The 56,429-nt window shown below is 60.2% G+C and carries 57 protein-coding genes and 2 tRNA genes (2 of these 59 running past the window's edge); 39 read left to right on the top strand and 20 right to left on the bottom strand.

What is annotated here, in order from left to right; genetic code table 11:
* The 6 genes in view from HF955_RS15965 to HF955_RS15940 are tightly spaced (at most 51 nt apart) and all read left to right on the top strand, a layout consistent with a single transcriptional unit that may run on beyond the window.
* On the top strand, positions 1-597 hold the final stretch of the coding sequence (locus HF955_RS15965; protein ID WP_291076545.1) for a ribonuclease J. The gene continues 1,089 nt to the left of window position 1, outside the view; only the last 597 of its 1,686 coding nucleotides appear in the window; its start codon lies beyond the left edge, outside the window; its stop codon occupies positions 595-597.
* A gap of 5 nt (positions 598-602) precedes the next feature.
* Positions 603-1,031 carry a methylmalonyl-CoA epimerase gene (gene mce / locus HF955_RS15960; RefSeq protein WP_291076543.1) on the top strand — a complete coding sequence of 143 codons (429 nt, stop codon included), beginning with the start codon at positions 603-605 and terminating at the stop codon, positions 1,029-1,031.
* Entirely contained in the window at positions 1,031-1,264 is a 234-nt protein-coding gene (locus HF955_RS15955) for a DUF1467 family protein (protein WP_291076541.1), read from the top strand. The genes mce and HF955_RS15955 overlap by 1 nt, the downstream gene beginning before the upstream one ends.
* Before the next feature lie 51 nt (positions 1,265-1,315).
* The gene (proS, locus tag HF955_RS15950) at positions 1,316-2,635 is read left to right on the top strand and encodes a proline--tRNA ligase (protein WP_291076539.1); all 1,320 of its coding nucleotides are present in this window, start codon (positions 1,316-1,318) and stop codon (positions 2,633-2,635) included.
* The gene (locus HF955_RS15945) at positions 2,632-3,924 is read left to right on the top strand and encodes an ABC transporter permease (RefSeq protein ID WP_027837411.1); all 1,293 of its coding nucleotides are present in this window, start codon (positions 2,632-2,634) and stop codon (positions 3,922-3,924) included. Before proS ends, HF955_RS15945 begins: the two co-directional genes overlap by 4 nt.
* Positions 3,924-4,613 carry an ABC transporter ATP-binding protein gene (locus HF955_RS15940; RefSeq protein ID WP_291076538.1) on the top strand — a complete coding sequence of 230 codons (690 nt, stop codon included), beginning with the start codon at positions 3,924-3,926 and terminating at the stop codon, positions 4,611-4,613. The genes HF955_RS15945 and HF955_RS15940 overlap by 1 nt, the downstream gene beginning before the upstream one ends.
* A gap of 87 nt (positions 4,614-4,700) precedes the next feature.
* On the opposite strand, the gene HF955_RS15935 is transcribed toward HF955_RS15940, so the two are convergent.
* The gene (locus HF955_RS15935; RefSeq protein ID WP_291076536.1) at positions 4,701-5,069 is read right to left on the bottom strand and encodes a hypothetical protein; all 369 of its coding nucleotides are present in this window, start codon (positions 5,067-5,069) and stop codon (positions 4,701-4,703) included.
* A 251-nt stretch (positions 5,070-5,320) separates the two neighbouring features.
* On the opposite strand from HF955_RS15935, the gene dnaE reads away from it, so the two are divergent.
* From dnaE to lpxB, 15 genes are all read left to right on the top strand, one after another.
* Positions 5,321-8,743, top strand: coding sequence for a DNA polymerase III subunit alpha (gene dnaE, locus HF955_RS15930; protein WP_291076534.1), 3,423 nt, complete (start codon positions 5,321-5,323; stop codon positions 8,741-8,743).
* A gap of 145 nt (positions 8,744-8,888) precedes the next feature.
* The gene (rpsB, locus tag HF955_RS15925) at positions 8,889-9,692 is read left to right on the top strand and encodes a 30S ribosomal protein S2 (RefSeq protein WP_027837415.1); all 804 of its coding nucleotides are present in this window, start codon (positions 8,889-8,891) and stop codon (positions 9,690-9,692) included.
* Positions 9,693-9,735: 43 nt separating this feature from the next.
* Positions 9,736-10,641, top strand: coding sequence for a translation elongation factor Ts (gene tsf, locus HF955_RS15920; RefSeq protein WP_291076532.1), 906 nt, complete (start codon positions 9,736-9,738; stop codon positions 10,639-10,641).
* Between the two features lie 111 nt (positions 10,642-10,752).
* Complete coding sequence (pyrH, locus tag HF955_RS15915) at positions 10,753-11,499, top strand: UMP kinase (RefSeq protein ID WP_291076530.1); 747 nt, start codon at positions 10,753-10,755, stop codon at positions 11,497-11,499.
* Positions 11,500-11,504: 5 nt separating this feature from the next.
* Positions 11,505-12,059 carry a ribosome recycling factor gene (gene frr, locus HF955_RS15910; protein WP_291076527.1) on the top strand — a complete coding sequence of 185 codons (555 nt, stop codon included), beginning with the start codon at positions 11,505-11,507 and terminating at the stop codon, positions 12,057-12,059.
* Positions 12,059-12,820 (top strand): isoprenyl transferase, encoded by a 762-nt coding sequence (locus tag HF955_RS15905; protein ID WP_291076526.1) that lies wholly within the window; start codon positions 12,059-12,061, stop codon positions 12,818-12,820. The genes frr and HF955_RS15905 overlap by 1 nt, the downstream gene beginning before the upstream one ends.
* Positions 12,820-13,641: a phosphatidate cytidylyltransferase gene (locus HF955_RS15900; protein ID WP_291076525.1), complete on the top strand. Its 822-nt coding sequence runs from the start codon at positions 12,820-12,822 to the stop codon at positions 13,639-13,641. The genes HF955_RS15905 and HF955_RS15900 overlap by 1 nt, the downstream gene beginning before the upstream one ends.
* Positions 13,641-14,837, top strand: coding sequence for a 1-deoxy-D-xylulose-5-phosphate reductoisomerase (gene dxr, locus HF955_RS15895; protein WP_291076524.1), 1,197 nt, complete (start codon positions 13,641-13,643; stop codon positions 14,835-14,837). The genes HF955_RS15900 and dxr overlap by 1 nt, the downstream gene beginning before the upstream one ends.
* Positions 14,838-14,841: 4 nt before the next feature.
* Positions 14,842-16,011 carry an RIP metalloprotease gene (locus HF955_RS15890; RefSeq protein ID WP_291076522.1) on the top strand — a complete coding sequence of 390 codons (1,170 nt, stop codon included), beginning with the start codon at positions 14,842-14,844 and terminating at the stop codon, positions 16,009-16,011.
* A gap of 35 nt (positions 16,012-16,046) precedes the next feature.
* Positions 16,047-18,602, top strand: a complete 2,556-nt coding sequence (gene bamA, locus HF955_RS15885) for an outer membrane protein assembly factor BamA (protein ID WP_291076520.1) — start codon at positions 16,047-16,049, stop codon at positions 18,600-18,602.
* A 28-nt stretch (positions 18,603-18,630) separates the two neighbouring features.
* Positions 18,631-19,221: an OmpH family outer membrane protein gene (locus HF955_RS15880; RefSeq protein WP_291076518.1), complete on the top strand. Its 591-nt coding sequence runs from the start codon at positions 18,631-18,633 to the stop codon at positions 19,219-19,221.
* A gap of 13 nt (positions 19,222-19,234) precedes the next feature.
* Positions 19,235-20,251 (top strand): UDP-3-O-(3-hydroxymyristoyl)glucosamine N-acyltransferase, encoded by a 1,017-nt coding sequence (gene lpxD / locus HF955_RS15875; RefSeq protein ID WP_291076516.1) that lies wholly within the window; start codon positions 19,235-19,237, stop codon positions 20,249-20,251.
* Between the two features lie 41 nt (positions 20,252-20,292).
* Entirely contained in the window at positions 20,293-21,078 is a 786-nt protein-coding gene (gene lpxA, locus HF955_RS15870) for an acyl-ACP--UDP-N-acetylglucosamine O-acyltransferase (protein ID WP_291076514.1), read from the top strand.
* Between the two features lie 8 nt (positions 21,079-21,086).
* Positions 21,087-21,929, top strand: a complete 843-nt coding sequence (locus HF955_RS15865) for an LpxI family protein (protein ID WP_291076512.1) — start codon at positions 21,087-21,089, stop codon at positions 21,927-21,929.
* Positions 21,926-23,113, top strand: a complete 1,188-nt coding sequence (gene lpxB / locus HF955_RS15860; RefSeq protein ID WP_291076510.1) for a lipid-A-disaccharide synthase — start codon at positions 21,926-21,928, stop codon at positions 23,111-23,113. The genes HF955_RS15865 and lpxB overlap by 4 nt, the downstream gene beginning before the upstream one ends.
* Here the strand turns inward: lpxB and HF955_RS15855 are convergent.
* The 4 genes from HF955_RS15855 to HF955_RS15840 form a co-directional block, all read right to left on the bottom strand.
* A complete protein-coding gene (locus tag HF955_RS15855) occupies positions 23,104-24,189 on the bottom strand; it encodes an FAD-dependent oxidoreductase (protein ID WP_291076508.1) in 1,086 nt (361 codons plus the stop codon). The two genes, lpxB and HF955_RS15855, sit on opposite strands and share 10 nt — an antisense overlap.
* Positions 24,190-24,193: 4 nt before the next feature.
* On the bottom strand, positions 24,194-24,991 hold the full coding sequence (gene rlmJ, locus HF955_RS15850; protein ID WP_291076506.1) for a 23S rRNA (adenine(2030)-N(6))-methyltransferase RlmJ: 798 nt from the start codon (positions 24,989-24,991) through the stop codon (positions 24,194-24,196).
* Positions 24,992-25,044: 53 nt separating this feature from the next.
* Entirely contained in the window at positions 25,045-26,784 is a 1,740-nt protein-coding gene (locus tag HF955_RS15845) for a M28 family metallopeptidase (protein ID WP_291076505.1), read from the bottom strand.
* Between the two features lie 97 nt (positions 26,785-26,881).
* Positions 26,882-27,775 (bottom strand): pirin family protein, encoded by an 894-nt coding sequence (locus tag HF955_RS15840; protein WP_291076503.1) that lies wholly within the window; start codon positions 27,773-27,775, stop codon positions 26,882-26,884.
* 52 nt (positions 27,776-27,827) lie between these two features.
* On the opposite strand from HF955_RS15840, the gene HF955_RS15835 reads away from it, so the two are divergent.
* The 4 genes from HF955_RS15835 to clpX all read left to right on the top strand — a co-directional run bounded on the left by HF955_RS15835 (position 27,828) and on the right by clpX (position 31,523).
* Positions 27,828-28,265: a uracil-DNA glycosylase family protein gene (locus tag HF955_RS15835; RefSeq protein WP_291076501.1), complete on the top strand. Its 438-nt coding sequence runs from the start codon at positions 27,828-27,830 to the stop codon at positions 28,263-28,265.
* A gap of 74 nt (positions 28,266-28,339) precedes the next feature.
* A complete protein-coding gene (locus HF955_RS15830) occupies positions 28,340-29,398 on the top strand; it encodes an alpha/beta fold hydrolase (RefSeq protein WP_291076499.1) in 1,059 nt (352 codons plus the stop codon).
* A gap of 112 nt (positions 29,399-29,510) precedes the next feature.
* Positions 29,511-30,134, top strand: coding sequence for an ATP-dependent Clp protease proteolytic subunit (locus HF955_RS15825; protein ID WP_027837431.1), 624 nt, complete (start codon positions 29,511-29,513; stop codon positions 30,132-30,134).
* Positions 30,135-30,260: 126 nt separating this feature from the next.
* Positions 30,261-31,523 (top strand): ATP-dependent Clp protease ATP-binding subunit ClpX, encoded by a 1,263-nt coding sequence (gene clpX / locus HF955_RS15820; protein ID WP_027837432.1) that lies wholly within the window; start codon positions 30,261-30,263, stop codon positions 31,521-31,523.
* A gap of 55 nt (positions 31,524-31,578) precedes the next feature.
* On the opposite strand, the gene HF955_RS15815 is transcribed toward clpX, so the two are convergent.
* The 3 genes from HF955_RS15815 to HF955_RS15805 form a co-directional block, all read right to left on the bottom strand.
* Positions 31,579-32,493, bottom strand: a complete 915-nt coding sequence (locus tag HF955_RS15815) for a metallophosphoesterase (RefSeq protein WP_291076496.1) — start codon at positions 32,491-32,493, stop codon at positions 31,579-31,581.
* 115 nt (positions 32,494-32,608) lie between these two features.
* The gene (gene glnA, locus HF955_RS15810) at positions 32,609-34,018 is read right to left on the bottom strand and encodes a type I glutamate--ammonia ligase (RefSeq protein ID WP_367279803.1); all 1,410 of its coding nucleotides are present in this window, start codon (positions 34,016-34,018) and stop codon (positions 32,609-32,611) included.
* Positions 34,019-34,076: 58 nt separating this feature from the next.
* On the bottom strand, positions 34,077-34,415 hold the full coding sequence (locus HF955_RS15805) for a P-II family nitrogen regulator (protein WP_027837435.1): 339 nt from the start codon (positions 34,413-34,415) through the stop codon (positions 34,077-34,079).
* 389 nt (positions 34,416-34,804) lie between these two features.
* Between HF955_RS15805 and HF955_RS15800 the strand changes: the two genes are divergently transcribed.
* From HF955_RS15800 to HF955_RS15785, 4 genes are all read left to right on the top strand, one after another.
* Positions 34,805-35,344, top strand: a complete 540-nt coding sequence (locus tag HF955_RS15800) for a histidine phosphatase family protein (RefSeq protein ID WP_291076493.1) — start codon at positions 34,805-34,807, stop codon at positions 35,342-35,344.
* Between the two features lie 9 nt (positions 35,345-35,353).
* Positions 35,354-36,796, top strand: a complete 1,443-nt coding sequence (locus HF955_RS15795; protein WP_291076491.1) for an NAD(P)H-hydrate dehydratase — start codon at positions 35,354-35,356, stop codon at positions 36,794-36,796.
* Positions 36,797-36,850: 54 nt separating this feature from the next.
* Positions 36,851-36,935: transfer RNA gene (locus tag HF955_RS15790), tRNA-Leu, on the top strand.
* A gap of 165 nt (positions 36,936-37,100) precedes the next feature.
* Entirely contained in the window at positions 37,101-37,580 is a 480-nt protein-coding gene (locus HF955_RS15785) for a hypothetical protein (RefSeq protein WP_291076489.1), read from the top strand.
* A gap of 69 nt (positions 37,581-37,649) precedes the next feature.
* Here HF955_RS15785 and HF955_RS15780 read toward each other — a convergent pair whose 3' ends face one another.
* On the bottom strand, positions 37,650-38,009 hold the full coding sequence (locus tag HF955_RS15780; protein WP_291076487.1) for a hypothetical protein: 360 nt from the start codon (positions 38,007-38,009) through the stop codon (positions 37,650-37,652).
* 132 nt (positions 38,010-38,141) lie between these two features.
* Here HF955_RS15780 and HF955_RS15775 point away from each other — a divergent pair, with 132 nt between their 5' ends.
* The 5 genes from HF955_RS15775 to HF955_RS15755 all read left to right on the top strand — a co-directional run bounded on the left by HF955_RS15775 (position 38,142) and on the right by HF955_RS15755 (position 43,403).
* Positions 38,142-39,332 carry an ABC transporter substrate-binding protein gene (locus HF955_RS15775; RefSeq protein ID WP_367279743.1) on the top strand — a complete coding sequence of 397 codons (1,191 nt, stop codon included), beginning with the start codon at positions 38,142-38,144 and terminating at the stop codon, positions 39,330-39,332.
* Positions 39,333-39,717: 385 nt separating this feature from the next.
* The gene (locus HF955_RS15770; protein ID WP_291076485.1) at positions 39,718-40,641 is read left to right on the top strand and encodes a hypothetical protein; all 924 of its coding nucleotides are present in this window, start codon (positions 39,718-39,720) and stop codon (positions 40,639-40,641) included.
* 84 nt (positions 40,642-40,725) lie between these two features.
* On the top strand, positions 40,726-41,571 hold the full coding sequence (locus tag HF955_RS15765; RefSeq protein ID WP_291076484.1) for a hypothetical protein: 846 nt from the start codon (positions 40,726-40,728) through the stop codon (positions 41,569-41,571).
* A gap of 35 nt (positions 41,572-41,606) precedes the next feature.
* Positions 41,607-42,485 (top strand): hypothetical protein, encoded by an 879-nt coding sequence (locus tag HF955_RS15760; protein ID WP_291076482.1) that lies wholly within the window; start codon positions 41,607-41,609, stop codon positions 42,483-42,485.
* A gap of 51 nt (positions 42,486-42,536) precedes the next feature.
* Positions 42,537-43,403 carry a hypothetical protein gene (locus HF955_RS15755; RefSeq protein WP_291076480.1) on the top strand — a complete coding sequence of 289 codons (867 nt, stop codon included), beginning with the start codon at positions 42,537-42,539 and terminating at the stop codon, positions 43,401-43,403.
* Positions 43,404-43,662: 259 nt separating this feature from the next.
* Here HF955_RS15755 and HF955_RS15750 read toward each other — a convergent pair whose 3' ends face one another.
* Positions 43,663-45,168: a type II secretion system protein GspD gene (locus tag HF955_RS15750; RefSeq protein WP_291076478.1), complete on the bottom strand. Its 1,506-nt coding sequence runs from the start codon at positions 45,166-45,168 to the stop codon at positions 43,663-43,665.
* Between the two features lie 98 nt (positions 45,169-45,266).
* A complete protein-coding gene (locus HF955_RS15745) occupies positions 45,267-45,785 on the bottom strand; it encodes a hypothetical protein (RefSeq protein WP_291076476.1) in 519 nt (172 codons plus the stop codon).
* A gap of 184 nt (positions 45,786-45,969) precedes the next feature.
* On the opposite strand from HF955_RS15745, the gene HF955_RS15740 reads away from it, so the two are divergent.
* Entirely contained in the window at positions 45,970-46,485 is a 516-nt protein-coding gene (locus HF955_RS15740) for a hypothetical protein (protein WP_291076474.1), read from the top strand.
* A 14-nt stretch (positions 46,486-46,499) separates the two neighbouring features.
* The gene (locus HF955_RS15735; protein ID WP_291076472.1) at positions 46,500-47,000 is read left to right on the top strand and encodes a hypothetical protein; all 501 of its coding nucleotides are present in this window, start codon (positions 46,500-46,502) and stop codon (positions 46,998-47,000) included.
* Between the two features lie 115 nt (positions 47,001-47,115).
* On the opposite strand, the gene HF955_RS15730 is transcribed toward HF955_RS15735, so the two are convergent.
* The 7 genes from HF955_RS15730 to HF955_RS15700 all read right to left on the bottom strand — a co-directional run bounded on the left by HF955_RS15730 (position 47,116) and on the right by HF955_RS15700 (position 51,139).
* Positions 47,116-47,538, bottom strand: a complete 423-nt coding sequence (locus tag HF955_RS15730; protein ID WP_291076471.1) for a hypothetical protein — start codon at positions 47,536-47,538, stop codon at positions 47,116-47,118.
* Positions 47,539-47,583: 45 nt separating this feature from the next.
* Positions 47,584-48,102 (bottom strand): hypothetical protein, encoded by a 519-nt coding sequence (locus HF955_RS15725; protein ID WP_291076469.1) that lies wholly within the window; start codon positions 48,100-48,102, stop codon positions 47,584-47,586.
* 6 nt (positions 48,103-48,108) lie between these two features.
* Positions 48,109-48,495, bottom strand: a complete 387-nt coding sequence (locus tag HF955_RS15720; RefSeq protein WP_291076467.1) for a hypothetical protein — start codon at positions 48,493-48,495, stop codon at positions 48,109-48,111.
* Positions 48,496-48,584: 89 nt separating this feature from the next.
* On the bottom strand, positions 48,585-49,001 hold the full coding sequence (locus tag HF955_RS15715) for a hypothetical protein (RefSeq protein WP_291076465.1): 417 nt from the start codon (positions 48,999-49,001) through the stop codon (positions 48,585-48,587).
* A complete protein-coding gene (locus tag HF955_RS15710) occupies positions 48,998-49,435 on the bottom strand; it encodes a hypothetical protein (RefSeq protein ID WP_291076463.1) in 438 nt (145 codons plus the stop codon). Before HF955_RS15710 ends, HF955_RS15715 begins: the two co-directional genes overlap by 4 nt.
* Positions 49,436-49,477: 42 nt before the next feature.
* On the bottom strand, positions 49,478-49,891 hold the full coding sequence (locus HF955_RS15705; RefSeq protein WP_291076461.1) for a hypothetical protein: 414 nt from the start codon (positions 49,889-49,891) through the stop codon (positions 49,478-49,480).
* 216 nt (positions 49,892-50,107) lie between these two features.
* Positions 50,108-51,139 (bottom strand): AraC family transcriptional regulator, encoded by a 1,032-nt coding sequence (locus tag HF955_RS15700; RefSeq protein WP_291076460.1) that lies wholly within the window; start codon positions 51,137-51,139, stop codon positions 50,108-50,110.
* Positions 51,140-51,594: 455 nt separating this feature from the next.
* On the opposite strand from HF955_RS15700, the gene HF955_RS15695 reads away from it, so the two are divergent.
* Both HF955_RS15695 and HF955_RS15690 read left to right on the top strand, forming a co-directional pair.
* Positions 51,595-53,070 carry a DASS family sodium-coupled anion symporter gene (locus HF955_RS15695; RefSeq protein WP_291076458.1) on the top strand — a complete coding sequence of 492 codons (1,476 nt, stop codon included), beginning with the start codon at positions 51,595-51,597 and terminating at the stop codon, positions 53,068-53,070.
* A gap of 94 nt (positions 53,071-53,164) precedes the next feature.
* Positions 53,165-53,962, top strand: coding sequence for a crotonase/enoyl-CoA hydratase family protein (locus HF955_RS15690; RefSeq protein WP_291076456.1), 798 nt, complete (start codon positions 53,165-53,167; stop codon positions 53,960-53,962).
* Here HF955_RS15690 and HF955_RS15685 read toward each other — a convergent pair.
* Together HF955_RS15685 and HF955_RS15680 are read right to left on the bottom strand one after the other, a co-directional pair.
* On the bottom strand, positions 53,959-55,158 hold the full coding sequence (locus HF955_RS15685) for a CaiB/BaiF CoA-transferase family protein (RefSeq protein WP_291076454.1): 1,200 nt from the start codon (positions 55,156-55,158) through the stop codon (positions 53,959-53,961). The two genes, HF955_RS15690 and HF955_RS15685, sit on opposite strands and share 4 nt — an antisense overlap.
* A 191-nt stretch (positions 55,159-55,349) precedes the next feature.
* Positions 55,350-55,439: transfer RNA gene (locus HF955_RS15680), tRNA-Ser, on the bottom strand.
* Positions 55,440-55,661: 222 nt separating this feature from the next.
* Between HF955_RS15680 and HF955_RS15675 the strand changes: the two genes are divergently transcribed.
* Positions 55,662-56,429: the 5' portion of a septal ring lytic transglycosylase RlpA family protein gene (locus HF955_RS15675; protein ID WP_291076452.1), read on the top strand. The gene runs 486 nt beyond the window's last position; only the first 768 of its 1,254 coding nucleotides appear in the window; its start codon is at positions 55,662-55,664; its stop codon lies beyond the right edge, outside the window.

Here is a 56,429-nt window from a genome sequence, read left to right as displayed (position 1 = left end):
CGCATGGTGCCGTATCCGATCCATGTGTCCGGCCATCCCTGCCGCGACGAGCTGCGCCGCATGTATGGCTGGGTACGCCCCCATGTTTCCGTTCCGGTGCATGGCGAGCGGCGCCACATCATGGAGCATGCGGCCTTTGCGAAATCCCTTCAGGTGCCGCATGCGGTGACCCCGAAAAATGGCAGCCTGGTCAGGCTGGCTCCCGGCGAGGCGGAAATTGTGGATGTTGTGCCGGCGGGGCGCCTGTTCCTCGACGGGGACCGGCTGGTGCCGGAAGGCGCCCAGGGCATTGATGAACGCCGCAAGCTGTCTTTCTCAGGCATTCTGTTTGCCACCCTGACGCTGGACGAGGATGGCGACGTGCTGGATGGACCGGTCGTTCTGGCCAAGGGCCTGTCGGAACCGGATGGGCGCATTGCCGATGAAAGTATCGAACCGCTCGAAATCGCGGCCGAGGATGCAATTGGTCGCATGAAGAAACGCGACCGGATGGACGATGATGCGGTAGAGCGCACGGTCGGCCGCGCCCTGCGGAAGGCATGCCTTGAAACCTTTGGTCACCGCCCCGTTATAGAAGTGATCGTATTGAGGAGTTGAAACCCGTGTCAGAGTTCAAGATCGGCCCCCTGAATCATGTCGGCGTTGCCGTGCCGGATATCGACGCCGCCTGCGAAACCTATCGCACGCTATATGGTGCGACGGACATCACCACGCCGTTCGACATGCCGGAGCAGGGCGTGAAGGTCTGTTTCGTGAACCTGCCGAACAGCCAGATCGAACTGATCGAGCCGCTGAGTGCGGAGTCTCCCATCGCCAATTTCATCGCCAAGAACCCGAAGGGCGGACAGCATCATGTCTGTTTCGAGGTCGAGGACATTCATCAGGCCGTGGACGAGATGAACAAACGCGGCGCGACCGTGCTGGGCAAGCCGCGCATCGGCGCGCATGGCACGCTGATCATCTTCGTTCATCCGAAGAATTCGAACGGGGTGCTGATCGAACTGATGGAAACGCCGAAGGACGCGCACTGATGTCGATCTTTGGCGCCGGAGTCGTGTTCACGATTGCCTGGTGGCTGTCCTTTTTCGTGGTGCTTCCCATTGGCGTGCAGGGCCAGTGGGAAGATGAATCCACGACACCGGGAACCGAGGAAGCGGCGCCGAAACATCCCATGCTGGCAAAGAAGGCGCTCTGGGCGACCGGCGGCGCAACCGTGCTGACCGTGCTGACGGCCCTGCTCGTGCCACGTTTGCTTGCGCAATAGGGCCGGCTGCGGCTAGGTGGCCTTCGTTTAGCGCGCGATCACGGAGATTCCATGCGTCTGTCGAAGTATTTCCTTCCCGTTTCCAAGGAAGCGCCGTCCGATGCGGCGATCGTCTCTCACCAGCTGATGCTGCGCACGGGCATGGTTCGGCAGAACGGGGCGGGCATCTATACCTGGCTGCCGCTGGGCCTGCGTGTCCTGAAGAAGATCGAGCAGATCGTGCGCGAGGAGATGAACCGCGCCGGCGCTGTGGAACTCCTGATGCCGACGCTGCAGCAGGCCGACCTCTGGCGGGAGTCCGGCCGCTATGAAGCCTATGGCAAGGAAATGCTGCGGATCACCGACCGGCACGACCGCGACATGCTTTACGGGCCGACCAATGAGGAACTGGTCACGGATGTGTTCCGCTCCTACGTCAAAAGCTACAAGCAGCTGCCGCTGAACCTGTATCACCAGCAATGGAAGTTCCGGGACGAGATCCGTCCGCGCTTCGGCGTGATGCGGGGCCGCGAATTCATGATGAAGGATGCCTATTCCTTCGACCTGACGGCAGAGGCCGCGCGCCATTCCTACAACCGGATGTTCTGCGCCTATCTGAACACGTTTGACCGGCTGGGCCTGACCGCGGTGCCGATGCGCGCCGATACCGGACCAATTGGCGGTGAACTGAGCCATGAGTTCATCATCCTGGCGGACACCGGCGAAAGCGAGGTGTTCTGCGACCGGACCCTGCTGGACATGCCCCCGCCGGGGCTGGACCTCGACTTCTCTGCCGATCTGACGGCGGAAGTCGAAAAGCGGACGCAATATTATGCGGCGACCGAGGAGATGCATGATGAGGCTGCCTTTGCCGACCTTCCGGAGGACCGGAAAGTCTCGGCCCGCGGGATCGAAGTGGGGCACATCTTCTATTTCGGGACCAAGTATTCGGAGCCGATGAATGCGGTCGTGCAGGGACCGGACGGCCAGATGGTGCCGGTTGAAATGGGCAGCTATGGCATCGGCGTCTCGCGCCTGGTCGGCGGGATCATCGAGGCCTGCCATGACGAACACGGAATTGTGTGGCCGGAAAGCGTTTCGCCCTTCCAGGTCGGCATCATCAATATGCGGGTCGGCGATGAAGCCTGCGACGAGGCTTGCGACCAGGCCTATGCCGCCCTGGAACTGGCGGGCATCGATACGCTTTATGACGAGACCGAGGACCGGGCCGGAGCGAAGTTTGCGCGTATGGACCTGATCGGTCTGCCATGGCAGATCGTTGTGGGACCGCGCGGTCTGAAGAATGGGGTCGTGGAAGTGAAGAACCGGAAGACGGGGGAGAAAGAGGAAATGCCGCTCGCTGACGCCCTCGCCAGGGTTCGCCCCGCATGAGTGAGCTTCCTGCCGCCGCCGCGCCTTTCGGCAAGCTGGAGCGTACGCTCGCCTGGCGCTATCTGCGGGCCAAGAGAGAGCATGGCGGCGCCAGCCTGATCTCGGTGATCTCCTTTGTGGGCATCTTCTTTGCCGTTGCCGCCCTGATCATCACCATGTCGATCATGAGCGGGTTTCGGGCGACCCTTCTGGACGCGCTTCTCGGTGGCCAGCCGCATGTCTATGGGGTTGTCGCATCGTATACAGAAGAAGAGGCCGAGCAGATTGCCGAGACGATCAGCCTGATCGACGGTGTTTCCAGCGTGTCGCCCTATATCGAGGAATATGTCCTGGTGACAGCCAATGGCCGGAAGACCGGCGCCGCAGTGCGGGCCATCCGGCAGGAAGACCTGGCAACCATGCCGTTCCTCAAGGATGGGGGCGAGGCGGCGATCGCGGCCGGCTTCGGTGAAGGCCGCAATGGCGGCAATGTGATCATGATGGGAGCGTTCCTCGCAGCCGGCCGGGAGGGCCTCGGCGTGCGGCCGGGCGACAAGGTGGAAATCATCACCTCGCAGACCAATGCCGGGCCGCTTGGGTCCACGCCGCGCAGCAAGGCCTACACGGTCGGGGATGTCTTCAAGACCGGCAGCGTGGAACTGGACCGGCTGTACATGTTCATGCCGATGGAGCAGGCGCAGATCCTGTTCCAGTCGAAAGACCGGTACCAGATGCTCGACATCCGGCTTGATGACCCGAACCGGACGACAGAAGCCATGGCGGCCATTGCCGATGCGACCGGCAATGCGCTCTATACGTTCGACTGGAAGAGCCAGCGCGCCGGATATCTGAATGCGCTGCAGGTGGAGCGAACCATGGTTCGCCTGCTGGTCATGGTCATCATGGCGATTGCAACATTGAACATCATTGTCGGCGTGGTGATGCTGGTGAAGAACAAGACGCGGGATATCGCAATCCTCCGGACAATCGGTCTCGGCAAGGGGGGCGTGTTGAGGGTGTTCCTGCTGGTGGGAACCATTCTGGGAACACTTGGCGCCTTGCTCGGCATGGCGGTGGGCATTCTTGTCGTGACCAATATCGGCGCGGTCGAGGCCTTCATAAACCTGTTCGTTCCGGGCGAAGTGTTCGATGCGGAAGTCTATGGCCTTGAAGGCCTGCCGGCGATCCTGGACTGGGGCGAAGTGATCCGGACCGGTCTCTACGCGCTGGGCATGTCCATGCTTGTGTCCATCATTCCGGCCTGGTGGGCCTCCCGCCAGGACCCTGTCAGCGCCCTGAGGTTCGAGTAATGACACAGCCGGTTCTCGAACTTCGCGATATTGATCGCTTCTACAAGACGGCGGCCGGCGAGTTGCACGTGCTGAGCGGAGCGAATTTGCAGCTGAATGCCGGCGAGCTTGTCGGCCTGGTCGGACCGTCCGGATCCGGCAAGTCGACCTTGCTGCATACAGCGGGACTGCTGGAGCGCCCGGAATCCGGGAAAGTGATGCTGGACGGGATCGATTGTCTGGCGCTGGATGATCGGGGCGGCACGGCGATCCGCCGCAGCAAGATCGGATTTGTCTATCAGTTCCACCACCTGCTGCCGGAATTCAACGCGGCGGACAATATCGCCATGCCGCTGATGATTGCGGGCGTGGCGCAGCGGGCCGCCCGGGACAAGGCGAAGCAATTGCTGGGGGAAATGGGCCTCGATGACCGGGGGCACCATCAGCCTGCGCAGATGTCGGGCGGTGAGCAACAGCGTGTGGCGATTGCGCGGGCGCTGGCCAATGATCCGCGTCTCGTGATTGCGGACGAGCCAACCGGCAATCTCGACCCCGGTACGACCGAGCGTGTGTTTGGCACGCTGATCAAGATGGTCCGGGATGAAGGGGCGGCCGTATTGGTGGCGACGCACAATCTGTCACTGACGCGCCATATGGACCGGGTTCTGACCCTGTCCGATGGCAAGCTGGTGGACTATCGTCCCGACTGAACCCGGCTGGATGAATTCCAGCACGAGCGTCCGGAGCGGCGCCATGCCTTCCGGTCCAGAACATCCTGAATTGTCCTGAAATGGTGGTCAGGTGTCCGGCAAGCGCGCCAGGGCCATCGGCGCGTCTGCGAGGCTGGCGAAGACCGGCCGGGCCGAGATGTGTGGCTCATCTGCCGGATCGGAATGGCGCATGCCATCTGTATCGGAAAGGGCTTCAGCGAGCCGGTTGGAAACCGTCGCGCGGAAGCTGTGCCCCGGTTCACGGAAATGATCCGACAGGCGGATCACGACGACCTGGCCATCCTTCATGACGCCCCAGAGCATCTGCGCGCCGGGGCTGCCATTCTGACGGAACCAGGTTTTCAGGCGTTGAATGCGCCAGAAGATCAGCGGCCAGAGCGGCAGCACATACCAGGAAAGGCCGGGCAGCGGCTGGAAGAGGGAAAAGGCAGGCATGTCCCGACAAGAATAGGGGTGGGCCGTGCCGCGTCGGATTGCGGATTGTTCAAGGCGCGCAAATACTGGGGATCGTGCCGATTTGGTTGTGGACAGGCAGATATTTGTCCCATCGACGCGCCGCGTAATGGCCCGCATAATGACCCCAATGGTGTCTGCAGGGCGGAGCGGGACTAAGCTGTGGAACACCGCTGGCGCGCACTGGCAAGGCGCGGCTCGGCGGGGCACAATGCGGGGCACAGGAGATCGCCGTGACTGAGTCGCCCTTCATTCATCTTGCCGTCCGGTCCAGCTATTCACTGCTGGAGAGCATGATCACGCCGAAAGGGCTGAAAGCCTGGTGTGTGGAGCAGGGCATGCCCGCGGTGGCGATCACGGACCGCAACAATCTGTTCGGCGCGCTGGAAATCTCGCTGACGCTGTCCGATGCCGGCATCCAGCCAATCATGGCCTGCTGTTTTGACGTCACGGACGGACTTCCGAAAAGCGAGCCGAGCCGCGTCTCGCTCTATGCGCAAAATGAAGCCGGCTACAAAAGGCTGATGCTGCTGTCGTCCCGCGCCTATCTGGATGCGGCGGACGGCGTGCCGAAGCTGCACCGGGATCTGCTTCTGGACGAGACCGACGGGCTGATCCTGCTGACGGGCGGGGCCGAAGGCGAGGTCGCACGGCATTTGCTCAAGGGCCGGACAGCTGATGCCCGCACCGAGCTGTCGACCCTGGCGGCGGCCTATCCGGGGCGGTGCTATGTCGAGATCACGCGGCATGGCACGGACGACGAATATGCGACCGAGGACGGCCTCATCGACCTGGCCTATGAACTGGGGCTGCCTCTGGTAGCGACGCATGATGCGCGGTTCATGAAATCCTCCGATGCCAAGGCCCACGATGCCATGATGTGCATCTCGAATGGCCAGTATCTCGGACAGGAAGACCGCAAACGGGTGGACCCGTCGCAATACCTGAAGACAGCGGCCGAGATGGCGGACCTGTTTGCCGACCTGCCCGAAGCCATCCTGAACACAGCGGAGATCGCCCGGCGCTGCGCCGTGAAGGCCGAGACCCACAAGCCGATCCTGCCCAATTTCTCCAAGGAAGGCCGCTCGGAATCGGAGGAATTGCGCAAGCAGGCCGTGGAGGGGCTGGAGTATCGCCTGTCGGAAGCCGACAAGCTGTATGCGGATCGCGAGACCTATTTCGAACGGCTCGACTATGAATTGTCCATCATCGAGCGAATGGGGTTCCCCGGCTACTTCCTGATCGTTTCGGACTTCATCAAATGGGCCAAGGAAAACGGCATTCCGGTCGGGCCGGGCCGGGGCTCTGGCGCGGGCTCGCTTGTCGCCTGGGTGCTGCTGATCACCGATCTCGACCCCTTGCGGTTCGATCTGCTGTTCGAGCGCTTCCTGAATCCGGAACGCGTTTCCATGCCGGACTTCGACGTGGATTTCTGTCAGGAGCGGCGCGGTGAAGTCATCCGCTATGTGCGTGACAAATATGGGGCTGACTCTGTCGCCATGATCATCACGTTCGGCACGCTGCAGGCGAAGGCCGTCGTGCGCGATGTCGGCCGGGTGATGCAGATGCCCTACGGGCAGGTGGACCGGCTGGCCAAGCTGATCCCGTTCAATCCGGCAAATCCGCCCAAGCTGCAGGATGCCATCGACGACGAGCCGAAATTCCAGGACGAGATCGATGCGGATGAGCGCGTCGGCGAGTTGCTGGAAGTGGCCCTGTCGCTGGAGGGCAAATACCGCAATGCGGGCACGCACGCCGCCGGTGTCGTGATCGGCGACCGGCCGCTGGTCGAGCTGGTACCCCTGTACAATGATCCGCGTGCTGACCTTCCGGCGACGCAGTTCAACATGAAATATGCCGAGATGGCCGGACTGGTGAAGTTCGACTTCCTGGGCCTGAAGACGCTGACTGTCATTGACCGGGCGCTGAAGCTGATCCGGCGAGACGGGCGCGATGTCGGCCCGGAATGGCAGAGCCTGGATGATCAGGCGACCTATGACCTGATGGCCAGTGGCGAGACGCTGGGCGTGTTCCAGCTGGAAGGCGCCGGCATGCGCGACACGCTGAAGAAAGTGCGCCCGCACAATCTGGAAGACGTGATCGCCATCATCTCGCTCTACCGGCCCGGCCCGATGGAGAACATTCCGGTCTATGTGCAAGGCAAGGAAGACCCGTCCTCGGTCGTCTATCAGCATCCGGACCTGAAACCCGTCCTCGAAGCCACCTATGGCGTGCCTGTGTACCAGGAGCAGGTCATGCGGATGGCGCAGGAAATCGCCGGCTACTCGCTTGGCGAAGCCGACCTGCTGCGCCGCGCCATGGGCAAGAAGAAGGTCGAGGAGATGATCGCGCAGCGCAAGCGCTTCGTCGAAGGTGCGGCCGAGCTGAAAGGCATGGAGGAAAAGCTCGCCAACGACATCTTCGATACGATGGAAAAGTTTGCGGGATACGGGTTCAACAAATCCCACGCGGCGGCCTATGCCCTGATCGGATACCATACGGGCTATCTGAAGCGGCACTTCCCGGTCGAGTTCCTGGCGGCGTCGATGAGTCTTGATATCGGCAATACCGACAAGCTGGCCGCCTTTTTCCAGGAAGCGAAGCGCCTGAAGATTCCAGTCCTCGCGCCGGACGTGAATGCCTCGACGGCGGATTTCGACGTGCGCGACGGCGCGGTGGTCTATGCGCTGGGTGCCCTGAAAGGCGTTGGCCTCGAAGCCATGAAACATGTAGTGGAAATCCGCGAGAAGGACGGCCCGTTTGCCGATCTCTACGAGTTTGCCGAACGCGTGGATCCGAAACATGTGAACAAGAAGGCGTTTGAATCGCTTGCCAAGTCCGGCGCGTTCGACTCGCTGGAAGCCAATCGCGCCCGGGTGCTTGAGGCGGCGCCGCTGCTGGCAAACCTGGCCGTCAGCGCGGCGCAGGACCGGCAGGGCGGGCAGGGCGGCCTGTTCGCCGAAGCCGAGCCGGCCTTGCGCCCGGTCCTGCCCAAGGTGAAGGCCTGGAACGGACAGCAGAAGCTGGACCAGGAATTCAAGTCGATCGGGTTCTATTTCTCCGGCCACCCGCTGGATGACGTTCTGGAAGGGCTCGACCGGGACCGTGTGACGCTGGCAATGGAAGTGGAAGAGCGCGCCTCCGACGGCAAGCCGCTGGAAATGATCGGCATGGTCCGCGCCAGAAGCGACAAGCCCGCACGCAATGGCGGGAAATTTGCCTTCCTGACCCTGTCCGATCCATCGGGTGAAGTGGAAATGATGGTGTTCCCGGAGACGCTGTCGCAGAATTACGATCTCCTGCAGGTCGGCAATGCGGTTGCGATCACGGTGGGCGTAAAGCGCAATGCCGAGGAAATCCGGTTGAATGCCGAGCGCGTCCTGAAGCTGGAATCGGCCCGCCTGTCGAAGGCGATGGGCGCGCTCAAGATCCGTTTGGCAGTGGGGGCGCACGTCTCGGACCTGGCGGGCGTGGTGGGTCACCTCGCCAAGCTGCAGGATCTGGAAAAAGGCGAGCTTTTGATCGAGATGCCGCTGGATGACGGGCGCGTGGTGACGCTGAAGCTGCCGGCGACCTACACGATCGGCCTGAGTGCGCAGCGGGCGCTGAAGGAAGCGCCCGGCGTCGAGCGGGTGGAGCCTTTAAAAGCGGCCTGACAAAAGCCGGTCTGGCGGTCTTGCAGCCGCAGGCAATTTCTGTATAAGCCGCCCCATCAGAAACCAGTTCACGGGTGCATCCGGTGCGACGGGCCATGGTGGTCCAACGTTCCACCCGTGACGGCCAACCGGATGGAGACAATCTATGGCCCTACCTGACTTCAACATGCGTCAGCTGCTCGAAGCTGGCGTTCACTTCGGTCACCAAACCCACCGCTGGAACCCGCGCATGAAGCCGTATATCTACGGCGACCGCTCCGGCATTCACATCATGGACCTGTCGCAGACCGTGCCGGCGCTTCATCAGGCGCTCGTTTTCGTGCGCGACACGGTGGCCAAGGGTGGCCGCGTCCTGTTCGTTGGCACGAAGCGCCAGGCGGCAGAGCCGATTGCCGAAGCGGCTCAGCGCTGCGCTCAATACTACATGAACCATCGCTGGCTGGGCGGCACGCTGACCAACTGGTCGACCGTGTCGAACTCCATCAAGCAGCTGAAAGAGCTGAACACGATGTTCGAAAGCGGCTCGGGTCAGGGCCTGACGAAGAAGGAATTGCTGGACCTGGAGCGCCGCCGCGACAAGCTGCAGCAGTCCCTGGGTGGTATCGCCGACATGGGTGGCCTGCCGGCCGCGATGATCGTGATCGACACCAACAAGGAAGCCATCGCTGTCCAGGAAGCCCGCAAGCTGGGCATCCCGGTTGTGGCCGTGCTGGACACGAACTGTGATCCGGCCGACGCCGATTACGGCTTCCCGGGCAATGACGATGCTGCCCGCGCGATTTCGCTCTACTGCAACCTGTTCGCCGATGCGGTTCTTGACGGACTGGCAGAGTCGACCGCAGGTCTCGGCGTCGATCTCGGAGAGCTCGAGGATGTTGACGCGCTGGCCGAAGCCGACGTTGCCGTCGCGGCCGAAGGCGAAGCTGCTGAAGATACGACGGGCGCCTGATTTCCGGCGTCTGACCTGAACACCAAATTGAAGGAATAGGGCAATGGCTGAGATTACCGCTGCGCTTGTAAAGGCACTGCGCGAGAAAACGGGTGCCGGCATGATGGATGCCAAGAAGGCACTCGTCGAGAATGGTGGAGACGAAGCTGCTGCAGTCGACTGGCTGCGCGCCAAGGGCCTGTCGAAGGCTGCGAAGAAGTCCGGCCGGACGGCTGCGGACGGCCTTGTGGCGGTTGAAGTGTCCGAAGACGGCAAGTCCGGCGCAATCGTCGAACTGAACGCCGAGACGGACTTCGTCGCCCGGAACGAGAAGTTCCAGTCGGCACTGTCCGGCATCACCAAGGCGGCACTGGGCACCGACGGGTCTGTCGAGGCCCTGTCGGCGGCGCCGTCTCCCGATGGTGAAGGCAATGTCGATGACCTGATCAAGCGCCTGATCGCGACGATCGGCGAGAACATGACCCTGCGCCGCAGCGCCAAGCTGACGGCCGACGGCAAGGTCGCCTCCTACATCCACAATGCCGAAACGGCTGGCATGGGCAAGGTTGGCGTTCTGGTCGCGCTCGACGGGTCCGGTGATCTGGAAGACATCGGCCGCAAGGTGGCCATGCACATCGCTGCAACGTCTCCGGCGGCTGCCACGACCGAGGAACTGGACCCGGCCATCGTCGACGCCGAGAAGCGCGTCCTGACCGAGCAGGCCCGCGAGAGCGGCAAGCCCGACAATGTCATCGAGAAGATGATCGTCGGCCGGATGCAGAAATTCTACAAGGAAGTCGTTCTGACCGAGCAGCCCTTCGTGATGAACCCGGACCAGACGGTCGGCAAGTTCCTCGAAGAGCAGGGCGCGACGCTGAAAGGCTTCGTGCACTTCAAGCTCGGCGAAGGCATCGAGAAGGCGGAAGACAATTTCGCTGACGAAGTCGCCTCCATGACAAAAGGCAGCTGATCGCGCTTGCCTTTCTGCCCGCAAAGGGCTTTGAACATCCCGGTCGCCCATGACAGGCGGCCGGGAATCTTTTAGGAGCCTGTAAGGCGGATCAAAGCGGAGACATCGTCCATGCAGAGCGAAGAGTCGGGCTCCAGTCCTTTGAAATACAAGCGGGTGTTGCTGAAACTGTCCGGAGAGGCCCTGATGGGGCCGGGTCAGTTCGGCATTGATATTCCGACCTGCGAGAAGTTCGCTCACGCCATCAAGGCCGCCCAGGATACCGGCGCAGAAATCTGCCTGGTCATTGGCGGCGGCAACATTTTCCGCGGCGTTGCTGGCGCCGCGAAGGGCATGGAGCGCGCCCAGGCCGATTCCATGGGCATGCTGGCCACGATCATGAATGCCCTTGCCATGCAGAGCGTGCTGGAAAGCATCGGGGTGCCGACGCGGGTGCAGTCCGCGATCCGGATGGAATCAATCTGCGAGCCCTATATTCGCCGCCGCGCGCAGCGGCACATGGAAAAGGGCCGAGTGGTCATTTTCGCCGCCGGTATCGGCAATCCGTTCTTCACCACCGATACGGGCGCAGCGCTGCGCGCGATCGAGATGAATTGCGACGCCTTGCTGAAGGGCACCCAGGTCGATGGCGTCTACACGGCAGACCCGAAAGTGGATGCCAGCGCGACCCGCTATGACGAGGTCGGGTACCAGGAATTGCTCGCCAAGGATCTGCGCGTGATGGACCCGTCCGCGGTGAGTCTAATGCGCGACAACAACATTCCGATTGTGGTTTTCTCGCTCAAGGAGGAGGGATCGCTCCTCAAGGTCCTGCATGGGAAGGGCACATCGACAACCATTAAAAATCATGGAGCATAAGAGTCATGAGCTATGACAAGAAAGATCTTGAGCGCCGGATGGAAGGCGCACTGGCGTCTCTCTCCACCGAATTCAGCGGGCTGCGCACAGGCCGCGCCTCGGTGAACCTGCTGGATGCTGTCATGGTTCCGGCCTATGGCTCGACGGTTCCGCTGAACCAGGTTGCGTCGGTGACCGTGTCCGACAACCGCATGCTGTCGGTGAATGTCTGGGACAAGACGGTTGTCGGGGCGACCGAGCGCGCCATTCGCGATTCCGGCCTTGGCCTGAACCCGGTCACCGATGGACAGAATCTGCGTATTCCGATCCCGCCGCTGAACGAGGAACGCCGGGTTGAGTTGCAAAAGGTTGCGGGCAAGTATGCCGAGGCCGCCCGTGTGGCCGTGCGCAACATCCGCCGCGACGGCATGGATTCGCTCAAGAAGATGGAGAAGGATGGCGAGATCAGCGAAGACCGCCTTCATTCCCTGTCTGATGAAGTGCAGAAACTCACCGACCTCTATGTCGGCAAGGTGGATGATGCGCTGAAGGCGAAGGAAGCGGAGATCATGCAGGTCTGATGCCGACAGACGACGCCCCTGCGACGTCCGACAGACATGCTGACGCCTTGAGCGTTCCCGCCCATATTGCCATCATCATGGATGGAAACGGCCGTTGGGCCAACGCACGCGGAATGCCTCGGGCCGCGGGGCATGAGCGGGGTGTCGAGGCGCTGCGCCGGACGGTGGAAGCGGCCGGAAATCTCGGAATCCGGTATCTGACGGTTTATTCCTTCTCGACGGAGAACTGGCGTCGGCCGGCCGCCGAAGTGAATGCGCTGTTCGGCCTGCTGAAAACCTTCATCAAGAAGGACCTTGCCCGATTGCGCGAGGAAGGGGTGAAGATCCGCATTCTCGGGCGCCGGGAAGGGCTGCCGGATGACATTGCCGTCCTGGTTGACAAGGCGGAGCGTGACACTGCCGAAAACAACGAGTTCTTCCTGAACATCGCCTTCAATTATGGCGGCCGCGAAGAGATTGCCCGGGCTGCCCGCAAGCTGGGCATGGCCGTCGCCAGAGGAGACCTTGACCCGGCAGATGTGTCTGAAGACGTGTTCGAATCCTATCTGGACACCTCCGGAATGCCGGATCCCGACTTGCTGATCCGGACAAGCGGCGAATATCGCCTCAGCAATTTCCTGCTCTGGCAGGCGGCCTATTGCGAACTCGTTTTCTTTGACGTGCTGTGGCCGGATTTCGACCGGAGCTGGCTGGAAAAGGCTATTCGCATCTACAATGAGCGCGAACGGCGTTTCGGGGCCGTCACGACAGGGGACGCGTAATGGGCGACTGGACACCGCCCGAGAAGCGTTTCTCGCAACTCGGCCAGAGGCTGATGACGGCGGCGCTGTTGATTCCGACCGGATTGTTCGTCGTCTGGTCAGGCGGTTGGTGGCTGGCCTTGGCATGCGCTCTGGCGGCGGGAATCATGGCTTGGGAATGGGGCGGCATGAGCGGCCATCCAAGGCGCCTGCTCCTGTCGGTGAGCGCAGGCCTGTTTTGCCTTGCCCTGCCATTGGAACAAGTTGAGATTTCGCTGGCGCTTGGCGTGCTGGGTCTGGTGATGGCCTTTGCATCCCAGCCGGGACAATTCCGGGACCGCGGACTGGCCTCAGGTGGCTGGCTGTATGTGACGGCAATGGCCGCGGCGCTCTGGATGCTGCGGGAAGGGCCGTGGGATGGCCGCGCGGTCGCACTGTACTTCATGGCCTTCGTCTGGGGGTCTGATGCAGCCGCTTATTTTGTTGGTCGCGGTATGGGCGGCCCGAGGCTGTTGCCCCATGAGAGCCCAAACAAGACATGGAGCGGTGCTCTCGGGGCGTTGCTGTTCACGGGCGTATGCGGATTTGCGGCGGCAGACCTGGAGCAGGCATCGGCGGTGGTCTGGGTCCTGCTCGGGGTCGGTCTCTCGATGACTGCGCAGGCTGGCGATCTCTTCGAAAGCGGGTTGAAGCGCCGGTTCAAGGTCAAGGATTCCAGCAATCTTCTGCCGGGGCATGGCGGTGTTCTGGACCGGGTCGACGGGCTTGGGGCCGTGAGCGTGGTCGGCGTGCTGGTCTTGTGGCTGTTCCCCTCCGTGCATCGCGCGCTGGGAGTCTCGTAATGGAGACCCGGCGGATCAGCATCATGGGCGCGACCGGGTCCATCGGCACGTCCGCGCTGGATGTGGTGCGCCACGCCAACCGGACGGGCGCCGTTCAGTTCGAGATCGAAGCGCTGTCGGCGGGTTCGGATGCGGAAACGCTGTCTGCACAGGCGCTGGAATTCGGCGCCAGGATTGCCGTCATCGCCGACGAAACGAAACTGCCCGAATTGCGTGAGCGGCTCGCCGGATCCGGCGTGGAGGCAGCTGCCGGAGTGACCGCCGTCAGCGAGGCAGCGGCGCGGCCAGTGGACCGGGTGCTGGCTGCCATCGTTGGTGCGGCCGGTCTGGATTCCACCATGGCGGCGGTGCGGGCCGGCAATGACGTGGCGATTGCCAACAAGGAGAGCATTGTCTGCGGTGGCCGGCTGATCCTTGAGGAAGCGATGAGGCGGAATGTTCGGATTCTGCCGGTGGATTCCGAGCATTCCGCGATCTTTCAATGCCTTGGAGACGGCCGCGCACTCGACAAGCTGACCATCACGGCCTCAGGCGGCCCTTTCCGTACCGCCACGCGGGAGCGGATGCGCACAGCCACACCAGCTGAAGCGGCGGCGCATCCGAACTGGAGCATGGGGATCAAGAATTCCATCGACAGTGCTACCTTGATGAACAAGGCGCTGGAGTTCATCGAGGCCGGTTTCCTGTTCGATGTCAGTGGAGAAGCACTGGAGGTAATCGTCCATCCGCAATCCATCATTCACGGCATGGCGCACTTCACAGACGGGTCGGTAATTGCGCAATTGGGCGCACCGGACATGAAGACTCCGATCTCGTACGCGCTGGGCTGGCCGGACCGGATCGAGACCACGGTGGACCGTCTGGACCTCGCCGCTATGGGGCGTCTGGACTTCGAACCTGTTGATGATACGCGATTTCCGGCGATCCGGCTCGCCCGTCAGGCTTATGCCGAGGGCGCGCAGGCGACGACGATATTAAATTGCGCTAATGAAGCGGCGGTTTCTGCATTTATCGCGGGCCAATGCGGCTTTCTGGACATAAGCTGGATCGTGGAAGAGACGTTGGACCGCTATTTCGCTGGAAACATGGCTGAAATTGGCTGCGGCAGCGTGGAGGAGATTGCCTTGCTGGACCGTTTCAGTCGAGAAATGGCACGAAATGTTCTAGAGACGACCCAGCACGGAACGGGAGGATAGTTTTTTGGGGGAGATTCTCAGCCAGGGACCGCTGTTTCTCGTTTGCCTGATCTTCATGATGGGGATCGTGGTGATCGTGCACGAACTCGGCCATTATCTGGTCGGACGCTGGTTTGGTGCGGCTGTGGAATCTTTCTCGATTGGCTTCGGAAAGCCGGTTTTCGAGCGCAAGGACAAGCATGGCACGCGCTGGCGCGTGAACTGGATTCCGCTCGGGGGGTTCGTGAAATTTGTCGGGGAAAGCCAGCTCGCTTCGGATGTGGGCAAAATCGAATCGGGCCCGGTGGGAAAAGCCTACAATGACCTCGGTGTGGGACAGCGTTCGCTGGTCAGCCTTGCCGGGCCGTTTGCCAATTTCATCCTGTCTACCCTCATCTTCGCCCTGATCATCGGTGTGCATGGCCGGCCGGACATGAAGGTCGGCATTGCCAGCGTCGTGGAAGGCGGCGCGGCGGAAGCCGGCGGCATGGAGGCCGGGGATGTCGTGCTGGAAGTGAACGGCAAATCCGTCAGCCATGTGTCGGAAGTCCTGGTCGCGATCATCCTGAACCCCAATGAGCCAATGGATTTCCTGGTTCAACGCGATGCCGGGCAGGAATCCCTCGTGATCACGCCCGAGGAGATCGTGCGAGAGAATGATTTCGGCCAGAAAGTGCCGCAGGCCACGATTGGCGTAAGTATCACGCCCATCTCATTCGGTGAGCATATTACCTATAATCCGGTCGAGGCGCTCGGGCAGGGCGTTATCGAGACCGGCGCGACAATCGACCGGACGGTGACCATGCTCACCCGAATCGTCACCGGAAAGATGTCGATGCATGCGATGACGGGGCCTGTGGGAATCGGGGATATCAGCCGCCGCGCTGTTAACCAGGTCTGGGAACAGGAGCAGATGACCACGTCACAGAAACTGTCCCAATTGTTCTGGATGCTGGCCAGTATCTGCGCCGCAATCTCTGTCGGGGTCGGCTTTTTCAACCTGCTTCCGCTGCCCGTGCTGGATGGTGGACATCTCGTGTTTAACGCCTATGAAGCGATTGCTGGCAGGGAAATGCCGCAAAAAGTGCAGGAGGTGGCCCTGACATTCGGCTTGATCCTGTTATTGGGAATGGTCGTTGTGATCACTTGGGGTGATCTCATCGAAACCGGCTTGTTCGGTGCAAGAGGCGGCTGACCGCCCGCCGAAATTAACCAGAGAGTGTATCGACGATGCGTAAGTTTCTTGCAGCAACCATGATGGCGGGCAGTGTTCTGGCGACGAATGCCACACTGGTTCCCATGGGAACTGCCGATGCACAGGAAGACAATCGCTACGGTGGCACCATCCGGTCTGTCATCGTCGAGGGAAACCAGCGGATCGAGGCCCGGACGGTGCAGTCCTATCTTCTGGTGGCGCCGGGCGACACGTTCGATCCAGACCGAATCGACCTGTCGCTGAAGACCCTGTTCGCGACCAATCTGTTCGCCGACGTCTCGATTGACCGCGTTGATGACAATCTTGTTGTCCGCGTCGTTGAGAACCCGATCATCAACCGCGTGATCTTCGAGGGCAACAGCGCCCTGGACGACGACAAGCTGAAAGAGGACATCCAGGCGGCTCCACGCGGCATCTTTACCGCCGCACGCGTCCAGTCGGATGTTCAGCGTATTCTGGAACTGTATCGCCAGTCCGGTCGCTTTGCCGCGAAGGTCGAACCGCAATACAAGCCGCTGGAGCAGAACCGGGTCGACCTGATCTTCGAAATCACCGAGGGGCCGGTAACGGGCGTCCGGGCAATCAATTTCATCGGCAATGAGGCCTATTCGGACTCGCGCCTGCGCAGCGAGATCGTGACCCGTCAGTCGCGGTTGTGGCGGTTCTTCAGCTCGAATGACAATTACGATCCCGGCCGCCTCGAATATGACCGCGACCTGTTGCGGCAATTCTACCAGAACAATGGCTATTATGATTTCCGGGTCACTTCGGCCGTTGCAGAGCTGACGCCCGACCAGAAGGACTTCTACATCACCATGACGGTGGATGAAGGCCGACAGTATTATTTCGGCGAGGTGAAGGTCGAGACGGCGCTGGAGAAGCTTGATGCGACGGCGCTTCGCCGGGCCGTTCCGATCCAGACCAATTCCCTGTTCCGGGGCGATTCGATCGAGGATACGATTGATGCGCTAACCTATGCCGCCGGCATTGCGGGCTATGCATTCGTCGACATCCGCCCGCAGATCGATGTGAACCCCGAAACCGGCCTGATCGATGTGACCTTCGCCGTGGACGAAGGTCCGCGCGTCTATATCGACCGGATCAACATTGTCGGCAACACGCAGACCCTCGACCGGGTTATCCGCCGCGAGCTGCGGATTTCGGAAGGCGACGCCTTCAACCGGATCCTGCTGGACCGGTCCAAAAACCGTGTTCGGGCACTTGGCTACTTCAAGAATGTCGAAATCGTCGAAACGCCCTCCGACCAGCCGGACCGGACGATCGTCGACATCAAGGTGGAAGAGCAGCCGACCGGGGAACTGTCCTTTGCGGCGGGCTTCTCGTCGGTGGACGCCTACTTGCTGGACGTCAGCGCGTCGCAAAGAAACCTGCGCGGCCGTGGACAATCCGTCGTGGCCCGGATCTCCGCGTCCAGCCGCCAGCAGGTGCTGGATTTCCGATTCACAGAGCCGCGCCTGTTCGACCGAAACCTGTCTGGCGGCATTGATGCCTATGCCACGCGCCAGGACTATGAAGACTATTCCGGCTTCAGCAGCGAGACGATTGGTGCAGGCGTGCGACTGGGCTTCCCGCTCACCGAGCGCATGCAGCTTGGTCTGAGCTATCGCCTTCAGTCGGATGACGTGAACGTCCTGGACCGCAATTATATCATCGACGAGAACGGCTTCTTCGTCACCGACCGCATCCAGACGGCGGGTGCGGATACGCCGGAAGATTTCAGCGATGACCGCTATCGTCTGGTCGAGGCGGGGGATGCCGGGGAAGGCCAGCGCGTCGTGGACCAGTGTTCGCCGGAATATGTTCTGCGCGATGCGATCTGCCGGGCAGAGCGCAATGATATCTCCAGCATCATCGGCTACAATTTCCTGTGGGACCGGACGAACGATCCGATCCGGCCGTCTCGTGGATTCGACTTCCGCTTCAGCCAGGACCTCGCAGGTCTCGGCGGCGATGTGAAATATCTCCGGACGGAAACCTCGGGTACCCTGTACCGGGGCGTCTGGCGTGACGTGATCGCCAGCCTGCGTCTGGCGGGCGGCTATGTGTTCCCGCTGGAAGACAATCAGGGCGTGCGGATCAACAATCGCTTCTTCCGGGGCGGCAGCACGTTCCGCGGCTTTGACGTGGCCGGTATCGGCCCCCGCGAAATCGTACGCGTGGTGGATCCGGAGACCGGCGAAGTGGTTCAGACCCGCCGCCTGAATTCCCAGGGCGGCAACGTCTACTATCAGGGCACGTTCGAACTCAGCCTGCCGAACTTCCTGCCGGAAGAATATGGCATCCGCAGCGCCCTGTTCGCCGAAGCCGGTGCGCTCGGATCCCTGCGTGGTCCGGATATCGGGCCGACCATCTACTTCACCGATTCTGCAACCGGCCTGCCGGCGGTGCGTCTGACCAAGACCGCTGCCTCCCTCCGGGCTTCGGCCGGCCTCAGCGTGTTCTGGGATTCTCCCTTTGGCCCGATCCGCTTCGACTTCTCGCAGATCCTCAAGAGGGAAGACTATGACCGGACAGAAACGTTCCGGTTCTCAACATCAACCCGTTTCTAAATTTCTCACCGAAAGACAGGAGACTAGAATGTCCCGACTCAAGAATTTCGCGCTCGCGCTGATGATGAGCTTTGCCGCCTTTGCGGTCATGACCCCGGCCGCTCAGGCGCAGGGTACCACCGTCATCACGATCGACGAGGCAAAGATCCTTCGTGACAGCAAGGCTGGCAAGGATATCCAGGCCAAGCTGAAGAGCATCGAGACCCAGATCAATACCGAACTGTCGCCGACCCGTACGTCCCTGGAGACTGAAGGCAAGGCGCTGAACACCGAGCTTCAGGGCAAGACCCGCGAGCAGATCGCTGCCGACGCCGCACTGGTCACCCGCCTGAACGCCTATGACAAGAAAGCCGGTGACTTCGGCAAGGCCCGTCAGAAGGCTGCCAACGAGTTCGCGCTGACCGAGCGTCAGGCTCTTGTCGACTTCAACAAGGCGCTGGAGCCGGTCCTGCTGGAAGTCGTGAGCCAAAAGGGCGCCGGGATCGTGCTGTCCAAGAGCGCCGTGATCTATGGCGTGGACTCGGTTGACGTCTCCGCCGAAGTGATCAGCAAGCTGGATGCGGCGACGCCGACGATCTCCGTCGTGCGCAAGCGAATCCCGGACCAGCCGACCCAATAGGCAAGAGGGCAAAGTGCCAGTCGACACGCGTTTCTATGAGCGCCGGGGAACTCTGTCCCTTGGCGAACTGGCCGAAAAGACCGGTGCGGAGCTGAGAGGCGACGCGCAGATCGAACTGACCGGTATCTCCTCGGCCGCCAATGGTCGCCGGGGAGACATCGGTTTTCTGGATGGCGACGGCAAGTCGCCAAGCGATGTCAGCACCGATATTTCGGCGCTGGTCGTCAATGAAGCCAACATCCCGCATGTTCCGGAAGGCGTGCCCTATCTCGTGTCGCGGTTTCCGCGTCATGTTCAGAGTGTGGCCGGCGCAGCGCTGTTCCGCCCCCGTCATGCGGACTGGCAGGGCGAAGCGCGGATTTCGCCGGATGCCAGCCTCGACGACAGTGTCCGCATCGGACCGGGTGCCTGTATCGGGCCGGGCGCGGTGATCGGTTCCGATACCGTGATCGGCCCCAACGCCGTGATCGGCCCCGGCGTCCAGATCGGCCGCAAGTGCAGCGTCGGCGCGGGGGCAAGTCTGTTCAATGCCCTCATTGGCGATCATGTGAAGCTGCTGGCAGGTGTGCGGATTGGCGAAGCCGGGTTTGGCGTGATGCCGGGCCCCCATGGCGCCGAAGACGCGCCGCATTATGGCCGTGTCATCCTTCAGGACCATGTCACGGTCGGGGCGAATTCCTGCATCGATCGCGGTGCGTTTGATGACACCATTCTGGGCGAACGCTGCCGGATCGATAATCTGTGCCAGATCGCGCACAATGTCGTTCTCGGCAGATCCGTCCTGGTGGCGGCCTTTGGCGGCATATCCGGATCCGTACAGGTGGGGGACGGATCCATGCTTGGCGGCCGCGTGGGCATTGCCGATCATGTGAAAGTGGGTGAGGGCGTCTCCCTTGCGGCGTCTGCGGGCTTGTTCCGTGACGTCGAAGCCGGGGAGACCTGGGGCGGCACGCCGGCCAAACCCATTCGGCAATGGATGCGGGAAGTCGCCTGGTTGCAGAAGAACTCGAACCCGAAGAAAAAGGGATAGGCGGCACCCGGCCGCCGGCAACTGACTGGAACAAACTGGCCATGGACATTCATCCCTCCGCCTGCGTCGAGGATGGCGCCGAACTCGGCGACGGGGTTCGCGTAGGCCCATTCTGCCATGTCGGCCCCAACGCCCGTATCGGTGCCGGATCCGTGCTGATGTCGCATTCGGTTGTCACCGGGCATACCGAACTTGGCGAGAAGTGCGTGCTGCACCCGCATGCGGTGCTGGGCGGGGTGCCGCAAGTCATCGGGTTTGACTCTACACCGGAGTCCCGCCTGATCGTCGGCAATAATTGCGTCTTCCGAGAATACGCCACGGCCCATTCCGGCATGCCGAAATTTGGCGGCCTGACCAGGATAGGCGACAATTGTTTCATCATGATCGGGGCGCATATCGCGCATGACAACCGCATCGGCAATCATGTCGTCATGGCCAACAATGTGTCTCTGGCCGGCCATATCGAGGTTGGCGACCATGTCTGGTTCGGAGGCTTGTCGGCGGTGCACCAATTCTCCCGGATCGGGCGCAACGCCTTCATCGGCGGGGGCGCGATTGTCGTGGAAGATGTCATTCCGTTCGGTTCCGTGGTCGGCAATCATGCCAAACTGTCAGGACTGAACATGGTGGGCCTGAAGCGTCGCGGTTTTTCGAAGGCCGACATCCGGGACATTCGGGCCGCCTACAAGGCGATCTTCCATGGGGAAGGCCTGTTCCGGGATCGCCTTGAACAGGCAGCCAAGGATTACGCCGACAACGCCCTGGCCATGGAAATCATCTCGTTTATCCAGACGGGCGAAGACCGCCCTATCTGCAAGCCGGCTTGAGCGGAAAGATGGCGCCGCTCGGTATCATTGCAGGTCTCGGCGAACTGCCGGTCGCCATTGCCGACAATGCGATGGAGACCGGACAGGGTGCCTATGTGCTGCGTCTGAAAGGGTTCGAGGATCCGGCGCTGGCCAGGTTCCCCGGTGAGGTGGTCGGCCTTGGCGAAGTGGGCGGCATTCTAAAGCGATTGAAGGCGGCGGGCTGCGAAGACGTGGTGTTCGCAGGGATCGTGAAACGGCCCGATTTCGGCAATCTGAAACTCGACATGAAGGGCGTTCGCCTGTTGCCGAAGGTACTGGCAGCCGCCCGCAAGGGCGATGATGCGTTGTTGCGGGTTCTGGTCTCGGAATTTGAAAAGCAGGGCTTTCGCGTTCTGGGCAGCCATGAAGTCCATGGCCAATTGCTGGCGCCATCCGGTGTCATCGCCGGGAACATGCCCTCTGACGAGCAGATGGCGGACATCGAGCACGCCGCGCGTGTGGCGTCTGCCACGGGTGCGTTGGACATCGGTCAGGGCGCGATTGTCTGCCGCGGGCTCGTGCTTGCGGTCGAGGCGCAGGAAGGCACCGACGCCATGCTGGAGCGCTGTCGCACGCTTCCCGAGGAAATCCGCGGGACGCCCGCCAGTCGGCAGGGCGTTCTGGTCAAACGGCCAAAACCGGGACAGGAGCTGCGCATTGACCTGCCGACGACGGGGGTTTCAACGGTCGAGAAAGTGGCCGCGGCGGGTCTCGCAGGGCTCGCCATCGAGGCAGGGGGGGCATTGCTGCTGAACCGGCGGGAGATGATCGACCGGGCGGAGGAACTGGGCGTATTCATTTACGGGTTCCCGCCGGAGACCGGCCAGTGACCGGCCCGCGCGTCTTCATGGTGGCGGCAGAGGCCTCGGGAGATCTGCTGGCGCGCGAAGTGGTCGAAGAATTGAGACGGCGGTCACCGGACGCGCATATTGCGGGAATAGGCGGCCAGGAACTTGCGTCGGTCGGGATCGAGTCGGCGATCAACATCTCACCCTTGTCCATTCTCGGTTTCTTCGAGGGTCTGAAGGCCTATGGGGACGTGGTGCGGCTGGCTGATGAGGCCGCCGATGCCATTGTAGCAGATGCGCCTGATGTGGTCGTGCTGGTCGATTCCTGGGGGTTCATGCTGCGTGTCGCGCAACGGGTCAGGCTGCGCGCACCGGACATTCGGCTGGTCAAGCTGGTCGGGCCGCAAGTCTGGGCAACGCGTCCGGGACGCGCGAAGACGCTGGCGGCTGTTGTGGACCATCTATTGTGCATTCACGACCTGGAAGTGCCGTATTACGAGCCCTACGGCCTGGAGACGACCGTGATCGGCAACCCGGCCATATCGCGGCATGAAACGGGGGATCCAGCACGCTTCCGCAAGGCATTGGGGCTGGCGGAATCTACCCGTATCGTTCTGGTCCTGCCGGGGAGCCGGCCGAGTGAGATCAAGCGCGTGGCGCCGGAACTGGTGGACGCCGCGCGGCGCGTCAAGGCGGCCGATGAAGCCCTACAGATCGTGTTCATGCCGGCTCAAAACGTTTCAGAACAGTTCAAATCGTCCTTTCCGGACGCAGCCCAGTGGTCAATCGTGACCTCCGATCCGTCACTTCGTTTCGATGGCATGGCGGCCGCCGACCTGGCGCTGGCCTGTTCGGGCACCGTCACGACAGAACTCGCGATGCAGGGCACACCCATGATCGTGGCTTACCGGACCGGATGGATCACCTGGGCCCTGGCGCGCGGCCTGTTGTACAAGAAGACGCATATCACCCTCCTGAACATCGTCAGCGATGACCGGGAGATTGTTCCGGAATTCGTGCAGACCCGACAGAAGGCCGAGCTCATTGCGGCAAAGGCCATGTCATGGCTGGAACAACCGGACCGCCTGACGGCACAAAAGGCGCAGCAGGCCGAAGCGCTGGAGCGCATGAAGGAAGGCGACCGGGATGCCAGTGAAATCGCGGCCGGTGTCATTCTGGAGGAAGCGGCCCGGAAACGTTCGGGCGTGCTGACCCATCAGCCCTGAACGAATGCCCGGTCTATTCGGGATTTCAGCCACCACAGGCCGGGCAGTTGCACGCACAGCCCCCATTTCTCGGCAAGGGCGGCGCGTCGGCCGAGGGATACGAGTTTGAGATAATCGGCTTGGGGCCGGAAGGCCTGCAAGGGACGACCCTTGAGGCGCGCGAGCAGGTTCTGCATCAGGACCGGGCCCTGGCGTACGGCATAGACGCCGGCCTTCGGGACTGTCATGCCGGACATGGCTGCCGCATCGCCTGCAACGAACACGCCTGGATGGGAGTGCGATTCGAGCGTCGGGCCCACCAGCGGAAAGCCGTGATCGGTTTCGAGACCGGATGCAGACAGCCAGTCATGAGCCGTTGCGCCCGCCGCCCACAGGACCAGGCCGGTTTGTATCTCACAGCCATCATTCAGGACCAGATGGCCATCCAGGAAGCGGCTGACGGATACGCCCTTGCGGACATCAATTCCGGCGCGGTCGAGATGTTTGCGCAGGGCGTGGCGAAGAGCCGGACTTGCCGATGAGAGTGGTGTGTCCCGGTCGATGAGGGTGACACTGCCGGACAAGTCCCCCAGCTGCGCGCGCTGCGCGTGTCTCACCGCGAGCGCCAGCTCCACACCGCCCAGCCCGGCGCCGATTATGGTGACGTGGGAAGGAAGACTGCCGGCAAGCCCCTGCCAGCTATCGGCGAACCCCGCCATGGGTTTGACCGGCATGGCGCGGGAAGTTGGGCTTACCTGCGGCGGCGCAGAAACGATGCCGACATCAATCGATACAATGCCGAAGGCGTGAACTGCGCCACTGTCCGAGGTTGCCGTGCGGGCCACCGGGTCCGGCCCGCAAATCCTGTCCTCGACAAGCTGTGCGCCTGAATCGCGGCACAAGGGCGCAAGATCGATGTCGATTTCGTCACGGTCGAAGTGTCCGCTGACAAAGCCGGGCACCATTCCGCTGTAGACGGCCTTGCCGCCGGGATTGACCAGTCGGATCGAAACCTCCGGGTGAGGATGGTTCCGTAACCATCTGAGCGCTGTGACATGCGCGTGTCCGCCGCCGATGAGAAGAATGTCGACCGACATGCAGCTAGTCTCCGAGCGGTTTGTCGCTCCACCAGGATTGAAGGGAGGAGGCGATGGCGGCGCAAGCCTTGTCTGCGGCAGGCGGACCATTGAAGACGACCATGGCGGATCCTTCCAGCGCGGTTTCCTTCAATGCGTCCACAGGCCAGCGTGATCCGTATACCTTGCAGTTTCCAAGCGTTGTCAGATACTCGCCGAATTCGCTTTCCCGGCCATCCCGGAAGAGCGGCAGCCAAAGTATGAGAACGGCTTTTGGCCAGCGCTTCAGGGCCTTCGGCGTCCACAGGGCAAGGGCATCGATATCACGGCTCGTTTCGTAGCTGGGGTCAACGAGGCCGACAAGGGTTTCGCCGCTGCGTGGTGCCAGTTTCAGGGCGCCTGCATATCCGTCCGCCTTGCGAATCTGGATCCGGTCATCGGTCCCGATCGCCTTGACCAGGGCTTCGTATTCCTGCGGGTGTCTTTCAAACAGGACGTAGCGTGTCGGCTTCGGCAAAAGGGTTTGTGCATGAGCCGGTGATCCCGGATAGGCGTTCACGCCGGTTGTTTCGATGAAATCGACCCAGGCGCGCAGGGGCTTGGGGGCGGCGCCATTCAGCATGGACAGGACGCCGGGACCGGCTTCGTTTCCTTTTCTTGCCTGCGCCCCCTGAAGATCATATCTGCCGCGCCCGGAATGTGTTTCCACATACAGGATTCTCCGGTCGTCCTCGGCGAGGCGACTGAAAATCTCATGCAGGATCGCGTGCTTCAGGACGTCGGCACGGTTTCCTGCGTGATATCCGTGTTGGTAGGAGAGCATCGGAAAAGCGGGCTCCGGAAAAAGTCCCCGCCGGTGGGGCGGGGACCGTTGGCTTATTCCTGTTCGAGACTGTCCTTGCGGACGGATTCGAACTCATTTCCGGGGTACCAGGTCGGCCAGTCATCGGACTGGGCAACGCGCAGGCCGACCTGATAGAGCGCCTGAATGTCTTCGGCGAAGCCGGAGAGGTCCCAATCGTCAGAATATTCATCCATCGGCTTGTGGTAGCGCTCAGCGGTATAGACAGCGGCCGCTGCCTTACCTGCGGCGATGCCGCCGTCCAGCTTGTCCTCGCCGCCATCAGCATACAGCATCGGCACGCCCTTCTTGGCGAGGGAGATATGGTCCGACCGGTAGAAATAGCCAGCCTCGGGCTTGGCATCCGGCTTGATCACACGGCCCTGGGTGTCGAGCACGTCCTGGAGGATGTCTTCCAGTTCGGATGCGCCATAGCCGACCACAACCATGTCGCGTGTGCGGCCGATGGGCAGCGCGCCGTCCATATTGATGCCGGCAACGACCTTGTTGTGCGGGACGAGTGGGTTTTCTGCGTAATATGCAGAGCCGAGCAGTCCCGACTCTTCCAGCGTGACCGACAGGAAGAGGGCAGACCGGTCCAGTTCGTCAGCCGCCATGGCCTCAGCGATTTCGAGAAGCGCAGCGGATCCCGTGGCATTGTCGACGGCGCCGTTGAATATCTGGTCCTGGTAGAAATCCTCGCCCGGGGCACCGGTCTTTTCTTCGGATTTCTTGCCGAGATGGTCCCAGTGCGCTGTATACAGAACATACTCGTCCGGCTCGGTCGCGCCCGGCAGGACCCCAACGACATTGCGGCTTTCCAGCTGGTCAATCGTCTGTTTCACCTTGCCGCTTGCCGTTACGCCTTCCAGCGGAACCGGCTTGAAGCCTGGCGCCTTGGCCTGTTGCTTGAGCGCTTCGAGATCAAGGCCCGCGCTGGCGAACAGCGCGTCAGCCGTTTCCCGCGTGATCCAGCCTTCCAGCATGGTTCTCTCGGCGCCGCCATCCGCACGCACGAGATCCGACTGGGCACCGCTCCAGGAATTGGACACGACATCCCAGGCATAGGAGGCCGGTTCGGTTTCGTGAATCACGATGGCGGCCGTGGCACCCTGGCGAGCGGCTTCTTCGAACTTGTAGGTCCAGCGGCCATAATAGGTCATGGACTTACCCTTGAAGAGGTCCGGGTCGCCCGTGGCAAAGCCGGGATCGTTGACCAGCATGACGACCGTCTTTCCCTCATAGTCCTGACCGTCATAATCGTCCCAGTCATATTCCGGAGCGACGGAACCATAACCGACAAAGACGACGTCTGTCGGATCGAAGGCGAGTTCGTTCGTGTTCTGGCGTTTCGTCCAGAATACGACGTCTTCCTTCGGCGTCATGTCCATGTCGGTGCCGTCAGGCGTCGTGAACGTGAAGTAGGAGGCGTCGGTATCGACGGTCTGGTTCACCATTTTCACCGTCTGGAAATAGCTGCCATCTTCCCCTGCGGGCTGGAGGCCGATGCGCGCCATCTCCGCCGCGATCCAGTCTGCCGATGCCTCTCCGGCTTCGGTGCCAGGCCCGCGCCCTTCGAATGTGTCATCCGCCAGCGTCTTGATCCGGACAGCGAGGTCATCTGCCGTGATGGCGGCCGTGGTCTGGTCCGGTAGCGGCAGCAGGAGTTCGGTTGCGGCTTCGGGCTCGGCCTGTGCAGGCGTGTCGGTTTTCGGGGCGTCCGCGCCACAGGCCGCGAGCGCGAGGACGGACGCCGAAATGAGAAGTCGGTTCATGAATCTGTTTCCCGTCAAAGACTGTTATGCTGCAGGTCTGGCACGAGGCTTAACATTCAGCAAGGAAGCGGCGCACCCGGCGAGCCGGGACCTGATCTCAGTCGGGAAGGGGTATCCAGTCCGTCTCATCGCCTGGTACGAGCGGGAATTGTTTCGTGCCGCCGGACTCGACGGCGCGAGTCCAGTCCGCCCGGGCGGCAGCAATCTTGTCCGGGTCGCTTGAAACAAAGTTCCAGTCCATCTTGCGGGGGGAGTCGAGCGGCGCTCCACCGCAGATCACCGCTTTGGCACCCGCCGGAAGCGCCAGCGAGACGTCCTTGCCGGAGGCCAGAACGGCCATCTGTGTCTCGTCCACGGCCCGGCCGTCGATCTCCAGCGTGCCCGTCACGGCGTAGACAGCCCGCTCCGTGGCGAGGCCCGCCGGCACGGTAAGGCGGGCTGCGCGATCCGCTTCGAGGGCGACGTACAGGATGGGCGTCGGGAAGCTCACCGGCGATACATGGCCCCATGCTGTGCCTGCAAGCAGTTTCATGCGCACGCCATCCAATTCAAACGCAGGCAATGAGTCCGCTGGATGATGGTCGAAGGCGGGCGCGCAATCCTCGTCGTCTCGCGGCAGCGCCACCCAGGTCTGCAGGCCGTGCAGCGTCTGGCCGTTGGCCCGTTGCGGCTCCGGCGTGCGCTCCGAATGGACAATGCCGCGGCCTGCCGTCATCCAGTTCACCGCGCCGGGCTCAATCACCAAGTCGGTGCCGAGCGAATCCCTGTGCCGGATTGCCCCGTCAAACAGATAGGTGACAGTCGACAGGCCGATATGGGGATGCGGCCGGACGTCGAAACTGCTTCCCGGCGCATAGTCGACCGGGCCGAAATGGTCGAAGAAGACAAACGGACCCACTGCTCGATGGGCATGGAAGGGCAGGACCCGTCGCACGACGAAACCATGACCCAGGTCACGTGTTCTGGGTTCTATGATCCTTGTAATGGACATGACAGTCTGGCCTCCTTCAATTTAGCCCGAATTACCCCCTAATTGAGGCGCCATGTCCAGCGACTTGAAAGTCTGTCTTGAAGAGATCCGGGCCTGCACCGCGTGCGCCGGCGAGATGGCCCGCCGCCCGAACCCGATCCTGCAGGCATCGGAGCGCGCCCGAATCCTCATTGCAAGCCAGGCACCCGGCAATCTCGCCGACACGACCGGAACGGCGTTCAACGATCCGTCGGGGCGCAGGTTGCGGTCCTGGCTCGGCATGGACGAGACGGTTTTCTATGATCGCGACAAGGTGGCGATTGTGCCAATGGGGTTCTGTTTTCCAGGCTATGACAGGAATGGGGGCGATCGACCGCCCATGCGCCGGTGCGCGACCCTGTGGCGGCAGACGCTGCTCGACCGCCTCCCGCACATCCGGCTAACGATCCTGATCGGGGCATATGCCCAGGCATGGCATCTGGGGGCGCGCAGAAAATCGACCTTAACGTAAACGGTGCAATGCTGGAAAGAGTATGTAAGTGAGCGAATATTCACATTGCCGCATCCCAGTTGGAGAAACACTGCATGGCTGAAACGCAATTCCTGGTTCGAGACGGACGTGCTGCCCGCCTTGCGAAACGCGGTGGATACGGCCTTGGCTTCGCCGCGCTGATTTATGCGCTGTTCCTGCTGTCAGGGTGCGTCAGCCCCGTTACGGTCGGCGCATTGGAGACCCGTACGCCGCAAGCGCCGCACTTCCTGCCGGAGCGGAATGTGTTCGTGTCACAGGATGGCGCACAGCTCGGGCTGACCGTGTGGCCGTCCGAGCAGGAGGGCGAGCCGGCCCATGTCGTGGTTGGCGTTCACGGCATGAATGATTTTGCCAATGCCTTCCACATGGCCGCGCCTTATTGGGCGGCGCGTGGCGTGACCACTTATGCCTATGACCAGCGCGGGTTCGGCCGGTCTCCGGGGCGCGGCTACTGGCCTGACGAGGACCTGATGCGGGAAGACCTTCGCACGGCCGTCGCCGTGGCGCGCCGCCGGCATCCGGACGCCACGATCACGGTGGTCGGAATCTCGATGGGCGCCGCGGTTGCCATATCCGCTTTCGGGTCAGACCGGCCGCCGGCGGCAGACCGCCTGATCGCATCCGGACCGGGCCTGCGCGGTTGGGGCGCCATGAACCCACTCTACAAGGCAAGCCTGTGGATGTCGGCCCATACCAATCCCGGATGGATTGTGCGGCCACCGGCGCGTTTTGTCAGGATCGAGCCGAGCGACAATATCGAGATGCTTCGCGTCACCTGGTCAAACCCGCTGATGCTGCGCGACAATCGCATTGACCAAGTCTATGGGGTCGTGTCGCTGATGGAGACCGCGCACGATTATGCAGGCGCGCTGCCGGAAGATGTGCCCGTCCTGATGTCCTATGGCGCAAATGATTATGTGATCCCGGAAGACGGAGTAAAACGCACCGCCAGGGCTCTGCCGGCTCACGTCCGGACCGTGTATTACGAGTCGGGCTATCACATGCTTTTGCGGGACCTGCAGGCGGAGACGGTTCATGCCGACTATCTGGCCTTCATGCAGGCGCCATCGGCTCCTTTGCCCAGTGGCGCGCCGGAATGGCCGTTCCGCTAGCTGTTTCCACAGCGGAATGCCTCTTGCAGTGATGGATGCGTGGACAAATATACGTCTCTCTGCCACTCCTGTGCAGTAAAGATTCCTTTGTGAAAACATCAAGGCCCGATTCATGACGACATCCTTCCAGACAGCGCTCAACCTTGTTCCCATGGTGGTGGAGCAGACGAGCCGCGGCGAGCGGGCCTTTGACATCTTTTCCCGCCTGCTGAAGGAGCGCATCATCTTCGTGACCGGAGGCATCGATGACGGCATGGCGGCCCTGATCACATCGCAGCTCCTGTTCCTCGAATCGGAAAATCCGAAAAAGGATATCGCGATGTATATCAACAGCCCCGGCGGCTATGTTTCCTCGGGCCTCGCGATCTATGACACGATGCAATACATTCGCTGCCCCATTTCGACCGTTTGTATCGGCCAGGCTGCGTCCATGGGATCGCTGCTGCTCGCCGCCGGTGAAAAGGACATGCGGATCGCGCTGCCGAATGCGCGCGTGATGCTGCACCAGCCGTCTGGCGGGTATCAGGGCGTTGCAACCGATATCGAACGTCATGCCGAAGAAATCATCGAGCTGAAGCGGCGACTCAACAACATCTATGTCCGCCATACCGGCCAGGACTATGACGTGATCGAGAAGAAGCTGGACCGCGACACTTTCCTGACAGCTGAGGAAGCACGGGATTTCGGCATTGTGGACAAGGTTTTCGAACGCCGGACGGCCGAGGATGACAAATAGGGACCTGATCCCGCATCCATGCGGCCTGCCTCTTGCAGGGCAGGCTGAGAACCCTATTGTCTTATTAACGAACCGGGCACGGCGTCTTAAAGACGAAATTAAGCCTTACCGGGCATTGAGGACGGCATGACGAAACAAAATGGCTCAGGCGATTCCAAGAACACTCTGTATTGTTCGTTCTGTGGAAAAAGCCAGCATGAAGTAAAGAAGCTGATTGCCGGCCCGACCGTGTTCATCTGTGATGAATGCGTTGAACTTTGCATGGACATCATTCGCGAAGAGAACAAGACCTCCATGGTCCGCTCGCGCGAAGGCGTTCCAACGCCGCAGGAAATCTGCGATGTGCTGGATGATTATGTCATCGGCCAGACGCATGCGAAACGCATCCTGTCGGTGGCCGTACACAATCACTACAAGCGCCTGTCCCATGCCGGCAAGACGGATGGGGTGGAACTGTCGAAGTCGAACATCCTGCTGGTCGGCCCGACGGGCTGCGGCAAGACCCTGCTGGCCCAGACGCTGGCGCGCATCCTGGATGTGCCGTTTACGATGGCAGATGCCACGACGCTGACCGAAGCCGGCTATGTCGGTGAGGATGTCGAGAACATTGTCCTGAAACTGCTGCAGGCGGCGGATTACAATGTGGAACGCGCCCAGCGCGGCATCGTGTATATTGATGAAATCGACAAGATTTCCCGCAAGTCCGACAACCCGTCGATTACGCGCGACGTGTCCGGCGAGGGCGTTCAGCAGGCACTGCTGAAGATCATGGAAGGCACGGTTGCCGCTGTGCCGCCACAGGGTGGACGCAAGCATCCCCAGCAGGAATTCCTGCAGGTCGACACGACGAACATCCTGTTCATCTGCGGCGGTGCGTTTGCTGGCCTGGACAAGATCATCTCGTCTCGCGGCGAAGGTGCCTCGATCGGCTTCGGCGCCGCCATCAAGGCTGCCGAGGAGCGCGGCGTGGGCGAAATCCTGCGCAATACCGAACCGGAAGACCTGCAGCGCTTCGGCCTGATCCCGGAATTCATCGGGCGTCTTCCGGTGATCGCGACGCTTGAGGATCTGGACGAGACGGCGCTGATCAAGATCCTGACAGAGCCGAAGAATGCGCTGCTGAAGCAGTATCAGAAGCTGTTCGACATGGAGAATGTCGAGCTGAGCTTCACGCCGGAAGCCCTGACGGCTGTTGCCCGCCGGGCCATTGCCCGGAAGACCGGAGCCCGTGGCTTGCGCTCGATCATGGAAGGCATCCTGCTGGACACGATGTTCGAGCTGCCGAATCTGCGCGGTGTGGAAGAAGTCGTCATCAATGGCGAAGTGGTCGAAGGCAATGCCGAGCCGCTCTATGTTCACGCCAAGAAGAGCCAGCCTGAAGCGGGCTGACCTTTGACATCGGAATGAATGCGACAAGCCCCGGCCCCATGTGCCGGGGCTTTTCCTATTCCGGCAAATGAACGGTCAGGATATCGATGCGGGGCGGCATGAGAAACCGCATGGGCAGTCCGACCATGCCGGTGCCGCTGGTCACATAGACCAGGCGGTCTCCGGCCGGGGTCGGAAATACATGCAGTTCCTTGTCGAAGGGCCAGTCGGTCGGGATGGCCTTCCTGTAGAGCCAGGGCAGGCGTATCTGGCCGCCATGTGTATGGCCCGCCAGCATGAGGTCATAGGCAAAGTCGTCCGGGACATTCAGCGCGGTATCCGGATTGTGGGTCAGCAGGATGATCGGCGTGTTTTCGGGCAAGTCGGCCCGAAACGTGAAGTCCTGACGGCGTTGCCACAGATCGGAGGCGCCGGCCACGATGACGTCCTGGCCGCCGATCGTCACCTCAAAGGCGCGATTGTGGGGCGTGATCGCGCGCACGCGGTCAAGCGCCGCCATGACGGGCGAGGAGAGGTCCGGCCCGGGACGGCCGACATCGTGATTGCCCAGTACGACGAAGAGCGGGGCATCCAGTTCGGCGAGGACCGCCAGTTCCCGGTCGATCTGGCCTGATGTCGGATAATAGGTGAGGTCGCCGGCCAGGAAGACCGCGTCCACATCTTCGGAATTTATCCGCTCGACGATCCGGGACAGGGACATCGCATTCCGGAAAATGCCGATATGGGGATCTCCGAACAGGGCAATGCGGATCGTTGCGGATTGCTCAGTCGCCCCGGTCAGTTGGATGTCTTCCCTGTGCGTGACCAGAATGCGCGGCTCGACAAATCGGGCATAGGCCAGTGTGCTGAGGGCGCACAGCATCGCGCAGGCCGTCCAGCGGCGCAGGCCGGTCTTCCTGATGATGTCGGACAGCAGCCATAAGGCGGCGGGAAAATACAGCCACGAGGCCCAGAAAATGAATACTTTCATGGAGACAGCCTGTAGGCCGCAATCTGGGCGAAGGATCGATGAATACTGGACAAAGAAGAGGCCGGTACCTTTCGATACCGGCCTCTACAAGGGTTAGAGGAGAGAGAACAGGCCCCTAGACCTTGTAGTACATGTCGAATTCCACCGGATGCGGGTGGAGTTCATAGCGCATGTTCTCTTCCATCTTCAGCTCGATATAGGCATCGATCTGGTCGTCATCGAACACGCCGCCCTTGGTGAGGAATGTACGGTCTGCGTCGAGCGCTGCAAGCGCTTCTCGCAGTGAACCGCACACTTGCGGGATCGATTTCGCCTCTTCAGGCGGCAGATCGTAGAGGTCCTTGTCCATCGCGTCGCCGGGATGGATCTTGTTTTCGATGCCGTCGAGGCCAGCCATGAGCAGGGCTGCGAAGGCGAGATAGGGGTTCGCGGTCGGGTCCGGGAAGCGCGTTTCGATACGCTTGGCCTTCGGGTTGGAGCCGAACGGAATGCGGATAGATGCCGAGCGGTTGCGGGCCGAGTAGGCCAGCATGACCGGAGCTTCATATCCCGGGACGAGGCGCTTGTAGCTGTTCGTCGACGGGTTCGTCAGGGCATTCAGCGCGCGGGCGTGCTTGATGATGCCACCGATATAGTAGAGGCACTGTTCAGAGAGACCGGCATACTGGTCGCCTGCGAAGAGCGGCTTGCCGCCGGCCCAGATGGACTGGTGGACGTGCATGCCGGACCCGTTGTCGGCAAACATCGGCTTCGGCATGAACGTGGCTGTCTTGCCGTAGGATGCCGCCACATTGTGGATGACATATTTGTACAGCTGCAGGCGGTCAGCCATCGTGGTGAGCGTGGCGAATTTCATGCCGAGCTCATGCTGGGCCGGTGCCACCTCGTGGTGATGCTTTTCCGGGTTCAGGCCGATATCGCCCATGACGGACAGCATTTCGGACCGCATGTCCTGCTCGGAATCAACCGGCGGCACCGGGAAGTAACCGCCCTTCGGGCCGGGGCGGTGGCCCATATTGCCCATCGGGTATTCCTTGCTGGTATTGACCGGAAGTTCCGTGGAATCAAAGCTGTAGCCCGTCTTGTGAGGTTCGGTGGACCAGCGGACATCGTCAAACACGAAGAATTCGGCTTCCGGGCCGAAGAACACGGTGTCACCCACGCCGCTGGACTTCACATAGGCCTCGGCCTTCTTGGCCGTGGTGCGCGGGTCGCGGTTGTAGGCCTGGCCCGAGATGGGATCCAGGATGTCACACATCACTGCCAGCGTGGTCTGCTGGAAGAACGGGTCGATGATGGCCGTGCTGGTGTCAGGCATCAGCACCATGTCGGACTCGTTGATGGCCTTCCAGCCGGCAACGGAAGAACCGTCAAACATCTGACCTTCGGTGAAGAAGTCGTCGTCGATCATGTCCTTGTGGAAAGAGACGTGCTGCATCTTTCCGCGCGGATCGGTAAAGCGAAGGTCGACGTATTGAACGTCCTCGTCCTTCATGAGTTTCAAAAGGTCATCGGCCATTGGAATTGCCCTCCAGTAAACAGCTTATTCTGTGTTGGTATTCGTAGAGAATGGCGCGGACTTTTTACAGAGCCGCGTCACCCGTTTCCCCGGTGCGGATTCTGACCGCATCGGTGATGTCGGAAATGAAGATCTTGCCGTCACCGATCTTGTCGGTGTGGGCCGCCTTCTTGATCGCATCGACTGCGCCTTCAACGGCAGAGTCTGCGAGCACGATTTCGATTTTCAGCTTGGGCAGGAAATCGACCACATATTCGGCGCCGCGATAGAGTTCGGTGTGACCGCGCTGGCGGCCGAAGCCTTTTGCTTCCACAACCGTCATGCCCTGAAGGCCGATCTCCTGCAGTGCCTCTTTCACATCATCCAGTTTGAAAGGTTTGATGATTGCCTCGATTTTTTTCATGGCCCGTGTCTCCCAGCCGTTTGGTTCGTGTAGACAAGCGGTATTCGCCTTCTGCGCCGGAAGCGAGACCCCTTGCGAGACTTGGCATCAGGTTAACGGGCGCTGATCGAAAATTGGACTATGGTGCCTAGAAATTGCGCGGCGAGGGCTTCGGACGGGGTGGCAGGGGCTGTTTTCGCAGAGGCAGCGCGGCGTGGGCCGGTTGGTTACGACCGGGAGGGACCGTCTGCAAATCTGTTGGCATGATTGAGTTTGTGGACGATTCGCGCAAAGCAGGGGGCGCAGGTGTGACCGCAACGTCCTGCGCGCGGCGTACCGGCAGCGGTTCAGGCCATGTCTGGTCAAAACATGCCCGTTTCAGATGGTGTCAGGCGGTTTCAGGAGGTTTCATGTTGTATCTAGTGCGTCACGGCGAGGCGGCCGCAAGTTGGGGAGACCACCCGAATCCCGGCCTGAGCGAGACCGGGCGAGGCCAGGCCGAAGCGGTTGCACGTCACCTGCAGGACCTCGGCGTGAAGCAAATCGTGACCAGCCCGATGCAGAGGTGCCGTGAAACCGCCCGGCCGCTGGAAACGCTGATGGGCGTGGAAGGGCGGGTGCTGGAGGCCGTGTCCGAGATATCGACGCCGGACGGTGTGGCCGACCGGGTCGCATGGCTGCGCACATTCATGGCCGGCACATGGGACGTCGAGGCGCAGTCTCATATTGCCTGGCGGGATACGATGCTTGCGGAACTCGAGAAGCTGCCGGACCAGACCGTCGTCTTCTCCCATTTCGTGGCCATCAATGCGATTGTCAGCGCCCTGCAGGGGGCCGCCCGTACCGGCGTGTTCCGGCCGGGCTATTGCTCTGTCACCTCTCTGACGCGGGAAAACGGAAAGCTGAAAGTTCAGCAATTGGGAGGCGAATCCGAAACCCGCGTGCTATGAGCCTGACTCATGGGCAGACCAATTCTCACTCCGCAGGAAATGCGCGCCGCCGAAGACGCACTTTTCAAGGGCGGCACCGACAGTTTCGAACTGATGCAGCGCGCCGGCAATGCCGTTGCCGAGTTCGTTCACGCAAAATGGCCTGAAGGCCGGATCCAGATCCTGTGCGGTCCGGGCGGCAATGGCGGGGACGGCTTCATCGCCGCAGCCAAGCTGGCGGAGCTGTGGCGCAAGGTGGATGTGTTCTGCCTGATCGACCGGGCCGAACTGACCGGCGACGCAGCCAGGGCCGCAGCGGCATGGGATGGCGACGTCCGCCCGCTTCAGGAGGCGCTCGAGGCGCCGCATGACATCGTTCTGGACGCCCTGTTCGGCGGGGGCTTGTCACGCCCCCTGGAGGGTGTGTGTGCACAGCTGGCCGAACGCGGCGGCCGGGTCGTCTCGATTGATGTTCCTTCAGGCATTGACGGGCTGACGGCGCGTCCGCTCGGCCCCTGTTTCCGGGCAGAAGGCACGATTACCTTTGCGGCGTTGAGGCCCGCCCACATGCTGATGCCGGCGGCGGCCTATTGCGGGGGCGTGTTTGTGGCCGACATCGGCGTGCCGGTTAACACGCAATTGCTGGAGAATTCTCCGCTGCTCTGGGGGCGCGGACTGCCGCAGCCGGGGCAGGGGACGCACAAGCATGCGCGCGGCCATCTGGCCGTGATGAGCGGCGGCGTGTCCACCACGGGCGCCGCGCGCCTTGCAGCACGAGCTGGGCTGCGCGCCGGCGCGGGCCTTGTGACCCTGCTGTCCCCGCCCGATGCAATCGCCGTGAATGCCAGCCATCTGACGGCAATCATGCTGAAACAGGTGAGTTCGGCCGAGGAATTCCGTTCCGCCCTGGAAACGGCCAGCGTGTCGATTCTGGGACCTGCAGCCGGGGTCAATGAGGCGACGCGGCTGCATGTCGAGGCGCTTCTGGCGTCGCCCGCAAAGGCCGTGCTGGACGCCGACGCGCTGACCGTGTTTGCACAAGACCCAGAGAGCCTCTACCGGCAATTGCGTCCAGGTGACCTGATCACGCCGCATATCGGTGAATTCAAGCGGCTCTTCGGTGACCTGCTGGAGACAGAAGCCAACAAGGTGGAGGCCGCGCGGGCGGCGGCGAAGCTGGCCGGGTGCGTGGTTTTGCTGAAGGGACCGGATACGGTTATTGCCTCACCGGACGGCACGGCGATCGTGAACACGCATGCGACCCGCTGGCTGGCGACGGCCGGCTCCGGCGATGTGCTGGCCGGTATCGCCGGTGGACTGATGGCGCAAGGCGTCGAAACCTTCGCGGCGGCGAGCATGGCCGCCTGGCTGCACGGCGAGGCGGGGCGGCGCATCGGTGCTGGCCTGATTGCCGAGGATCTGGAAGCGGAACTTCCCGGCATATTGAGCGCCCTGCACGGGGAGCACCGCTAGTTTCTCACCTTTTGTGTTGAAGCGCAGGCAGAGCTCGCGTAGGAACGCGCCGATGCGGATGTGGCGGAACTGGTAGACGCACTGGATTTAGGTTCCAGCGCCGCAAGGCGTGGAGGTTCGAGTCCTCTCATCCGCACCAGTCTTCGCTCGTGCCTGAATGCTTGAGTCCATGCGCGATCCAGGCGCCCTGTGTCACCTGCGTCTCAAAACCCCCGATCCGCTCCATTAGACAACAGTGCCTTAAGAAACGCGGTTACTATGGCGAATGCGCAGATGTGCAATCACCAATCAGGGATACGGCAACATGGTCAATATACAGAAGTTTCTTTCTATCGCAGGGATCGCCGGACTCGTACTCGGGTTCGGCTTCGGATCAGGCAACGCAGCCCATGCGGACGTTCATTTCAGTGTACGAAACTGCACACCCAACGCCATTCACATCCGGACATACAATGGTGAAGATCACGACTACACGTTCTTTGCCCGAAGCTTTACCCTTGAGGGGAAGACTGACACCGGACCGCGCGAACACACGATTTGTCATACAGGCTGCGCCTTGCTGGAGAGCTGCGAGAAACACTGCCAGATCACAGCGCGCAGAAACGAAGTCGAACGCACCAAGTCAGCCGTCTCGGTCAAGGAGGATCATTTCATTCGTATCCTGTCTGCCGAACACCATTATCGCGATGACATTCACGAGATGGGGACAGAAATCACCTATGAGATCACCGATTACAACAAGACGTGCAATGACCCGGCCGGAGAAGTGGGAACATTGGATTAGTGAATCAGGACTCCCTTGCGGGGGAGTCCTGCGTCACCGTATCGGACCTGGTCCCAGATCCCTGGAATGTCACTTGCGATGGCATTTGAGATTTTCGGGAAAGAATCCGTCACACACGAGGTTTTCGCAGCTATTCTCCTCGTCGCATACAAATGTATAGTGGCATTTCGCGATATCGGGCATGCAGGCCGCGCCAGTGATTTCGACCGTATGTCCACTGACGACATCCATTGAGGCTTCGTTGCCACCGGGCACTTGATAACTGGTCGTTCCAGAGCATTTCTCATTGTGTCCGTATGCCTTGAAGGTCAGGATGTAAGACCCCTTGTTGGCGAGGCTTGCGTCTACACATTTCTCCGCTGCGGCGGGCAGCGCCAACATGACTGCGGTCATCATCAGGGCCGTCATGGTCTTGCGCGAACTGGTCATAAGGTTTTCTCCGGTCGATAAAGGATCCATTCTTCGACCAATGAGGTATTCTTCTTAAGTGTCAGTGGCATTTGGCGGGAGGATCCTTGCACGAGCGTCGCAGGGGTCTGGAAACTTGCTGGAACGGTTGCGATGACAAACCGGACGGGCAGAATCGGGAAACAGGCCATGAGCCGTATCAGAATGCGTGGAGTTTCAATGGTGTCGGGTCTTGTCGGCGTCTTGATGGTTGCCGCATGCCAGCAATCGCACACCTCGATCAGTATCGGAACGATATACAACCTTGAAGGCACGCAAGCCATCCTTGACGTTGAATCAGCGCGAGGGGCCAGAATGGCGTTTGCTGAAATCAACGCAGAAGGCGGTGTGTCTGGCCGCAAGGTGCAGCAGTTCGAAGCCAGGGGTGTCACCGAAGCCGGAGAGGTGCATGACGCCACGGCCACCCTTCTTGCCCGCAATCCGGAAATACTGACTGTGATCGGCCTGTCGGATACCGATATGGCAAAGGCGGCAGCAGGGGCTGTCACGGCATTCGATCGGGTCTTCATCACCAGCGGAGCGACGTCACCCAGGCTTCCCTCCGAGTTTCCCGGGCACGTCTTCCTGGCCTGCTATGGAGATAATGTTCAGGCCGCCGCCGCCGCTGAGTGGATGTATCGGGACCTGGCCGCCAGAGACATTCTTGTGCTCTATGATGATACATTTGAATTTACCCGGCTTCTGACCGGGTATTTCCGCAAGAGCTGGAAAGATATCAGCGGCAAAGACGTTTCTGCGATCAAGGTGGATCCGCAATCGCCGGATGTGTTGCGTGAGTCATTTCAGGGAGTTGATGCGATCTATCTGGGCCTGCAGACCGCTGACAGCGCGATTGGCACGATCCGGGCGCTTCGGGCGGCCGGTTTTGAGGGCCCCATCATAGGCGCGGACGGGTTTGATGCCAGGTCCACATGGGGAAAAAACGTCGATATATCTGGCGTGTACTTCACCACGCATGGATATTTCGGCGTCGACAGCCCCGATCCGCAGGCACGCGCATTCGGACGCCGGTTCGAGAAGATGTATCCAGGAGACACGCCGACAGCGTTTGCGGGCCTGGGGTATGACACGGTCAGGCTTGCCGTCCTCGCTTCGAGGAACGCTATCACAGCAAACGATGTCGCGCAGACACTCTCCGGCATTTCCGCGTTCAAGGGGGTAACGGGAACCCTATCCTACACGGAGGGTTCGGTGCCGCGGAAAACAGTGACGATCCTGAATGTGAAGGCAGGTTCTGTCCGCTATCAATCCGAGATCATGCCGGAATTCGTTTCAACGCCCTGATGCGGCGGATGAGACCTACAGGCAAGGTGATGCACATCGCGCGCGTACAGGGTGCAGAGTTTCTCGAGGCACGCTGTCAGTCGTGCGAAGGGTGCCGGTCCTGGACCTCTTTTGGGTTGAGACGTCGCTGCAAGCAGTTGGCGACCGGGTGTTAATGATCAGGTGCCCAGAATCTGCCTAGCGTAGAAATTGAAAGGCGAGCTGCATGCTCTTCGGCATGGATCCCGCGGGGACTTTATGGACGTATTCGGACAATAGGTCCGTGAGTTCAGTCTGACGGTCATGAGGAGGTCTTCCTGACTGGAACATGCGCGTCAATGCATCCGGGACCTCGCAACGAGACAGGTTGTGAGACCGGATTCGAGAAGTGAAAGGAACAGGTAACATGTTGGTCGACACAAGGATTCACCGTCAATCGCAGGGCCGGGCGAGCCTGCCGGGTGGAATGGGACATCTGGCATCGATCTGCACGGTCTTCCTCCTCGCCAACATGGCAGGGGGGCTCGCCCATGCTGACGCAACTTCCAGCGTGCCGGAACAATTCCGGAGTGATACCTATATTGAAGCCGACTATGAGGATTTCTGCTCGAGCCAGTCATCGGGCCGGGAGTGTATCGAAGTCACGATCAGGAACAGCTCCCGGGCGACGCTCGACCCTGTCAATGATACCAAACAGGGGTCGGTGACCGGAAGTGGCGCGCTCGACGGGTTTCAGGTGTTCGAGTTTCCGGGCTGTATCGACAGAGGCGACCTGCCGCAGCACCTCAAAAAGAGTGTGCCGGCGGATGGGCAATTCACGCGGCGCATGCGCGAAGAGAAACTTCATTACTGGCGGCCGGCCCGGGAGAAGACCATCAAGGTTCTGAGGGGGTGCACCTATGCGGTTGCGGTAAAGCGCAAGATTGGTGATCACAAATGGCACTTGTCCTATATTCCTGCGTCCGCGAAGACGGGCTGCAAACTGAACTACAAGTACGTTACGCAGGATGCTGACCTCGCATCATATGAAAGATGGGCCACATTCGGGGCAATCGGAGGAGACATCGCCACGATCACCGGCATTCTGGGTGTTGGCAGTACGACGACCATTGTTGCGACCACCAATACCTTGTCCAATGGCGTTGATACATTTGGCGTAGCCTTCTCGGACGGCGCCGCTGCAGGGATCGAGGCCGCGACGACGGCCGGTGTGTATCTGGCAGCAGCGGTCGTTGCCTATGAAGCTGGCCTTTGGGGGGCGTTCGCCGGACAGGAACTCGTTGACAAAATTGATGGGCATCGGGACTTCACGCTGAACAAGGACTGCTGATCGCGCAAGGTCAGCACAGTCCGATCTTGTGCAAGTGCCATTATCAATAATTGTACGTAGACGTTGGGAATGAGGGGCGAAACCATGTTGAAACTGAATGGTCCTGTCTGGCTTGCGCTGTTGCTGACGCAGGTACCTCTCGGTGCGCCAGCCTTTGCGGATGCGACATCAAGCCTTCCAAAGCAGTTTCAAAGCGATACCTATATCGAAGCGGATTACGAGGATTTTTGCTCATCCCAGTCCTCCAGCCGAAAATGCATCACAATCACGATCAAGAATGAATCCCGGGCCACTCTGGACGTGGCGGATGATTCGCTTGACGGATCCGCTCTGGGCAGTGGGGCCCTGGAAGGGTTCCAGGTGTTCGAGGCCCCCGGATGCATCACGCGGAACAATCTGCCCGGCAATACACGCCAGCATGTTCCCGAAAAGTCCAATTTTACGCGCCGTATGCGCCAGGAGAACCTGCATTATTGGCGGCCCGGCCGGGAGAAGGACATCAAGGTGCTTCAAGGCTGTGCATATGCTGTTGCCGTGAAACGGAAGGAGGGAAAGCATCACTGGCATTTTTCATATGTTCCGCCCACGGCAAAGTCGGGCTGCCGCCTGGACTATCGCTACGTCACGAACAAGGCCGACATCAAGAGCTATGAGAAATGGGCAACCTTTGGCGCCATCGGGGGCGGTGCGGAGGCGGTTCTCGCCGGCGTAACGGCGGGGTCGGCCGCCGCATACTACCTGACCTATGACAGCATATTGACCGTCTCCGATGTCCTGCTGGAATCTACAGTAATTGGCGCCATGCCTGCGGTGTTCGTGCTGGGCGCAGCGGCTGCCTATGAGGCAGGCCTGTGGGGCGCCTACGGTATTGATGCCGGCATCCATGTGATTGACGGGAAACGGGACTTCCTGCTCGGCGAGCATTGTTGAGCCCATCATTCATGCACCAAGGGAGCGATACATTCATGAGACCCTGCAATCCAGTTCTATTCGTCCTTGTTTCCCTGGCTGTCTTCGCCGCAACACCGGCGGCGATCGCAGATGCAACATCGAAGGTGCCGGAGAAATTCAAGAGCGACACCTATATCGAGGCGGACTACGAGGATTTCTGTACCGGTCAGTCCTCGGGCCGGGCGTGTATCGAGGTCACCATCAAGAACAGTTCCATGTCCGTCGTCGATATCCGGGACAATTCTTTGGACGGCTCGCTCAGCGGGACCGGCGCACTGGAGGCATTTCAGGTGTTTGAGGCCCAGGGCTGTGTCAAGCGATACCAGTTGTCAGCAGACGTGCGAGCGCATCTGGGGCCGGACGAGACGTATTCTCGCCGCATGCGCCAGGAAAATCTGCATTACTGGAAAGACGGGCGCCACAAGACGATCAAGGTGCTCAGGGGATGCACATATGCCATCGCCGTAAAGCGGGAGAAGGGGGACCATAAATGGCAGTATTCCTATATTCCACCTTCGGCCAAAAGAGGGTGCGAAATCGACTACAGGTACATAACATCGAAAGCAGACCTCAAAGCCTATGAGCGGTGGGCAACATTCGGAGCGCTTGGCGGCGAAGGTGCTGCCGGATTGACCGGCCTGATCAATACGGGCTTCTTCACCGGTGCGAGCTATTATTCCCAGATGATCGGGATCCAGGAAACCATCGCAGGTCAGTCCATGCTCGAGACAGCGCTTGAGAATGGCGTGCTGCTCGGAGGGGAAACTGTGCTGATCCTGGTGGTGGCGACTGCCGCCTATGAAGCAGGCCTGTGGTCGGCCTATGGAATTGACCAACTTGTTCGCGATTTCGACGGCAAACGCGATTTCATTTTGGGCAAGCAGTGCTATTGATGGTCTGAGGCAGAAACATTGAGGTGCAGAGCCGTGTCAGGAGTAATCAGATTGATTGCGTGTCTGGTCGGTGCGGGCCTGTGCGGCTTTCCGGCTGCGGCGGAAGATGCGACAACACACGCGCCTTCCGAGTTTCAGAGTGATATCTATATTGAGCAGGATACCGAGGATTTCTGCAATACGCAGAATTCCGGTCGGCCATGCATCGAGGTAACGATCAAGAACCGGTCCCGGGCCACACTCGACTGGGCAGACGAGTCCAGGAATGGTTCGCTCACCGGGAGCGGCGCTCTGGAGGCATTCCAGATATTCGAAATACCGGGTTGTATCGATGTGGTGAATCTGCCCTACGCCGAAAAAAAGTCGATGTCGGACAAGGACAAGTTCACGCGACGCATGCGTGAGGAGAAACTGCATTATTGGAAACCCGGCGCCGACAAGACCATCAAGGTGCTGCAGGGCTGCACCTATGCTGTGGCTGTAAAACGCGAGGATGGCGACAAGAACTGGCAGTTCACATATGTCCCTCCGGCGGCCAAGGATGGATGCACACTGGAATACAAATACGTCACCACTTCTGCGGATCTCGAGACATATGAACAATGGGCAGGTTTTGGCGCGATCGGCACAGGCAGCCTGACCTTCGTAGGCGATCTCGGGTTCGGCAGTTATGCCGCGTATAAATGGTTCACGGCTTATACCGGCATGGCCCGCGACGGGTTCATCATGAGTGAAGCGCTCGAAGATGCCGCTTTGGAAGGATTGAGTGCATCGGGGGTGGGGCTTGTCGTTGTGGTTGCGGCACCCATCGTCTGGGAAGCTGGCGTGTGGGGCACTTTCGGGCTGGACACACTTGGTCGCAAGTTGGACGGAAAGCGCGATTTCATAATCAGCAAGGAATGCTACACGGAAAATTGAAAGCCCCGGCGCGAGCGGGCGTGCCTTCCAGACATTTGCTGTCGGTCAATCGCGAACGGGATCTGGCGGGCAGCCACGGCAACGCCATTCCGCTGAATTACAGAATCCGTAGTCGGTCGCGGCAAGATGTGGTTTCGGCCCCGATGAATCGCGCGACCTGGTCCGACGGTGACGAGAGACCCTGAATTGAAAGGCAGAGGGAAGGCACGGGCATGTCAATTTCCGCGCCTTCCAAACTATTTATCTTCCTGGCCGATGATTACTCGACGTCGCCTCTCGCGATCAATCGCTTCACGTCATGAAGCGGGGCCGGAGGCGGGTTGTCGAGATGCCAGATGTGAGGCGTCAAATACACGATGATTTCCGTCTCCTCCATCTGCTCTTGGCGTTGGGCAAACAGCAGGTTCACCGCGGGAACATTGCGGAGGAACGGCACGCCGGAGTTCCCCTGAGTGCCTTCATGACGGTACAGGCCGCCGACAATGATCGTTTGACCACTGACCACGTCCATCACTGAGCTGGCATTGCTGCGGTCGATGGTAACATTGGTATCATCTGCCGAAGAGATGAACTCCGACGCCTCCACGCTGAGCTGCACGCGAATGATATCCTCATCAAGCACTTGCGGGGTGACATCAAGCGTGATGCCGGCGGAGATCGGTGTCGTCGACCGCACACCATCACCTTCTTCCACAATCACATATTGATCCCTTGTAACTTCCAGCTTGGCCGTCTCGTGGCTCAACGTAGACGTATAGGGCCGTGAAATAACCCGGGCATGGGAGCGGTCGGTCAAAAGGTCAACCATCGCGGTGAGCTGCGTGGCGTTTCCCGCGCCGCTCAGGAAGGAGAATGTTATGGCATCGTTCAGCGAGTCTCCGGGAGCAAGATCAATTCCGCTGTAATTGCCGCTGGCCGCATCCGAGACGCGGGTGCCCAGACGCTTCAGCGCGACCGCATCGGCCTCGAGCACCAGGGCCTCAATGATGACATGCGGGCGTTCGCGATCCGCAAATCGCAACAGGATCATTGCCTCGTGAACCTGCGCGGCTGTTCCCGAAAGAAAGACGGCATTGGTGCCGGGCAGCCGCGAAGCGGTCATTTGCTGTGGGCCGCCTTCTGACTCCTGATAGTCAGTGTCGTCTTCGACATCCCCGCTGGATGTTATGACGACTGCGCCGCTGGCACTACCGGAAGAATCGGTATCGTCCGAGCTTTCGTCATCATCGTCGCTGCTATCGTCACTTTCATAGCTGCCATCGTCGTCGTAGTCATCGCTGTCATCACCATCGTCATCGTATTCGCTGTGTGGCTGCAGAGAGTTCAGCAGATTGACCGCATCGTCCGCATCAATGTATTTCAACACAACCTGTGTACGGACGGGTTGGGACGCATCCTGACTTGTCGTCGTCTGGGCCATCGCTTCAACCCCGGACGAGAACACAAGCACACCGTCCTGTAGCGCAACTGACACATGAGACGGGGCTAGGATCAAATTCAATCCCTGGACAAGGGGAAGGGACGAGAACAGAACGGTTGCATTCCCTGAAAAGGCCACATCCCCGGACTCATATGGCAAGTCGGCCTGTTTCAGTATCGAATCCATGACATCAGACACCGACGCATTTTCAAGATGCGCGCTCAGCACCATTTCTCCGGTACCGTTATCCTGCAATTTGAGACGCCGAATGTTTTTTCCGGAATCGGAAGTGAGTTTCGGCGGTGCTGCGCTCTGTGCGAGGTAGTTCTGGACAAATGCGTCCATCTCCCGGTCAAGATCGTCGGGAGAGGCGATACAGCCGCACAGAACTCCCGTGAACAGGAGGGGCAAGTAGCGGACACTCGTTCCTTTGGAAAACGTGCTCATGCGTCGGAGTCCATTTCAGTGGAGATTGCTTGGGATTGATAGGCGTTCTTGGTGTCTTCCGCGACGTCGTCATTGGTATAGTGAACGGTATAGTGCCGATGGCATCCACCTGGTGAGGTGGAGATCGTCTTGATCTTTTCGTACCTGTTATGTTTGTGAATGTATCCGAACGAGGATCGCACCCACTCACGTTTGCCATCTACGATGACCGGATAGTGAAAGAGCACCGTCTGCGCCGATTGCCCCCATGGGAAATCGTGACTGACTGAGCCGCTGTGCGCTTTCATCAGCGTGTGCTTGCACACCGTAATGAAGGAATCGAATGCGCCCGCGCACCCCAGCGCCTGCCACACGACTTCGATATCCTTATCTGAGTCATTGTACACTTTGACGGTCACGCAAGCGCTGGCTGCGTGTGTGAACGCGACAGCCGAGACCGCCGAGAGAACAAGTTTCTGCCACATGGGAACCTCCTGCTCGTGGAACATGACGCGCACACCAATGATGGTGGCCACGCCTTGCTGGTTCATTGCTGAACGGACTTAGAGAGCGGGCTGGTTAATGAGGCTTGAATAGTCAGCTGACTGAGACCCTCGTGCAACGAAAGGGCGTGGTCTGCAGGGGAAATTCAGCGCAGGTTTAGTGAGCTGTTAGGCGTGACAGATCCATATTCAGTGTAGATATTTATTGGAGGTAGTCGTGTTAAGGAATCCGGAAGAAGGTCAACAGCCTTCGTGTTCGAAAGGCTGGTTAACCCAGGCGGTATCTGCTGCGGCGGGTCTTGTGGCCTTGGGTGCAATCTTCGCTGTGCCCATGTCTGCGTCTGCGGAAACCATTGAGGATTCGTGTCAGGCCGACATGGTATCCTGTGGAGAAATCCGCGTCTACAACAATAGCTGGGTTGCCTATTCCGATATTTATCTGGAGGGCAGCCGAACAGCGCTCCTGACAGACAGCTCCCGGTGCAACAGTATCGACTACAGGATCAAAAAGGACTTGTTGAAGGACGAGGTTCATACTTTCAAGGTGCCGGCACCTTGTCACTACACATTGATCGTGAATGTTTCCGGCGCGATCGGCAAAGCATCGACCAAATCAAGGACCTTCTCGCTGACACAGGAATGTGAAGTGAAGATCATTGGCACCGGAACGTTGTATGACTCCCATCTGGAATTCTTTACGAACAAGGAGGATGCAGGATGCGAATCCACCTGATTCAAAACGTTCGTATGCCATCGCCGCGTTTGCTGTCGGTCGGTGTCATCGCAAGTGCGGCCGTTTGCATCGCCGCACCGCTTCCTGCGAACGCCGAGTTGTCGGCGATTGACAGGGATGCGTATTGCAAGGAAGAGCTCGCCTATTGTGGGACCATCACGTTCGAGAATGGCGGTGGCTATGTCGTCACCGACGTTCGGCTGAAGGGCGCAGCAGCCGAGACTGAGCCGAAGATTCTCAGTGCGGACAGCGCCACCTGTGAATCCATCGACGTTTCACACAAGGGTGACATTTCCCTTGGCAATGCCGTCGCTTTCATATTGCCGGCGACTTGCACCTACACGGCCCATTTCAAACTGGCCCTTGCTCCCGACCTGGCCGGAGACCTGACCCTGACGCCGGGCTGCAAGATCACGATGAAATCCTACGGCACGGCGTTTGAGCCAAAGCTTGATGTCAAGAAGCCGGGAGGCAAGAGTTCCGACGCAAAGGGCAACATTTGCGGTGATGACTGAGATGCAAACCTGCCGGCCTTTTCTCACGACAAGGCCGGCAGTGTAGCGCAGGAGGGCGAGAACCTCTTTGTGATACCAAACCCCGCAGGCCCGTGATGGTCACGTGTCATCCCGGTTACTGCAGGTCGACCCGGTCTTTGTCGTAGTCACTTTGCGTGTACGTGATCGTATAGTGCTTGTGACATTTGGGTGCAGAAGCCGGAATGTAGTCAGACGGCTTGTTGCGACCGAATTCACTGCCGTGAAGATTGTATGTGGCATAGCCGTCCGAGAATTCGTGGCCTTCTGTTCCCGGAACCAGAACGACGATTGCCGGAGCGGTGGTGCCCCACGGATAGTCGTAGGATTTGCTGTGACCCGGGCCGATCACATGATGCGTGCACACGACGGCAAAATTCTGCCAGACCTTGAGGCACCCGCCGGCTTTCCAGCCAACGCCAATCGTGGCGTCGGACTTGTTTTCGAACTTGACCGTGTAGCAGGCGAAAGCAGGGGATGCGGTCAGCATCATTGCGCCTATTATTACCAGATAACGCATGAATGTGGTCCTTTGTTGAATGAATGGCGCCGTGTGTACAGCCGCCTAGATATCTCCCGCATCATGCGCCTGTTTCAGGGCCTGAGTGCGAATCTCGTTCCACTGTGACTGGAGCACTTCCTGGGAATAGTGGATGGTGTAGTGTTCGTGGCAATGCGGAGCGGACTCCGGCACAAAGCCGTGCCGGGTCGTAAACTTTCCGTCCTTCAGATTGTACTGAAAGCGGGCGCGGTTGCCGAAATACTTCTTCGTATATTTATCCGTATCTTTGCCCTGATAGTTGAAATACACGAATATCGAGGGGGCAGTGGTGAGCCAGGGAAAGTCGTAGGATTTGGTCGTGCCCGACGCGACCGTAGAATGGGTGCAGATCATCTGTTCACCTTCCCAAACCTTGCCGCATCCAATGGCGCCCCAGCCGACCCGGATCTCCTGCTGGCTGGTGTTCTCTATTTTCACCGTGTAGCAGGCAGATGCCGGACCGCCGGAGAACAAAACGCCTGCCATCAGGGCAATCGGGCGGAGTATCGGGAGCGGTTTGTGGAGCAGACTGAATGTGGACATGTGCACCTACCTCGACAGCCAGTCGACCTGGCTGAACTGTATCGTATAGTGTTCGTCACAATGGGGCGGGGTACCCTTGAACGTGCTGTCGCGAAAACCTCCGTCATGATAGGTGTAGGACCATTCCGTATAGCTCTCACCCTTGTCGGACTTGTGAGAGTCGCGGATGATCACGACCGGACCGGTCTTTATCCAGGGGTAGTCATAGGATTCCGAGCCATTCCCTGACACGGCCTTGTGGTGGCACACTTCCTCGTGGCCATCGAAGATGCCCCCACATCCTTCTGCGCGCCAGATCAGTTCCAGAGGACGATCCGTCTGGTTCTCCACCTGAACCGCAAAACATGCAGATGCCGGCTGCGCGATGACCGCGCCCAGGGACAATGCCGCCACCAGGTGTCCGCCCCGACGCCCAAGGGCCCGCGAAACCGGTTTGGGCGTTCGCGGGCAGTCCCTGGTTTTCAAGATATGCATTTTCGGCATCAGTACCTCTCCTCAAGAATCTGTTGCGTAAGCGTGATTGTGTAGTGCAGTCCGCAATGGGGAACCGAGTGCGGGTTGTGCTTCTCGATCGAGAATCCACCATCCCGATACATGTACCTGATGTGGGCGTAGCGGCCGTCTGGCTTCTTGAATACAACGTCCACTTCGGGTGCGGTTGTGAGCCAGCCAAAGTCGTAGGCTTCAAAGCTGCCGGCACGGGTCGTCTTGTGCGTGCAAATCCGCGAAAAAAGCATGCTATGCAAATCGTAGGTGCGAAAACATGCGTTCGCTATCCACAGTCCGATGACGTCTGATTCGGACTGGTTCTTCAGTTCTACCTTGTAACAGGCATGTGCGGGCATCGCGCAGGCCAAAGCGAACACAAGAAACGGCGAGACCCGGCTCAGAAACTTCATTTGTTTTGCTCCTCAAGGAGATCTTCCTGTGTGAATACAACCGTATAGTGACCATGGCATCCGAACGGTGTGCCGGGTACGCCGTCTGTATTGTGCCGGAACCCTCCGTGTTCATATATGTACCGACGCATTTGATTGTACTCGCCGAAATCTGTGTCGACCTTGAAGGTTACCCAAAGGGTGAGGGCTGATTTAAGCCACTCGTAATCATACGAGTTTCTTTTGCCTGGTCCGATCTTGTGATGCTCGCAAATCTGAAGAAGCACGGGATCTTCGGCATTGTAGATTCCCGCACATCCGAACGCCCCCCAGAACCCGGTGATTTCGGCGTCTGACTGATTTTCAAGGGCTGCAGTGATGCATGCGCTGGCCGGCAGAGCCAGCGAGGCGAGGACCGATATCGTCAGGACAGCCAGGCGTATTGCAATGGTCAAGATAATGGCCTCGTCTCTTGCAGGCATCCCGCGGGTGCATGCCTATGTGTCATAACCGAGATCGGCATCTGTGACGGTGACGGAAAAGTGGCGCTTGCAACCGGGAGTCATGCCGAAGATTTCGTCATGAGCCTGAACGAAGTGATGCGTGTCATAGATGAATCGGAGAAATCCGCCGGTGCTGCCGTATCTGGTGTGAAAGGTATAATCCAGCCAGAGGGTCGGCGCGGTTGTTCCCCAAGGGTAACTGTAGGACGAAGTTTGTCCGGCATGAACGGTTCTCACCCTGCAGCCTTCAGGTGCAACGAGGTTCTTCGACGTATAGATTTTGCCGCAGCCAAGTGCCGCCCATATCACGTGTACTGATTGCGAAGATTCGTTATTCAGCCGGACTGTGAAGCATGCGTGGGCTGATAGCGCCGAGAACCATGTACAGATCAGCAGCGAAAGCGCCATGCGAGGAAATTTTATCATTGTCGGCATCATGTCTGCCTCGTGCGGACTTTGCTTTCCGGTACCTGACGATCAATAGGAGCAGAAGATTAATCGCCAGCTTAGGATAGGGGCCGTCTATGTCACCAGCGTCTCATTTACGCTGCATCAGCCCGGGCCTGCTTTGTAGCGGCATCCCCCGGAAGAGCGACGTCTTGTGACAAGTAAGGTGCTCCGGCCCTACAGTCTTCGAAGCCAGGGTTTGAAGTTCACGCTGCTGCGCACCTGTGGGTCCATGCGGCGGTGGAAGGGGGTCTTCTCATAGGTCGCGCTGGCCAGTTCGCTTGGCGACATGTCGAACCGCGCCCGGAACAGGCGGCTGAAGTGACTAACGGACGTGAACCCCCAATCCTCGGCAGCCCGCACAACCCGGCCGCGCGTCGGCGGCGACATGGCCAGGTCCGAAAAAGCGCGTTCCAGCCGGCGCTGGATGATGTATCGCTGCAGACCACCGGACTCTTCGAAGGCTCGGTAGACGGTGGCGCGTGACACGTCGAAGGCCTGGCAGAGATGTTTGGCAGACAGCGTCATGCGGGAAAGGTTGTCGTCAATAAAGTCGCGCATTGCCATCGCGCGGGCTTCATCCACGATGTTTGGTTGCTCGGCAGACGAAATCAGCAATCCTCTCAACAGCCCGCCGAAACCGGCCGCAATTGCTGGCGCGGCCTCTTCTTTGAGGTGCGGAAGCTGGAGCGTCATGGCGTGGATGGCGCTGTAGAGAACCCTTCCGACAGGACTGGTGATATCGAATTCCATATGGGCCGGATGCACTGACGGGTCGTAGCCGATCGCGCTGTAGGGAATGATGATGCCATCGACTGCGGACTCTTCGCAGATCGCCTGCCAATTGCGGCGGAAGTCGAGAATGTGAATGGATCCGGGGCTCATCGTAACCGGAATATCGCCGAGAACACCGTGCCCGCGCCCTTTTGTGTAGATCTGCAAGGACAGGTATTCCAGATCGTCCTGGTGAAGATGGCGATGTTCGCGAATGAATTTCTGTTCGCCGAAGGCCACCTTGGTAAAGATCAGATTGTCCAGCAGCCAAGCATTGACAGAAGCCTCATACTCTTCCGGCGCTGCGGTCGGGAAGGCGATATCGTATATCGGGTCCATGGCATCGATCCATGCGTCTCTCGCATTCTTGTCGAGACGTGTCGAAATCTCCATGCTCATGGATTGGATCAGAATCTCATCATCTGACTTTGGCATTGCCGGCCCCTGTTTATCAGCGTCGCGTTGCGACCGTTCACAAAGCTGGACGCGCAAGCCGGAAGACTTTTCAGAATTTCCCCGAAAAAAGTTCCGCCATGAAAGCCAAGTCCCCCTTTTGGGGGACAAATGCGCCCTTGCATTCAGCGATATTCGCCTTCTCCAGTCGGCATCAAGAACGATTTACCGGATTTGATTGTCCCGGCGTCGCATGGAATTGAGAGGGAAAATCAACCTTCGGGACGCGGACAATATCCTCGTGTCTCTGATGCTGTAGGGATTGGCACAAGTCTTTGAGTTCGTGCTTTTGCCTCCTGGCACAAATCCTTGTTCTGACAGTCTCAGAACCGGTTTTACCCTTTGTGCGCATTCCGCGCGGTACTGTTGCGCCTGTCGAGTTTACAGCACGAGGGGCCATGGAGATGCAGTCTGGGACGACCGGAAGAAACGGGCAGGTGGCCAGTCGTGTCGCGGCCGGCCGCAAGCGGTTTGCCCCGAGTGTTCAGAACATTGGCCTACTGACGGGTCCGGTACTGGCGATACTTCTCATCGTTTCGGTTGACCGGCCCGAAAGTTTGAGTTTTGCGGCGCTTGCGACGGGCGCCCTCATGGTGTGGATGGCGATCTGGTGGGCCACGGAGGCTGTTCCCATTCCCGTCACGTCGCTGCTGCCACTCGTGGTCCTGCCGCTGATCGGGGCGGGAACGCCAATGTCGGTTGGCGCCAGCTATGGCCACCATATTGTCTGGCTGCTGTTTGGAGGGTTCGTGATTGCGGTCGGCATCGAGCGGTGGAACCTTCACCAGCGGATCGCCCTGAACATTGTGGTGCGGGCAGGCACGTCCAGAAAAGCCCTGGTGCTCGGCTTCATGGTTGCGACGGCGCTCCTGTCCATGTGGATATCCAATACAGCGACCACATTGATGATTGTTCCGATTGCCCTGTCAGCCGCGGCGGCGCTGAAGGAGTCGGATGGGCGGTTCGTGTCCGCCCTGTTGCTCAGCATATGTTATGCTGCCTCGATAGGGGGAGTTGCGACTCCCATCGGGACGCCTACAAACCTCATCGCCATGGACTGGTTGCAACGCGAGACCGGTGAGAGCATCAGCTTTCCGCAATGGATGGCAATCGGTGTGCCGGCGACCTGTCTCCTGATTCCGTGTGCCTGGTGGATTACGACCCGTACCCTGCCGTCCGGTCGTGATGCCGATGTGCTGCAGAGTATCAGGAAAGATCTTTCCAGCCTGGGAGCTTTGTCCACGCCCGAAAAGCGCATCGCCTCTTTGTTCGTGATCATCGCATTCCTGTGGATTTCGCGGCTCTGGCTGGTTCGAACACTGGACGCAGGAGGCTGGAGCACGCTGGCAGGCTTCAGCGGTTCGCAGGTGGACATGATGATTGCGATACTGGGCGCCGTGGCGGCGTTCATCGTCCCTGCCGGACCGTCTGAAAAGCGTCCCTTGCTGGAATGGGAGGAGGCGGCCAGGATTCCATGGGGCGTGCTGATCCTGTTCGGTGGCGGTATCGCACTTGGCAATGCTGTGAAAAGCACGGGACTGTCAGTCTGGCTGGGTGGCAATTTGGAAGCGTTGGGCGTTCTGCCAACACTCCTGTTCGTTGCGGCGGTTGTGGCCATGGTGATCTTCCTGACGGAGCTGACCAGCAATGTTGCAACGATGACCACGCTCGCCCCCATACTGGGCGCAATGGCGGCCGGGATTGGCGCGCACGCGGCCAGTTTTCTGGCGCCCGCAGCGATCGCCGCAAGCTGTGCCTTCATGTTGCCCGTCGCCACAGCGCCCAATGCGATTGTCTATGCGACCAATTCGGTTCCGATCCGCGATATGACGCGCAAGGGGTTCCAGCTAAACCTGCTGGGTATCGGTATCATCACGCTCATCGGCTTTTTCCTGGCGCCTCTGGTGGTTTGAACTCCCGCCCGGGCTTGCCGCACGGGCAGGGGGATCCGGAGTGGACAATCGGTCTCTCACCTGCCAGCAAGTGCAGAAAAGAGGAGCCGCCGACATGTCCATTGCCAAGACAGAAATTCACGGAAACATCGCCGTTCTCACCTTGAATCGCCCCGACAGCCTCAATGCGCTCGGCGCGGAAGGCGATGGCGCGGCAATCGCGGCGGCCTGCAACGAGATCGTGGCGAACCCTGCCATTCGCTGCGTCGTGCTCACCGGGGCGGGGCGGGCCTTTTCTGCCGGCGGCGATGTCAAGGCGATGAAGGAAGGCACCGGTGCCTTTGGCGGCGCGCCGCATGACATCCGGGAGGGCTATCGGCGCAACATCCACATGATCGTGAAATCGCTCTACAATCTGGAAGTTCCGATGATTGCGGCCGTCAACGGGCCGGCCATCGGACTGGGCTGCGATGTCGCCTGTATGGCCGACATCCGGATTGCGGCGGACAAGGCGAAAATGGGGGTCACCTTTCTCAAACTGGGCCTCATTCCCGGCGATGGGGGAGCTTGGCTGCTCCCGCGCCTGATTGGCTCTTCGCGTGCGGCCGAACTTCTCTTCACCGGCAAGGTTATCGACGCGCAGACTGCAGCCGAATGGGGCCTCGTCTCGAAAGTCGTTCCGGGCGAAAACCTCATGGACGAGGCCATGGCGCTGGCCGAACAGATCGCCGCCCAGCCGCCTCAGGCCTTGCGGCTTGCCAAGACACTGATGCGGCACGGGACCCATGCGTCCTACGAGACGATCATGGAAATGTCCGCCGCGTCCCAGGCCCTGATGCACAAGACCGAGGACCATATGGAAGGCGTGGACGCGATTCTCGAAAAGCGCGCCCCCGACTTCAAAGGGCGCTAGGCGACGACGTTCTCGGCGAAAAGCTGCTCGACGGCCTCAGCTGACAGGTTGAGGCTGTCGAGGACATCGCGAGTGTGCTGACCGAGCGTCGGTGAGGGGCCTTTGGGGCCGTCATCCGCGCCCGGGAAGCGGACAGGTGAAGCGGGCGAGGCATAGGTTGATCCGTCGCCTTTCGCGCTGGGAGTCTGAACGATCGCACCGGCCGCCAATGCCTGAGGGTCCCGGGCGACTTCCGCCAGCGTCTGAACCGGAGCCCAGGCGAGCGATTCCGCGTCGAGGCGCGCAGACATCTCTTCCTTGGTGAAGTTGGCAAAGCCTTCATCGAGGATCGTGACCACCTCTTCCTTGTGCTTCCGGCGCGCCTTCGCCGAGTTGAACCGGTCATCCTCGATCAGGTCTTCACGGCCGATGGCCCGGCATATGGGGCCCCAGTCGACTTCGCCCTGTCGTGACACCAGGCAAATCCAGCTGCCATCCTTCGTCTCGAAGAAGTTCGTGATCGGCACGTTTTGCTCATGACGGGACTTGGTCGATGCCACCCGGTCAAAGAAGAGCTGAATCGCGAAGTCCGAGCCGAGCGCGTACAGGCCGGTCCGGAACAACGAAGCCTCCACCAGACGGCCCTGCCCGGTCCGGCCGGCTTCTACCAGTGCAGCACAGATTCCGGCGGCCGCAGACATGGAGGTCGTATGATCACCAAAAGCGGTGCGAAGCGCGAACAGATCCTCGCCTTTTGGGACGGTCAGCCTTGCCACGCCTGTCCGGCTCCAGAAGCTCGCAATATCGAAGCCGGGGCGGTTCGCGTCCGGGCCCTGCAAGCCATAGCCCGTCAGGGAACAATAGACGAGTTTGGGATTGATCGCCTTCAGGCTCTCATAGTCGAGGCCAGATCGTTCCAGGCCGCCCGGTCTCACATTGGTCAGAAACACATCTGCTTCCTCGACCATTTTGCGGACGAGGTCCTGTCCTTCCGGCCGGGATGTGTCGATCACGATGGATTTCTTGCCGCGATTGTCGAAATCAAACACCGGATTGTCTGTGATATCAGTGCCGATGGTCTTGAAGAACAGGCGGATCGGATCGCCGCCCGGAGGCTCGATTTTTACTACATCGGCCCCCCAGTCACTGAGGATGGACCCCGCACCGGGGGCGGCCATGTAGGTCGCATATTCGACCACTTTGATACCTTCGAGCATGTGTCCTCCTGAATGTCCGGTTTTATCCTGTTGTGCAGGATGGTCCTGGGCATGGCCAGCCTTACCAAGCGTCAGCCCCCCGAGGGCGGCGCCGGGCCGTGATGCATGGTCTCACACGTCTGAATCGCCGAGTGGACCTCGGTTCCGTGATCGCGATCGCGTCCGTTAGAAGGGGCGTGCTCCAATGGCAGTGGCGGAGGAGGAGGGATTCGAACCCCCGGAGCCCGCGAAGGCTCAACGGTTTTCAAGACCGCCGCATTCAACCACTCTGCCACTCCTCCGAAGTCCCGCTGTTTCCCTCACGAGGCAGGACTTGGCAAGCCCCGATCTGCGTCAGCCGCAGCTGGGCAAAGTGTAAATGAAAGGATAATGTGCTCGTCTGTTTCAACAGGATGAGTTCATCCTGTGTCCACCTTGGCGTGGTAAACAGGCAAGGTACGGCAGAAAAGCCGGACGTTCAGGCGCAAAGCGCCAACGCAACTCAGAATGAGGTCCAATCGCGAATGCGCGTGACTATCCTTCCGGCAACACCCCGTCTCCAGGCTGTTCTTGCAACTGCCCTGATATCGGCGGCCATCGTCCTTCCCGCACAGGCAGATTCCCGCACACCGGCACCGATCGTCTTCAAGACCGCTGGCGACAGCGCGCGGATTTCCCCGGAACGCCAGACCGTATTCATCACGCCGACAGCAACCTCAGCTGCGCCCGGCAAGGCGAAAGCCCGTATCGCATTCACTTATCCGGGGGCGCCAGCACAATCGGCCGGCCAGGCGGTCCAGCCGTCGCACCCGCAAACCGCACCCGCCAAGCGGGCCTATGCCAGTATTGATACGCCAATTGCCGTCCAGCCGGAACCGGTCGCCGTGCATCCCACAGCGCCAAAGGCCTTTGATCCGCGCGCTGCAGCCCGCCGTGTGGCCGCGGAACGCGCCCAGGCACCCGTCGATTCCGAGTCGCTTCCTGCCCTGGCAGGTGCTGTGGAGAAACAGCCGGAGCAGGGGGGTATGACCCAACCTGCCCCCAAGCCTGCCACGGCCGCATCTCCTGTTGTGATGCCGGAGCCTGTGCCGGTTTTCGACCAGTCCGGCACCGCAATTGTCTATGGCGACGAGTTCCACGGCCTGCCGACCGCCAATGGCGAACTGTTCAGCCAATCCGAATTGATGGCGGCGCACCCGAACCTGCCGCTTCCGAGCCTGGTGCAGGTGGTCAATATTGACACCAATACGGAAGTGGTGGTGCGCGTGAATGATCGGGGGCCATTCGAGGAT

This window comes from Hyphomonas sp., from assembly GCF_017792385.1.
GTDB lineage: Bacteria > Pseudomonadota > Alphaproteobacteria > Caulobacterales > Hyphomonadaceae > Hyphomonas.
The sequence above is the reverse complement of the archived record's forward strand: the minus strand, read 5'-3'. Positions and strand labels throughout refer to the sequence as shown.

What these genes read in the sequence shown, in the direction of transcription:
- HF955_RS15955 (WP_291076541.1), top strand. Translation starts at nt 1,031, where the DNA reads ATGTCGATCTTTGGCGCCGGAGTCGTGTTCACGATTGCCTGGTGGCTG.
- proS (WP_291076539.1), top strand. Translation starts at nt 1,316, where the DNA reads ATGCGTCTGTCGAAGTATTTCCTTCCCGTTTCCAAGGAAGCGCCGTCC.
- HF955_RS15945 (WP_027837411.1), top strand. Translation starts at nt 2,632, where the DNA reads ATGAGTGAGCTTCCTGCCGCCGCCGCGCCTTTCGGCAAGCTGGAGCGT.
- HF955_RS15940 (WP_291076538.1), top strand. Translation starts at nt 3,924, where the DNA reads ATGACACAGCCGGTTCTCGAACTTCGCGATATTGATCGCTTCTACAAG.
- HF955_RS15935 (WP_291076536.1), bottom strand. Translation starts at nt 5,069, where the DNA reads ATGCCTGCCTTTTCCCTCTTCCAGCCGCTGCCCGGCCTTTCCTGGTAT.
- rpsB (WP_027837415.1), top strand. Translation starts at nt 8,889, where the DNA reads ATGGCCCTACCTGACTTCAACATGCGTCAGCTGCTCGAAGCTGGCGTT.
- tsf (WP_291076532.1), top strand. Translation starts at nt 9,736, where the DNA reads ATGGCTGAGATTACCGCTGCGCTTGTAAAGGCACTGCGCGAGAAAACG.
- pyrH (WP_291076530.1), top strand. Translation starts at nt 10,753, where the DNA reads ATGCAGAGCGAAGAGTCGGGCTCCAGTCCTTTGAAATACAAGCGGGTG.
- frr (WP_291076527.1), top strand. Translation starts at nt 11,505, where the DNA reads ATGAGCTATGACAAGAAAGATCTTGAGCGCCGGATGGAAGGCGCACTG.
- HF955_RS15905 (WP_291076526.1), top strand. Translation starts at nt 12,059, where the DNA reads ATGCCGACAGACGACGCCCCTGCGACGTCCGACAGACATGCTGACGCC.
- HF955_RS15900 (WP_291076525.1), top strand. Translation starts at nt 12,820, where the DNA reads ATGGGCGACTGGACACCGCCCGAGAAGCGTTTCTCGCAACTCGGCCAG.
- dxr (WP_291076524.1), top strand. Translation starts at nt 13,641, where the DNA reads ATGGAGACCCGGCGGATCAGCATCATGGGCGCGACCGGGTCCATCGGC.
- bamA (WP_291076520.1), top strand. Translation starts at nt 16,047, where the DNA reads ATGCGTAAGTTTCTTGCAGCAACCATGATGGCGGGCAGTGTTCTGGCG.
- HF955_RS15880 (WP_291076518.1), top strand. Translation starts at nt 18,631, where the DNA reads ATGTCCCGACTCAAGAATTTCGCGCTCGCGCTGATGATGAGCTTTGCC.
- lpxA (WP_291076514.1), top strand. Translation starts at nt 20,293, where the DNA reads ATGGACATTCATCCCTCCGCCTGCGTCGAGGATGGCGCCGAACTCGGC.
- HF955_RS15865 (WP_291076512.1), top strand. Translation starts at nt 21,087, where the DNA reads ATGGCGCCGCTCGGTATCATTGCAGGTCTCGGCGAACTGCCGGTCGCC.
- HF955_RS15855 (WP_291076508.1), bottom strand. Translation starts at nt 24,189, where the DNA reads ATGTCGGTCGACATTCTTCTCATCGGCGGCGGACACGCGCATGTCACA.
- rlmJ (WP_291076506.1), bottom strand. Translation starts at nt 24,991, where the DNA reads ATGCTCTCCTACCAACACGGATATCACGCAGGAAACCGTGCCGACGTC.
- HF955_RS15845 (WP_291076505.1), bottom strand. Translation starts at nt 26,784, where the DNA reads ATGAACCGACTTCTCATTTCGGCGTCCGTCCTCGCGCTCGCGGCCTGT.
- HF955_RS15840 (WP_291076503.1), bottom strand. Translation starts at nt 27,775, where the DNA reads ATGTCCATTACAAGGATCATAGAACCCAGAACACGTGACCTGGGTCAT.
- HF955_RS15835 (WP_291076501.1), top strand. Translation starts at nt 27,828, where the DNA reads ATGTCCAGCGACTTGAAAGTCTGTCTTGAAGAGATCCGGGCCTGCACC.
- HF955_RS15830 (WP_291076499.1), top strand. Translation starts at nt 28,340, where the DNA reads ATGGCTGAAACGCAATTCCTGGTTCGAGACGGACGTGCTGCCCGCCTT.
- HF955_RS15825 (WP_027837431.1), top strand. Translation starts at nt 29,511, where the DNA reads ATGACGACATCCTTCCAGACAGCGCTCAACCTTGTTCCCATGGTGGTG.
- clpX (WP_027837432.1), top strand. Translation starts at nt 30,261, where the DNA reads ATGACGAAACAAAATGGCTCAGGCGATTCCAAGAACACTCTGTATTGT.
- HF955_RS15815 (WP_291076496.1), bottom strand. Translation starts at nt 32,493, where the DNA reads ATGAAAGTATTCATTTTCTGGGCCTCGTGGCTGTATTTTCCCGCCGCC.
- HF955_RS15805 (WP_027837435.1), bottom strand. Translation starts at nt 34,415, where the DNA reads ATGAAAAAAATCGAGGCAATCATCAAACCTTTCAAACTGGATGATGTG.
- HF955_RS15800 (WP_291076493.1), top strand. Translation starts at nt 34,805, where the DNA reads ATGTTGTATCTAGTGCGTCACGGCGAGGCGGCCGCAAGTTGGGGAGAC.
- HF955_RS15795 (WP_291076491.1), top strand. Translation starts at nt 35,354, where the DNA reads ATGGGCAGACCAATTCTCACTCCGCAGGAAATGCGCGCCGCCGAAGAC.
- HF955_RS15785 (WP_291076489.1), top strand. Translation starts at nt 37,101, where the DNA reads ATGGTCAATATACAGAAGTTTCTTTCTATCGCAGGGATCGCCGGACTC.
- HF955_RS15780 (WP_291076487.1), bottom strand. Translation starts at nt 38,009, where the DNA reads ATGACCAGTTCGCGCAAGACCATGACGGCCCTGATGATGACCGCAGTC.
- HF955_RS15775 (WP_367279743.1), top strand. Translation starts at nt 38,142, where the DNA reads ATGACAAACCGGACGGGCAGAATCGGGAAACAGGCCATGAGCCGTATC.
- HF955_RS15770 (WP_291076485.1), top strand. Translation starts at nt 39,718, where the DNA reads ATGTTGGTCGACACAAGGATTCACCGTCAATCGCAGGGCCGGGCGAGC.
- HF955_RS15765 (WP_291076484.1), top strand. Translation starts at nt 40,726, where the DNA reads ATGTTGAAACTGAATGGTCCTGTCTGGCTTGCGCTGTTGCTGACGCAG.
- HF955_RS15760 (WP_291076482.1), top strand. Translation starts at nt 41,607, where the DNA reads ATGAGACCCTGCAATCCAGTTCTATTCGTCCTTGTTTCCCTGGCTGTC.
- HF955_RS15750 (WP_291076478.1), bottom strand. Translation starts at nt 45,168, where the DNA reads ATGGACGCATTTGTCCAGAACTACCTCGCACAGAGCGCAGCACCGCCG.
- HF955_RS15735 (WP_291076472.1), top strand. Translation starts at nt 46,500, where the DNA reads ATGCCATCGCCGCGTTTGCTGTCGGTCGGTGTCATCGCAAGTGCGGCC.
- HF955_RS15730 (WP_291076471.1), bottom strand. Translation starts at nt 47,538, where the DNA reads ATGCGTTATCTGGTAATAATAGGCGCAATGATGCTGACCGCATCCCCT.
- HF955_RS15725 (WP_291076469.1), bottom strand. Translation starts at nt 48,102, where the DNA reads ATGTCCACATTCAGTCTGCTCCACAAACCGCTCCCGATACTCCGCCCG.
- HF955_RS15715 (WP_291076465.1), bottom strand. Translation starts at nt 49,001, where the DNA reads ATGAAGTTTCTGAGCCGGGTCTCGCCGTTTCTTGTGTTCGCTTTGGCC.
- HF955_RS15705 (WP_291076461.1), bottom strand. Translation starts at nt 49,891, where the DNA reads ATGGCGCTTTCGCTGCTGATCTGTACATGGTTCTCGGCGCTATCAGCC.
- HF955_RS15700 (WP_291076460.1), bottom strand. Translation starts at nt 51,139, where the DNA reads ATGCCAAAGTCAGATGATGAGATTCTGATCCAATCCATGAGCATGGAG.
- HF955_RS15690 (WP_291076456.1), top strand. Translation starts at nt 53,165, where the DNA reads ATGTCCATTGCCAAGACAGAAATTCACGGAAACATCGCCGTTCTCACC.
- HF955_RS15685 (WP_291076454.1), bottom strand. Translation starts at nt 55,158, where the DNA reads ATGCTCGAAGGTATCAAAGTGGTCGAATATGCGACCTACATGGCCGCC.